Source organism: Mesorhizobium sp. B3-2-1, from assembly GCF_006439515.1.
GTDB lineage: Bacteria > Pseudomonadota > Alphaproteobacteria > Rhizobiales > Rhizobiaceae > Mesorhizobium.
On record NZ_VFTI01000014.1, the window covers coordinates 112,252 to 156,886 of the forward strand.

General features: G+C 61.1%; 49 protein-coding genes and 1 pseudogene (1 of these 50 cut by a window edge). 30 read left to right on the forward strand and 20 right to left on the reverse strand.

The genetic code is table 11. From position 1 onward, the window contains the following. The 5 genes from FJW08_RS16415 to FJW08_RS16435 all read left to right on the forward strand — a co-directional run. On the forward strand, window positions 1-458 hold the 3' portion of the coding sequence (locus tag FJW08_RS16415) for an FAD-binding domain (protein WP_246682381.1). It extends 724 nt beyond the left edge of the window; 458 of the gene's 1,182 nt are visible here — the last part of the coding sequence; the start codon falls outside the window, past its left edge; it ends in the stop codon at window positions 456-458. A gap of 447 nt (window positions 459-905) precedes the next feature. Beyond that, window positions 906-1,439, forward strand: coding sequence for a sigma-70 family RNA polymerase sigma factor (locus tag FJW08_RS16420; RefSeq protein WP_140760864.1), 534 nt, complete (start codon window positions 906-908; stop codon window positions 1,437-1,439). Continuing rightward, a complete protein-coding gene (locus FJW08_RS16425) occupies window positions 1,426-2,211 on the forward strand; it encodes a hypothetical protein (RefSeq protein WP_140811472.1) in 786 nt (261 codons plus the stop codon). The genes FJW08_RS16420 and FJW08_RS16425 overlap by 14 nt, the downstream gene beginning before the upstream one ends. A gap of 615 nt (window positions 2,212-2,826) precedes the next feature. After that, a complete protein-coding gene (locus tag FJW08_RS16430) occupies window positions 2,827-3,069 on the forward strand; it encodes a hypothetical protein (protein ID WP_140811473.1) in 243 nt (80 codons plus the stop codon). Window positions 3,070-3,107: 38 nt separating this feature from the next. After that, entirely contained in the window at window positions 3,108-3,356 is a 249-nt protein-coding gene (locus FJW08_RS16435) for a hypothetical protein (protein WP_140760869.1), read from the forward strand. A 1-nt stretch (window position 3,357) separates the two neighbouring features. On the opposite strand, the gene FJW08_RS16440 is transcribed toward FJW08_RS16435, so the two are convergent. Further along, window positions 3,358-4,854: an aldehyde dehydrogenase family protein gene (locus tag FJW08_RS16440; protein WP_140811474.1), complete on the reverse strand. Its 1,497-nt coding sequence runs from the start codon at window positions 4,852-4,854 to the stop codon at window positions 3,358-3,360. A gap of 143 nt (window positions 4,855-4,997) precedes the next feature. Between FJW08_RS16440 and FJW08_RS16445 the strand changes: the two genes are divergently transcribed. After that, window positions 4,998-5,342, forward strand: a complete 345-nt coding sequence (locus FJW08_RS16445; RefSeq protein WP_246682384.1) for an SDR family NAD(P)-dependent oxidoreductase — start codon at window positions 4,998-5,000, stop codon at window positions 5,340-5,342. Next, window positions 5,299-5,400: a hypothetical protein gene (locus FJW08_RS16450; protein WP_246682386.1), complete on the forward strand. Its 102-nt coding sequence runs from the start codon at window positions 5,299-5,301 to the stop codon at window positions 5,398-5,400. The genes FJW08_RS16445 and FJW08_RS16450 overlap by 44 nt, the downstream gene beginning before the upstream one ends. Before the next feature lie 148 nt (window positions 5,401-5,548). Here FJW08_RS16450 and FJW08_RS16455 read toward each other — a convergent pair whose 3' ends face one another. The 3 genes from FJW08_RS16455 to FJW08_RS16465 form a co-directional block, all read right to left on the reverse strand. Continuing rightward, window positions 5,549-6,682 (reverse strand): substrate-binding protein, encoded by a 1,134-nt coding sequence (locus FJW08_RS16455; RefSeq protein ID WP_140811475.1) that lies wholly within the window; start codon window positions 6,680-6,682, stop codon window positions 5,549-5,551. A 69-nt stretch (window positions 6,683-6,751) separates the two neighbouring features. Then, complete coding sequence (locus FJW08_RS16460) at window positions 6,752-7,024, reverse strand: hypothetical protein (RefSeq protein WP_140760875.1); 273 nt, start codon at window positions 7,022-7,024, stop codon at window positions 6,752-6,754. Between the two features lie 90 nt (window positions 7,025-7,114). Further along, window positions 7,115-8,692, reverse strand: coding sequence for an HD domain-containing phosphohydrolase (locus FJW08_RS16465; RefSeq protein ID WP_140811476.1), 1,578 nt, complete (start codon window positions 8,690-8,692; stop codon window positions 7,115-7,117). Window positions 8,693-9,080: 388 nt separating this feature from the next. Between FJW08_RS16465 and FJW08_RS16475 the strand changes: the two genes are divergently transcribed. The 3 genes from FJW08_RS16475 to FJW08_RS16485 all read left to right on the forward strand — a co-directional run bounded on the left by FJW08_RS16475 (window position 9,081) and on the right by FJW08_RS16485 (window position 12,121). Continuing rightward, window positions 9,081-10,049 (forward strand): helix-turn-helix domain-containing protein, encoded by a 969-nt coding sequence (locus FJW08_RS16475; RefSeq protein WP_140811478.1) that lies wholly within the window; start codon window positions 9,081-9,083, stop codon window positions 10,047-10,049. A 143-nt stretch (window positions 10,050-10,192) separates the two neighbouring features. Continuing rightward, window positions 10,193-11,710: an aldehyde dehydrogenase gene (adh, locus tag FJW08_RS16480; RefSeq protein ID WP_140811479.1), complete on the forward strand. Its 1,518-nt coding sequence runs from the start codon at window positions 10,193-10,195 to the stop codon at window positions 11,708-11,710. A gap of 66 nt (window positions 11,711-11,776) precedes the next feature. After that, window positions 11,777-12,121 carry a DUF779 domain-containing protein gene (locus tag FJW08_RS16485; RefSeq protein WP_140811480.1) on the forward strand — a complete coding sequence of 115 codons (345 nt, stop codon included), beginning with the start codon at window positions 11,777-11,779 and terminating at the stop codon, window positions 12,119-12,121. 27 nt (window positions 12,122-12,148) lie between these two features. Here FJW08_RS16485 and hemN read toward each other — a convergent pair whose 3' ends face one another. Beyond that, on the reverse strand, window positions 12,149-13,498 hold the full coding sequence (gene hemN, locus FJW08_RS16490) for an oxygen-independent coproporphyrinogen III oxidase (protein ID WP_140811481.1): 1,350 nt from the start codon (window positions 13,496-13,498) through the stop codon (window positions 12,149-12,151). 162 nt (window positions 13,499-13,660) lie between these two features. On the opposite strand from hemN, the gene FJW08_RS16495 reads away from it, so the two are divergent. Then, a complete protein-coding gene (locus FJW08_RS16495) occupies window positions 13,661-14,389 on the forward strand; it encodes a Crp/Fnr family transcriptional regulator (protein WP_140811482.1) in 729 nt (242 codons plus the stop codon). On the opposite strand, the gene FJW08_RS16500 is transcribed toward FJW08_RS16495, so the two are convergent. Next, on the reverse strand, window positions 14,386-14,904 hold the full coding sequence (locus FJW08_RS16500) for a hemerythrin domain-containing protein (protein WP_321575740.1): 519 nt from the start codon (window positions 14,902-14,904) through the stop codon (window positions 14,386-14,388). The genes FJW08_RS16495 and FJW08_RS16500 overlap by 4 nt on opposite strands. A gap of 156 nt (window positions 14,905-15,060) precedes the next feature. On the opposite strand from FJW08_RS16500, the gene ccoN reads away from it, so the two are divergent. From ccoN to FJW08_RS16550, 10 genes are all read left to right on the forward strand, one after another. Further along, the gene (gene ccoN, locus FJW08_RS16505) at window positions 15,061-16,671 is read left to right on the forward strand and encodes a cytochrome-c oxidase, cbb3-type subunit I (protein ID WP_140760888.1); all 1,611 of its coding nucleotides are present in this window, start codon (window positions 15,061-15,063) and stop codon (window positions 16,669-16,671) included. 10 nt (window positions 16,672-16,681) lie between these two features. Then, window positions 16,682-17,413, forward strand: coding sequence for a cytochrome-c oxidase, cbb3-type subunit II (gene ccoO, locus FJW08_RS16510; RefSeq protein ID WP_140760890.1), 732 nt, complete (start codon window positions 16,682-16,684; stop codon window positions 17,411-17,413). A 12-nt stretch (window positions 17,414-17,425) separates the two neighbouring features. Further along, on the forward strand, window positions 17,426-17,575 hold the full coding sequence (locus FJW08_RS16515; RefSeq protein ID WP_140522798.1) for a cbb3-type cytochrome c oxidase subunit 3: 150 nt from the start codon (window positions 17,426-17,428) through the stop codon (window positions 17,573-17,575). A gap of 2 nt (window positions 17,576-17,577) precedes the next feature. Beyond that, the gene (gene ccoP / locus FJW08_RS16520) at window positions 17,578-18,441 is read left to right on the forward strand and encodes a cytochrome-c oxidase, cbb3-type subunit III (protein ID WP_140811483.1); all 864 of its coding nucleotides are present in this window, start codon (window positions 17,578-17,580) and stop codon (window positions 18,439-18,441) included. Between the two features lie 175 nt (window positions 18,442-18,616). Beyond that, complete coding sequence (gene ccoG, locus FJW08_RS16525; protein ID WP_140811485.1) at window positions 18,617-20,176, forward strand: cytochrome c oxidase accessory protein CcoG; 1,560 nt, start codon at window positions 18,617-18,619, stop codon at window positions 20,174-20,176. Further along, entirely contained in the window at window positions 20,173-20,670 is a 498-nt protein-coding gene (locus tag FJW08_RS16530; protein WP_140811486.1) for a FixH family protein, read from the forward strand. Before ccoG ends, FJW08_RS16530 begins: the two co-directional genes overlap by 4 nt. After that, window positions 20,667-22,955, forward strand: coding sequence for a cation-translocating P-type ATPase (locus FJW08_RS16535; protein ID WP_140811487.1), 2,289 nt, complete (start codon window positions 20,667-20,669; stop codon window positions 22,953-22,955). Before FJW08_RS16530 ends, FJW08_RS16535 begins: the two co-directional genes overlap by 4 nt. Further along, window positions 22,952-23,107 carry a cbb3-type cytochrome oxidase assembly protein CcoS gene (ccoS, locus tag FJW08_RS16540; protein ID WP_140811488.1) on the forward strand — a complete coding sequence of 52 codons (156 nt, stop codon included), beginning with the start codon at window positions 22,952-22,954 and terminating at the stop codon, window positions 23,105-23,107. Before FJW08_RS16535 ends, ccoS begins: the two co-directional genes overlap by 4 nt. Window positions 23,108-23,313: 206 nt before the next feature. Beyond that, on the forward strand, window positions 23,314-24,420 hold the full coding sequence (gene nirK, locus FJW08_RS16545; protein ID WP_140811489.1) for a copper-containing nitrite reductase: 1,107 nt from the start codon (window positions 23,314-23,316) through the stop codon (window positions 24,418-24,420). A gap of 53 nt (window positions 24,421-24,473) precedes the next feature. Then, entirely contained in the window at window positions 24,474-25,349 is an 876-nt protein-coding gene (locus FJW08_RS16550; RefSeq protein WP_140811490.1) for an SUMF1/EgtB/PvdO family nonheme iron enzyme, read from the forward strand. 234 nt (window positions 25,350-25,583) lie between these two features. On the opposite strand, the gene FJW08_RS16555 is transcribed toward FJW08_RS16550, so the two are convergent. Continuing rightward, a complete protein-coding gene (locus FJW08_RS16555) occupies window positions 25,584-26,756 on the reverse strand; it encodes an NnrS family protein (protein ID WP_140811492.1) in 1,173 nt (390 codons plus the stop codon). A 97-nt stretch (window positions 26,757-26,853) separates the two neighbouring features. After that, on the reverse strand, window positions 26,854-27,291 hold the full coding sequence (locus FJW08_RS16560) for a pseudoazurin (RefSeq protein WP_140811493.1): 438 nt from the start codon (window positions 27,289-27,291) through the stop codon (window positions 26,854-26,856). 151 nt (window positions 27,292-27,442) lie between these two features. Here FJW08_RS16560 and FJW08_RS16565 point away from each other — a divergent pair, with 151 nt between their 5' ends. Further along, on the forward strand, window positions 27,443-28,144 hold the full coding sequence (locus FJW08_RS16565; protein WP_140811494.1) for a Crp/Fnr family transcriptional regulator: 702 nt from the start codon (window positions 27,443-27,445) through the stop codon (window positions 28,142-28,144). A gap of 2 nt (window positions 28,145-28,146) precedes the next feature. Here the strand turns inward: FJW08_RS16565 and FJW08_RS16570 are convergent, their stop codons facing one another. The 3 genes from FJW08_RS16570 to FJW08_RS16580 all read right to left on the reverse strand — a co-directional run bounded on the left by FJW08_RS16570 (window position 28,147) and on the right by FJW08_RS16580 (window position 29,530). Beyond that, a complete protein-coding gene (locus FJW08_RS16570; protein WP_140760915.1) occupies window positions 28,147-28,362 on the reverse strand; it encodes a DUF1858 domain-containing protein in 216 nt (71 codons plus the stop codon). Between the two features lie 150 nt (window positions 28,363-28,512). Further along, on the reverse strand, window positions 28,513-29,208 hold the full coding sequence (locus FJW08_RS16575) for a VIT family protein (protein ID WP_140811495.1): 696 nt from the start codon (window positions 29,206-29,208) through the stop codon (window positions 28,513-28,515). A gap of 4 nt (window positions 29,209-29,212) precedes the next feature. Next, window positions 29,213-29,530 (reverse strand): cytochrome b/b6 domain-containing protein, encoded by a 318-nt coding sequence (locus tag FJW08_RS16580; RefSeq protein WP_246682387.1) that lies wholly within the window; start codon window positions 29,528-29,530, stop codon window positions 29,213-29,215. A 740-nt stretch (window positions 29,531-30,270) separates the two neighbouring features. On the opposite strand from FJW08_RS16580, the gene FJW08_RS32945 reads away from it, so the two are divergent. The 3 genes from FJW08_RS32945 to FJW08_RS16595 are packed head-to-tail and all read left to right on the forward strand — an operon-like array spanning window position 30,271 to window position 32,829. After that, window positions 30,271-30,573 (forward strand): FMN-binding protein, encoded by a 303-nt coding sequence (locus tag FJW08_RS32945; RefSeq protein WP_224597077.1) that lies wholly within the window; start codon window positions 30,271-30,273, stop codon window positions 30,571-30,573. A gap of 25 nt (window positions 30,574-30,598) precedes the next feature. Next, window positions 30,599-31,321, forward strand: a complete 723-nt coding sequence (locus tag FJW08_RS16590) for an FAD:protein FMN transferase (protein WP_246682389.1) — start codon at window positions 30,599-30,601, stop codon at window positions 31,319-31,321. Next, a complete protein-coding gene (locus FJW08_RS16595; protein ID WP_140760926.1) occupies window positions 31,318-32,829 on the forward strand; it encodes a hypothetical protein in 1,512 nt (503 codons plus the stop codon). The genes FJW08_RS16590 and FJW08_RS16595 overlap by 4 nt, the downstream gene beginning before the upstream one ends. Before the next feature lie 7 nt (window positions 32,830-32,836). On the opposite strand, the gene FJW08_RS16600 is transcribed toward FJW08_RS16595, so the two are convergent. The 3 genes from FJW08_RS16600 to FJW08_RS16610 all read right to left on the reverse strand — a co-directional run bounded on the left by FJW08_RS16600 (window position 32,837) and on the right by FJW08_RS16610 (window position 35,171). Then, a complete protein-coding gene (locus FJW08_RS16600) occupies window positions 32,837-34,060 on the reverse strand; it encodes a HAMP domain-containing sensor histidine kinase (RefSeq protein ID WP_246682395.1) in 1,224 nt (407 codons plus the stop codon). Window positions 34,061-34,179: 119 nt separating this feature from the next. Further along, window positions 34,180-34,845, reverse strand: a complete 666-nt coding sequence (locus FJW08_RS16605) for a response regulator transcription factor (RefSeq protein WP_140760930.1) — start codon at window positions 34,843-34,845, stop codon at window positions 34,180-34,182. Further along, entirely contained in the window at window positions 34,845-35,171 is a 327-nt protein-coding gene (locus FJW08_RS16610; protein WP_140760932.1) for a hypothetical protein, read from the reverse strand. The genes FJW08_RS16605 and FJW08_RS16610 overlap by 1 nt, the downstream gene beginning before the upstream one ends. Window positions 35,172-35,298: 127 nt before the next feature. Between FJW08_RS16610 and FJW08_RS16615 the strand changes: the two genes are divergently transcribed. The 3 genes from FJW08_RS16615 to FJW08_RS16625 all read left to right on the forward strand — a co-directional run bounded on the left by FJW08_RS16615 (window position 35,299) and on the right by FJW08_RS16625 (window position 36,998). Beyond that, on the forward strand, window positions 35,299-35,571 hold the full coding sequence (locus tag FJW08_RS16615; RefSeq protein WP_140760934.1) for a hypothetical protein: 273 nt from the start codon (window positions 35,299-35,301) through the stop codon (window positions 35,569-35,571). A 126-nt stretch (window positions 35,572-35,697) separates the two neighbouring features. Then, window positions 35,698-36,165, forward strand: coding sequence for a DUF2231 domain-containing protein (locus FJW08_RS16620; RefSeq protein WP_140811500.1), 468 nt, complete (start codon window positions 35,698-35,700; stop codon window positions 36,163-36,165). Between the two features lie 134 nt (window positions 36,166-36,299). Continuing rightward, the gene (locus FJW08_RS16625) at window positions 36,300-36,998 is read left to right on the forward strand and encodes a CBS domain-containing protein (protein WP_140811501.1); all 699 of its coding nucleotides are present in this window, start codon (window positions 36,300-36,302) and stop codon (window positions 36,996-36,998) included. Between the two features lie 78 nt (window positions 36,999-37,076). Here FJW08_RS16625 and ccmI read toward each other — a convergent pair. The 6 genes and pseudogenes from ccmI to FJW08_RS16655 all read right to left on the reverse strand — a co-directional run. Beyond that, a pseudogene (ccmI, locus tag FJW08_RS16630) lies at window positions 37,077-37,228 on the reverse strand (c-type cytochrome biogenesis protein CcmI); the annotation flags it as partial. Between the two features lie 100 nt (window positions 37,229-37,328). After that, entirely contained in the window at window positions 37,329-37,598 is a 270-nt protein-coding gene (locus FJW08_RS16635; RefSeq protein ID WP_140811502.1) for a DUF6455 family protein, read from the reverse strand. A 201-nt stretch (window positions 37,599-37,799) separates the two neighbouring features. Next, window positions 37,800-38,264 (reverse strand): group III truncated hemoglobin, encoded by a 465-nt coding sequence (locus FJW08_RS16640; RefSeq protein ID WP_140811503.1) that lies wholly within the window; start codon window positions 38,262-38,264, stop codon window positions 37,800-37,802. 46 nt (window positions 38,265-38,310) lie between these two features. Further along, entirely contained in the window at window positions 38,311-38,811 is a 501-nt protein-coding gene (locus tag FJW08_RS16645) for a DUF1775 domain-containing protein (RefSeq protein ID WP_181182947.1), read from the reverse strand. After that, complete coding sequence (gene mgtA, locus FJW08_RS16650) at window positions 38,765-41,404, reverse strand: magnesium-translocating P-type ATPase (protein ID WP_246682391.1); 2,640 nt, start codon at window positions 41,402-41,404, stop codon at window positions 38,765-38,767. Before mgtA ends, FJW08_RS16645 begins: the two co-directional genes overlap by 47 nt. Next, window positions 41,404-42,213, reverse strand: coding sequence for a universal stress protein (locus tag FJW08_RS16655; protein WP_140811507.1), 810 nt, complete (start codon window positions 42,211-42,213; stop codon window positions 41,404-41,406). Before FJW08_RS16655 ends, mgtA begins: the two co-directional genes overlap by 1 nt. Window positions 42,214-42,404: 191 nt before the next feature. Between FJW08_RS16655 and FJW08_RS16660 the strand changes: the two genes are divergently transcribed. Both FJW08_RS16660 and fixJ read left to right on the forward strand, forming a co-directional pair. Beyond that, window positions 42,405-43,961 carry a PAS domain-containing sensor histidine kinase gene (locus tag FJW08_RS16660; RefSeq protein WP_140811508.1) on the forward strand — a complete coding sequence of 519 codons (1,557 nt, stop codon included), beginning with the start codon at window positions 42,405-42,407 and terminating at the stop codon, window positions 43,959-43,961. Beyond that, window positions 43,948-44,562: a response regulator FixJ gene (gene fixJ / locus FJW08_RS16665; protein ID WP_140811509.1), complete on the forward strand. Its 615-nt coding sequence runs from the start codon at window positions 43,948-43,950 to the stop codon at window positions 44,560-44,562. Before FJW08_RS16660 ends, fixJ begins: the two co-directional genes overlap by 14 nt. Window positions 44,563-44,635: the final 73 nt, after the last annotated feature.

Genomic DNA, 44,635 nt, shown 5'->3' on the forward strand with positions numbered 1-44,635 from the left:
GCGATGGAAACTGGGAATGCCCTCGCATCCTGGAGGAGTTGGATCGTACGGACGAACTCTATTTCGACAGCGTCAGCCAGATCAGGATGAACAGTTGGTCTCGAGGCCGCATTGCCCTGACCGGCGATGCCGCATTTTGCGTGTCCCTTTTGGCTGGACAAGGATCGGCCCTGGCCTTGATTTCCGCCTATGTGCTGGCAGGCGAGTTGCTCAGGGCCGACGGGCGGTGCGAGGAAGCTTTTCCCCGATACGAAGAATTCCTGCGGGATTACATCAACGCGAAGCAGCAAGGTGCCGAGCGATTTGCTGGAGCCCTTGCACCAAGAACGCGACTGGGCCTGTTATTCCGCAACCTGGTGATAAGGACATTCGCAATCCCCGGACTGGCACGTGTGGCGTTCGGAAGGGAAATTACCGACACCTTGCAGTTGCCTGACTATCACTGGCCATCCCCGTGAATTGACCACCGCAAAGCCCTGCCTTTGGGATACAACGCCTCAACGGTTGCGGGCGCCAGGCTTTCGAAAAATGTCTATCGGGCTGGAATAGTTTCGCCCCTGGCTCAGTAATTGGGGCAATGAGGGTGAGCTTTCGGCGTGGCGGCAACTGGCAGGCCAAGGTCGGACAAAGGGAGCGACAGCGCGGGTAACGATGTTTTTCGACAGCTCAGCGCTTTGCGTTCGGGAGGAGCGCGCTCCCATCAGGCCCAGCGGTTATTTCCCTGACCGCTGGGCCGATCCACATGTCCAAAGCACACTTGAACGACTTCGAATTCTATCCATGAAGCGAATTCTATCCATGAAGATTGTGAGGCGCAGGGCCTCTGAATTTGGGGCACGAATCACTCTTGCCGTAGGCAGCGATCGGCTGGGGACGGCGTCAAGGGTGGCTCGGAACAAGGCGAAATGAGAGCGAAGTTCGACGTTACACCTTACCTGGAGGATCTTTGGCGCTATGGGCGCGTGCTCACGCGGGATGATGCTGACGCCGATGACCTGGTTCAGGAGGCGCTCGCTCGCGCACTTTCACTGGCCGGCACCTATGATGCTTCTCGTCCGCTGCTGCCTTGGCTGATCAGAATTGTTCGCAATACGTTTCTGACCGGCGCGGCCCGTGCGAACGCCGACAAGCGGCGCCTTGAGTCTTACGCCGAAACGTCTGACACGGCGTTGCTCCCATCACAGGAGCATAGCGCTGAACTGTCCAACGTAAGGAAGGCACTGGTCGGATTGCCAACCGAGCAAGCGGAAGTTCTCCATCTGGTCGGCGTGCTGGGCTTCACCTATTCCGAGGCCGCCGAATTGCTGGGGGTGCCAACAGGAACCGTCATGTCGCGCCTGAGCCGCGCACGAGCCGCCTTGAAGCGCAACATGGAAAAAATGAGCGGCTTCGCACCGGCTCAGTTTAAGGTAGTGGGAGGCCGTGATGTGGCCAAGTGATCGCGTTTCCGAGGAAGAAATCAACCGCCTCCTCGATGGCGAACTGTCGCCGTCGCAGAGATCCGACCTGCAGGCACGTCTTGCCCTGGAACCGGAACTGGCGGCGGAAGTGTTTGCTCATGCGCAGCGCATGGGGTCACTGCGCGACGTCCAGCCCCAGCGGTTGTTTCCGCCTTCTGCGAGCCTGCAAGGAGCAAAGCGGTTGGAGGGAGCGTTTCGCCGGAGGAAATTCTTTGCCGCGCTGAGATTTCAAATCGCCGCCGTCGTACTGATTGCGCTCGGGTGGTCAGCCAACTCGTTGACCATGTCGCTTCGCCAAGGCGGTCAAACGGCGGATGCGAGTTTCATTCTGGCAGCGCGTGATGCCTTGCGCGTTGCGCAATTGAACGCCGGTCCCGGGAAGGGCAGTGAGCCGAAGCAGGACAAGATCGAACGACTGGTGGGCGCCGCGAATATAAGTATGCCGACCCTTCCCTCAGTATGGGTGGTGACGGATGTTCAGGTGCAACCCTGGAACGGGAAGCAGAGTCTGGTTTTGACGGCGGATACGCCGAGCGTTGGTAGGATCACCTTGGTGGCGGCTCCGATGAATGGCGAAGATGCTGTCCCTCCGACCCCAGCCACTGACGGCCGCGTGCCGACTGTTTACTGGCAATCGGGAGGCACAGCCTACGCCTTGATGGGGTCCGCCGCGCCGGATCGGCTCGAGAAAGAAGCAAAGCAAATGGAAGTCGCCACAAGGAGGAACGTTGCGCCCAAGACAAGGGGCTGATTGGGGCCGACATGACGATGGCAAGAAAATGAGAACCGAGTTTGGATCCGACCGGTTCAGCTCGTTTCCTCGCCGAACCATGTTTCCCTAGTTGCGTACACGGTGATGAACACCCGCACAGGTTCCACGCCCTGGTAGCACACAAGGAAGGTTGACCGATGAATGCCTTTTCGTTTGACAAAAGCCCAAGGTACTACCCATCAACCTGCCCGATCTGTACGGGCACGGCACTCGAAGCCGATATCACGCCGCGAAGGGTAGAATTCCAATGTGCCTCCTGCGGCGCATATGAGATCACTGCCGCTGCTCGTTCCGCAATGAAGGGCCTATCGCGGGAGCATCGAGAATTGTGGCTCTCGCAGACCCGGCAACAGGCTGCGAGTGCGCGGCAAGTTCCGCTCGTGGCCTGCGCGAATGAGACGTTGCGCCTTCAGACGGACCGCTTCTCGTGAAGCACGCGATGCAGTTCGAGGAAGTGCGTCCGCGCGGGCACTTCCTTACGGCCCGGCGTCCGGCGGGGTTGGCGCCGGGCCGCTCTCCCGGTGACCAGCGCGGCACTGCCTGTTGAGTAAATGGCGAACCGGCATCCATGGTTTTGAGTTGAGGCGAGCGTTGATGCGAAAATTGGAAAAGCACGAAGAGATAGGGCTAATCGGCTACCCCTATGACGGAGAATACCTGGCCGTGGTTGACAGCAGAAGAGAATATGACTGGATACTGGGAGGTGATCTGTGTGAACTCGATGGTGCATCCTTGGCCGATCAAGCGGCTAATCTTCCTAGATACTATCCTGATGGAAGCCGTTTGGTATTAGCCACCATAAAGGGCGACATGCTTGTCGCACTTCGGGATTATTAGACGGCATCCGCGCTAAAAGAACCGGCTATGTGATCACCATGTCAATCGACGAGAGCCCCGAAACCACGAGCCCGGCACAAGATCCACGCATTGCCGATCTTCGCGCGGCGGCAATGTTGCGCGACGCCGGCTTCATGTCTTTTGATGCGACAACCGAAAGCGCGTTGGCGACCATTTCGGCCGAGATGAACCTGGGGCGCCTGGATCTCATTCGGATTGCGCTGACTGAATGGCTGGAGATGCGCGACAAATGCGCAATCCCTGATTCCCCTGGAAGCCTGCCCTAGACTAGTCGGTCTGGATCCAGATCGACTTCGTCTCGAGATACTCATGCAGATGCTCGACGCCGCCCTCGCGGCCATAGCCGGACATCTTCATGCCGCCGAATGGCACGGCCGGGTCGATGGCATGGTACATGTTGACCCAGACCGAGCCGGCCTTGATGCGGCGCGCCAGCTTGTGCGCGGTGCCGAGATTGGTGGTGAAGATACCGGCCGCCAGCCCATAGGGCGTCGCATTGGCGCGCGTGACGGCCTCGTCCAGCGTGTCGAACGGCATCGCCGAAATGACCGGCCCGAAAATCTCTTCGCGTGCGATGGTCATGGTGTCCGACACCGCGCCGAAGACGGTCGGCGCGATGAAGTTGCCGCCATCATAGAGCGCGCCCGTCAGCCGCGAGCCGCCCGCGACCAGTTCGGCGCCTTCGTCGCTGCCGGCCTTGATGTAGCCTTCCACCTTGCCGGCCTGCCTGGCATTGATGAGCGGCCCGATTTCGGTCTCCGCCTCGATGCCGTGGCCGATGCGCAACCTGCCGGCGAAGTCGGCGACCCGGCGCACGAATTCGTCATGGATTTCGCGCGCCACGAACAGGCGCGAGCCGGCAATGCAGATCTGGCCCGAATGCACGAACACCGCCATGGCGGCGATCGGCACGGCCTTGTCGATATCGGCGTCGCGGCAGACAATGATTGGTGACTTGCCGCCGAGCTCCAGCGAGATGCGCTTGAGGTTGGCGACACCAGCCCGTGCGATCGCTTGACCGGTAAGCGTCGAGCCGGTGAAGACGACCTTGTTGACGTCGGGGTGTTCGGCGAGCCGCGCGCCCGCTTCTGCGCCGGTTCCGGTGACGATGTTGACGACACCGTCGGGCACGCCGGCTTCCTGCATCAGCCGCGCGATCAGCAGCGGCGTCAGCGATGCATCCTCCGAGGGTTTCAGCACGATGGTGCAGCCGGTGGCGAGCGCCGGCGCGATTTTCCAGATCGAGGCCGCGGTCGGCGCATTCCAGGGAATGATCGCGCCCACGACGCCGACCGGTTCGCGCCTTGTGAAGGTGAGGATCTCGCCGGGAATGGAATTGTCGATGGCCTCGCCATGCAGCACGGTCGCCATGCCGCCGTAGAAGCGCAGCATGCCGATGACGCGGCGCCGGTTGGCCAGGGTGCGCGTGATCGGCAGCCCCATGTCGAGCGTGTCGGAGACGCTGAGCTCTTCCCAATGTGTCTCGAACAGGTCGGCGATCCTGAGCAGCACGCATTGCCGCTCATAGGGCGAGAATTTCGACCAGGAGCCTTCGAACGCCGCGCGCGCCGCGGCCACCGCCGCGTCGACATCGGCGGCCGAGCCGCGCGGCACCGTTGCCAGCACTTCGCCCGTCGCCGGGTTCAGCGCCTGCATCTCCTGGCCGGACTGCGCCGCGACCCACTTGCCACCAATGAACATCGGCCGGAATTCGCCATGATAAAGCATGGTGGCCTTCGCCCTCGGGTCGAAGTTCAGCGTCATCGTCTCCTCCTTACGAATTCCGTGGCGACTATTACTCCCGGCGCGAGCGACCTCAAACAAGGAAAGCTGAAAGAGCGTTCAGATAATCGGACTTGTGCAGCGCGCGTGTCTTCCCCGATGGTTCCAGCAACGGAGGAACGGATATGAGACTTGCTGGCAAGGTTGCCATCGTCACAGGTGGCGGGTCGGGATTTGGCGAAGGCATCGTCAGGAAGTTCGTCGCCGAGGGCGCGCTGGTCCTGCTGATGGACCGTGACGAGGCGGCTGCTTCCCGGGTTGCCAGCGAGGTCGGTGCAAACGTTCGGCCGATCACCGGCGACGTCTCCAAAATCTGGAGAGTTTTGAAGCGGCCGCTGACCTGGCCCGCTCAACCTTTGGCGCACTCGACATACCGGTCAACAATGCAGGGCCGCCCTGTTCGGTGCCGTGGTGGGCGAGCCGGGTGTGGCAAAGGTTCTCGACATTTTATTGGACGAAGTGGCGACTGACCTCAGACTTTGCGGACTGCCCTGTTTTGAGCAAGTGGGGCCAGGACTAATAGCATAGGGATACCTGCTCAGCAGTGCGTCAAGGGAACGTCGGCGGAGCAAAACTGCCGTTTCCAGGCACTTGGCCGGTACAGCCACCATCGATGGGATAGGTGGCGGGCCGTATCTAGCCGGCCCGCCGTTTGCACACACCGGAATGCCGCTAATCAGTCCGCAGTGGCGAGTTGGAGTTCGCCGGTCAGCACACGCTCGTTCGGATCGATCGGACCGAGCTTCCGGACGACCCGGAAGCGACCGCGCTCCGCCTGCGCGATGTACATGTTCATGCGAACATGGTGCTGACCGGGAACCATTTCGGCCGGTCCACCTGGTCCCTCGCTGATCCGGGCATGATCGAGCGCCCGGATCACGGCGCCCTGCTCGAGCGTAGCGGCTTCGTTCACTGCTGCTTCCCACATCTTGATCGCCCGGTAATGACCGGTGCAGCCGCTGCCTGCGGTCAACATGGCGCTGCCGGGGAAACGCGCGGTGTAGCGACCCAAAAGCGCGCGGCCATACGGATCGTCGAGTTCCTGGTAGTAATCGAGGCAGCTGTAGAGTCCCTCGATCTGTTCGGACGGGACGAGGTTGAGGAAGTTCTCATCAAAATAGGTGCAGACGATCCTGCCGCCGCGCTTGCCGAATCCGGCCTTGTCCAGTTCATCGAGGAACGGCGTCAGCCCCGGCGGAACGATGGTGTTGAACACGACATCGGCGCCGCTGGCCATGATCTGCTGCACCGTCCGTCGGAAATCTACGGTATCGAGCGGGAAATACTCCTCGCCGACGATCTCGCCGCCATTGGCGCGCACGACCCGGCTTGCAGCTTTGTTCAGAATATGTGGCCAGATGTAGTCGGCCGACGGCAGATAGAAGCTTTTCGCCCCTGTGGTCTCCATCAGCCACGGTATCAGCGGCTCGACCTGCTGCGCGGGTACCGGACCCGTGCAGAATATCAGGCCGTCGTTCTCCTGTCCCTCATACTGCTCGGTGTAGATGTAGAGCGTCTTGCCGCGTGTGACGGCCTCGCTCTTGATGGCCAGTCGGGTCGAGCTGTAGATGCCGCCGACGATAAGATCGACCTTGTCGACATCCACGAGTTTGGCGGCGCTTGCCTTGGCGGCGCTGTCGGTGGTCTCGCCGTCCTCGATGATCAACTTGACCGGCCGACCGAGGAGGCCGCCGCCTGCGTTGATATCGTCGACAAGCATGGTCGTGAGATTGGCATTGGCAATGCCCATGAAGGACAAGGGGCCGGTGAGTTCGGCGATAAGGCCGATCTTGATGGGATTCTGGTTCATCTGATCTCTCCAACTCTTGGGGTTCGTTGGGCGCGCCGCCGCCGATGGCAGGCGGCGCACAGCATCGATTCAGGCCTCGTAGTGGCCGAGCAGAAGTGCGGCCTGCGGCTTCCCGACATGGCCGGCTTCCTGCATGATCCCGGGCACCTCGGGGTCGGAGACGAAATTCTTCCAGCCCTCGGCGTCCCAGTCGAAGATCGCCCAGATGCGGTCGGCCTCGCTGGGGTCGCGGAACACAGTGGCGCCGCTCGACCCGTGCAGCCGCCGCTTGTCGGCGCCCTTGGTCGAGAAGATGTGGATGAAGCGGTCGAGGTCCGCCACTTTGGTCGTTGCGAGAAGCATCTGAATTCCTCCTGTCGGTCGCGGCCACCATTGGTCCGTCGACAGGATCACGATGCGCGTCTCGCGGCCGGCGCACATGGGGTGAATTCCCTATGGCTGCGTTTCGCCTGGCCTGACCAGGCCGTGCTCGACCGCGTAGAGCGCCGCGGCCGCACGGGTGGCCACGCCGATCTTGGAATAGACGCTCTGGACATGATGGTCCGCGGTCTTCGGCGAGATGTCGAGCCTGCGGGCCGTTTCCTTCGCGGTCAGGCCGGCGGCGATCAGGCGCAGCACCTCGATCTCGCGCGGCGTCATGCCGGCCAGCGACCGCGGGGGCGGCCGTCGCGACGGCTGTCCGGCGAAGGACAACACAGCCTCGGCGGCGTCGGGACAGATACAGCCATCGCGAACGGCGCCACGCAACTGCGCCGCCGCAGCCTCGCTGGACAGCGCCTTGCGGTGGGGACGCTCCTCCCGCGAAGTTTGGAACGCCTCGGCCGCGGCCAGGATCCTCGCCGCCGGGGACAGGTCGGACCCGCCGACTTTGCGGTGATAGCCCGAGCCGTCCAGGCGTTCGTGATGGCGCAGCACCACGTTGGCCATGGTATCGCCGTCGCGGCCGAACGAGGCCAGCGCGCGCTCGCCGTAATAAGCGTGCAATTGCGCAGCGTCGCGCTCGCGGACCGACAGCGGACCGTTGCGCATCCAGGTTGCCACCGGCACCACCAGTTCGCCGATGTCATGGATGCAGCCAGACCAGCGCAGAGCGCGGACATCGGGCTCGGGCAGCCCGAGCCGTCGTGCTCCGCCCTCGGCCAGTTCCGCCACCATCCGCGAATGGCCCTGCGTGAACGGCATGCGCATGTCGATCATGTCGGCGATGGCAAGGAAAGCCTCGTCGCAAGCCGCCTCGTCCAGCGTCACCGGCGGATCGGGCTCCAGTGCCAAAATCGTCTCGCGATCAACCGTCGCCCCGATGCCCTCCGTCAGCGCGAGCGCGTTGGCGGAGACGAGGCGGGCCAGCTCCGCTTCGTAGGGGCCATCGCCACGACTGGCGATGGTTTCGGCCATCGCGTCGATGCCGACGGCGTCGCTGAGCGCAATGACGTCCTGTGCCAATGTAATCAGGCGCACGGCGGGCAAGACATCTTCGCCGCCCAGCCCACGCGGCAGGCCCTTGCCATCCCAGCGTTCGTATATCTGTCCAAGGTTGCGCCGTATCTCGTCGGACAGGCCGAGCCGCTCGCCGATCCGCTGCGCGACCTCGCAATGCGCAGTGAGCACCGGGCGGGCCACCGCGAGCGCTTGCGACATCGCGGCCTCGATCGCCTTGGCCTGCGCGTCGGGGTCAAGATCATAATAGAGCCGCTTGAAGGCCTGAACGAAGACCCGGCCCAGCTCGGCGCGGTTGCCCATGTCCAGACCGACAAGGTCCTGGCGTAGCGCGATTTCGTCGCCGAAAGTGGCCGACAGAAGGTCGGTGTCGGCATTACAGCCGACGTAACGCAGCATCGACTGGTGGTAGGCATTGCGCCGGACTTCCTCCGAAAGGCCGGCAAGCTCGGCGATCCGCATCGCAAGCACGCAGGATTTCAGCGCGAAATCGCGCGAATGGCCGGTGGCGAGATCCGACGCGTAGGCGAGGACCATCATGAAGTCCGCCCGGCGGATCGAAATCTTTGTCATCGCCGACCTCCCCTTGACCACGTTAGCCCCGCGCGCCGCCAATACCTAGGAAAAAGCGGTGACAAGGCCGAGATTGCCCGGGTGATACCGTGTCAGCCATCGGCCGCTCTTATTGGCTGGTCGACACGCTACCTGATCGCAGCAGGCACCCGCATCGGGCCGTTCGAGGCCGGCGAGCATTTCTGACCGGTTGATGCTCAAAATTGCTCCCGATCAAAAAGAGGCAGGTATTCTGTTGGTATCTATCTCGACGGGGGCAGCCATCATTGGCCGATGATCGGCTGGAGGGAGAGATCTGCCTTCCTACTTCTTTCGACGAATTGACTATGTGCTGATCGAACCGCAGACCGGTCGGATCAGGAGGAAAGAGATCCGGTGGGAGGATAGCTTGGAAGAGAATCCACACGGCCGTCATGCTGACCGCATCCAGGCGGCGATCGCCTCGGACGCTGCAGCTAAGTCCGCGCTGGTTGCCTCATGGCGACGGTCTTCCAATTTGCATCGGCTCGATCCAGCTGACTGCAGTCCTCCACATTATCTGACTGAAGCCGAATTGGCGCAGGCCCGGCAAAGCATCGAACCGCTCGTCAGGGCAGCCCAATCGAGCCTCGACCGTCTCTATATTGCGGTTGGCGGCGTCGGATGCTGTGTCCTGCTCGCCGATCGTGACGGCGTCCCGGTCGAACGGCGCGGCGCGCCCGTCGACGACGAGACGTTTCACTCCTGGGGTTTGTGGACCGGCTCCGTCTGGAATGAGGAAAGCCAGGGCACCAACGGGATCGGCACCTGTCTGGTCGAGCGGCGCGCACTGACAATCCACCGTGACCAGCATTTCCATACGCGAAACACACTGCTCAGCTGCACCACCGCTCCGATCCATGATCACGAGGGCAATCTTGTCGCCGCGCTGGACGTGTCGTCCTGCCGGGCAGATCTGACCGAAGCATTCTCCAATCTCATTTCGATGGCCGTGGTCGACGCGGTGCGTCGGATCGAAAGTGAAAACTTCAAGATGGCATTCCCAAAGGCGCGAATTCTGCTGGCGCCGGTGGCCGACAAAGGCTCCGGCGCGCTGATCGCCGTTGATGCGGACGATCTGGTGGTCGGCGCGACCCGTTCGGCCCGCCTGGCGCTTGGAATTACGCAGCAGTGTCTCGACAAACCGATGCCCGCCGGCGACCTCCTCGGCTGGGCTGAGAGCAGCTCCAAAGATATCGCCGAGGCAGAGCGCGGGGCACTGCAGCGTGCGCTAGCTCGCGCTGACGGAAATGTCTCGGCCGCGGCTCAGGCGCTTGGGATCAGCCGCGCGACGCTTCACCGCAAACTCAATCGCCTGGATGTCCACCGGTCACACTGAACGCCCGAACTCTCATGACTGTCGCAATTCTGCGACACATCGTACCCGACCGCCGTGACCGGCGCGGTGACAACCACAGGCGGAAATCGCAAGTCTCTTCCGAAGCGTCGCATCCCGCGACGTCAGCTTTGGGAGGAAGACACATGAACAAGGTTGAATTTTCACGCTCGGTCAAGGCGCCCTTCGACAAGCGCTATGGCAATTTCATCGGCGGCAAATGGGCCGAGCCGCGGTCCGGCCGCTACTTCGAGAACTTTTCGCCGGTGAACGGTCAACTGCTGTGCGAGGTGGCACGTTCGGATGCCCAGGACATCGACGCGGCCCTTGACGCGGCGCATGCCGCCAAGGACGCCTGGGCGCGCACCAGCGTGGCCGAGCGCTCGCTCATCCTCAACCGCATCGCCGACCGCATGGAGGAAAACCTCGATCTCCTCGCTTGCGCCGAATCCTGGGACAACGGCAAGCCGATCCGCGAAACGACCGCGGCCGACCTGCCTCTGGCCATCGATCATTTCCGCTATTTCGCCGGCGCAGTGCGTGGCCAGGAAGGCAGCCTCTCCCAGATCGACGACGACACCGTCGCCTACCATTTCCATGAGCCGCTCGGCGTGGTCGGCCAGATCATCCCCTGGAACTTTCCGCTGCTGATGGCGTGCTGGAAGCTTGCTCCCGCACTTGCCGCCGGCAACTGCGTGGTGCTGAAGCCTGCCGAGCAGACGCCCGCCGCCATCATGCTGTGGGCCGATCTCATCGGCGATCTGCTGCCGCCGGGCGTGCTCAACATCGTCAACGGCTTTGGCCTCGAGGCCGGCAAGCCGCTGGCTTCCTCGCCGCGCATTGCCAAGATTGCCTTTACCGGCGAGACCACGACGGGCCGGCTGATCATGCAATATGCCAGCCAGAACCTCATTCCCGTCACGCTGGAACTGGGTGGCAAATCGCCAAACATCTTCTTCAAGGACGTGGTCGCCGAGGACGACGATTTCTTCGACAAGGCAATCGAAGGCTTCGTCATGTTCGCACTGAATCAGGGCGAGGTTTGCACCTGCCCAAGCCGCGCGCTCATCCATGAATCGATCTACGACACCTTCATGGAACGCGCCCTGAAACGCGTCGAGGCGATCGTGCAGGGCGACCCGCTCGATCCGGCAACGATGATCGGGGCACAGGCCTCATCCGAGCAGTTGGAAAAGATCCTGTCCTACATCGACATCGGCCGCCAGGAAGGCGCCGAGGTGCTGACCGGCGGCGCGCGCAATCTTCTGCCCGGAGATCTGGCGGGTGGCTACTATGTCCAGCCCACGGTATTCAAGGGCCACAACAAGATGCGCATCTTCCAGGAGGAGATCTTCGGACCCGTGGTCTCGGTCACGACCTTCAAGGACGACGACGAAGCGCTGTCGATTGCTAACGACACGCTCTACGGCCTTGGCGCCGGCATCTGGACACGCGACGGCAACCGGGCTTACCGCTTCGGCCGGGCAATCCAGGCTGGCCGCGTCTGGACCAATTGCTACCATGCTTATCCCGCTCATGCCGCCTTCGGCGGCTATAAGCAGTCCGGCATCGGCCGCGAGACGCACAAGATGATGCTCGACCACTACCAGCAGACCAAGAACATGCTGGTCAGCTACAGCCCGAAGAAGCTCGGCTTCTTCTGATCATCGGTTTGGCTTACGGGCGCGGCTCCGCACAGTGCCGCGCCTCCAACTGGAAATCGAAAATTCATGCATGCGAAGGTCACGGCGACCCCGGCAGCGCTTGGACTGATCGCGGAGATCGTTGCCGAGCACGGTCCAGTGCTGTTCCATCAGTCCGGCGGCTGCTGTGATGGCTCTTCGCCGATGTGCTATCCGTTGGCCGGCTTCATCGTCAGTGACCATGATGTGCTGCTTGGTCACATCGGTGACACGCCCTTCTACATCGGGGCCTCGCAATTCGAGGCCTGGAAGCACACCGATCTCATCATCGACGTTGTGCCTGGTCGTGGCGGCATGTTCTCGCTCGACAATGGGCGGGAAAAGCGATTCCTGACCCGCTCAACCATTTGCGCTGTTCGGATCGGGATGTAACCGTTCCCATCCGACTGCAGCCGATGGTCAGACCGCTACGGAATGCCTCGCCTTGCCGGCTTCGAAATATCTGTCGAACTTCGCCGCGACGTTCCTGACAAAGGGGCGGCTTTCCACAGGCACGACGAAGTGATCGCCGTCAAGTTCCAGCATCCGCGCAGGATCAAGAAGGGCGGTGGAACTCGCTTTGCAAAGAAGTCTTCGGCCGGCTTCGCCAAAGCGTTCAACCAAGTCGATTGCCGAGAAGCCGAAATAGCACATCAGCCGTTCGATGATCCAGCCGCGAGCGCGGTCGTCGTCGGAAAGTGCGACACCGCGCACTGACGCCAGTCCGCCATTGGTGACCATGCGTTCATACTCCGTGGTTGACGGCATGTTCTGTGCATAGCCTTGCCGGTACTGGCTGATGGACGACGGACCGAGGCCGATCAGGGTTTCGCAGCGATCCTCGGTGTAGCCCTGGAAGTTGCGATGCAACGTCCCTGACCGCGCGGCCAGCGCCAGCGCATCGCCTGGTTTTGCGAAATGGTCGAGCCCGATTGCTTCGTATCCCTGGTCCAGGATGGCGCGCGCTGCCAGTTGCGATTGGGCGAACCGTTCCTCCGGGCCTGGCAACCAGGCGTCATCGATCATTGTCTGGTGTTTCTTGAACCACGGCACGTGGGCGTAACCAAAAAGAGCGATCCGGTCTGGCTCCAGCGACAGCGCCTGCACGACCGTGGACAGGACACTCTGCCTGGTCTGGTGCGGCAGGCCGTAGAGCAGATCCAGGTTGACGGACTCGACGCCGCGCGAACGAACGCCATCGACGACCGCTTTGGTCTGCAAAAAGGTCTGCTCGCGATTGATTGCCTTCTGCACTTTCGGATCGAAATCCTGGACGCCGAGGCTCGCTCTCGTCATGCCGATTTCGGCAAGTGCGTCGAGGCGGGCTTCGTCCATGTCGTTGGGTTCGATTTCGACACTGATCTTGGCGCCGGCAAGAGAGGTGAACCTGTCGCGCAAGACTTCCGCCAGTGCGACTATATCCTGCGGCTTGAGCATGGTTGGCGAACCGCCACCGAAATGGACGGCACGAACGTGACCTTTGCCTGCGACAAGACCGGCAACGGTCGCGATCTCGGCATGCAGTGAGCGCAGATATTTGGCCACCGGCTCGTAGTGGCGTGTCTGCTTTGTGTGGCACGCACAGAACCAGCAAAGCTTGTCACAGTAAGGGATGTGCAAATAGAGCGAGATCTCTTCGTCATCACCGAGCGCCTGCAGCCAGCTGCGACAGACGGCAGCGTCAACAGCTGGATGAAAATGCGGGGCCGTCGGATAGCTGGTGTAACGCGGCACGTTCTCACCAAGTCTGGCAACTAAATCTGGCCGCATTTCGCGATGTGCTCCGCGCTGTGTCCGACGATACTGGGCACAAGGGGCGACAAGCACCTTGATCTCGGTCAATGCTCATCGGTTACGGACAAACTGCCGCAAGGTTTTTTCCAGGGTCGATGCTATACCCCTACAGCAGCTTTCGTTCCTCGGAAGACCACGATGACAGTGCGTCAGGATGTACACAGCGCCGGCATTCCCGTGCTTTGCCAATCGTGCGAAGCGCGGCACCATGGCATTTGCGGCGCGCTCGATCCCGAACAGTTGGTGGGTCTCGCCAAGACCTCGTCGAAGCAAACGATTGAACCGGGCGTGGAACTGATTGGCGACGCAGAGACGGTCGACAGTTACTCGAACGTGCTCTCCGGCGTGGTCAAGCTCACGAAGAGCCTTTCGGACGGGCGCCAGCAGATCGTCGGGCTTCAATTTGCTCCCGATTTTCTGGGCCGGCCCTTCAAGGCCGAAAGCGCGATCAACGCCGAAGCAGCAACAGCAGTCTCTTTGTGCTCGTTTCCAAAGGCCGCCATTGAACGGATGATGAGGGAATCGCCAGGACTGGAGCATCGTCTGTTTAAGCAGACGCTGAATGAACTCGATGACGCACGCGATTGGATGGTGACGCTGGGCCGCAAGAGTGCGTCGGAAAAGGTGGCAAGCTTTCTTCTGATGATCGCCAGAAACATCGACCCCGCGCTTGACCCGGCCGCCCAGTCGACACGTTTCGATCTGCCGTTGACCCGCGCCGACATCGCCGATTTCCTCGGCCTGACTATCGAAACCGTCAGCCGCCAGCTGACCAGACTAAGATCGGATGGCGTGATCCGCATCGAGAACAATCGGCATATTATCGTCGATAGCTTGAACCGGCTGCAGCGCCGCTCCGGCGCTTAGGATCGATCGACGATCCCGATCATCGGCAAGACGTGCTCCCGCTCAAAGGCGATATGCCGGCGCAAGCCTTCGAAGAAGCCGCGCAGCATGAAGCCAACGGCCTCCACATTGTCGATCGACTTGCCGTGGCCGATCCCCAACAGAATCTCGGTCACCTCGCCGGCAAAGGATTCGTCCTCGACGTGTTCGGCGCGCAATCGCCGGACTGAATCAATGTCCGCACCGCTTCTGGCCAAAGCGTTCTCATAGGCTGGAAAGATGACCGTCTCTTCGTATCGATGACTGTCGCGCAACAGCGGGACGATTGTGTTTGCCGCACTTAGGCATGCCAAAAGATCCACCTTGGGCAGGCAGTCCGCGATCCGTTCCAAGGCGTCGCAGAGCTGCAATTTTTCAAGATGCGCACGTCTCATCACCGCAGCTGAGGCCGCTTTTGTGCCGGATCGAATCGCCGGCATCGAATTGGTGCCGCTTGTTTGCAGCGGGAACGATCCGCCTCGTGTCTGCGAGCTCAACGGCAGCCTCCCGGTCGTTTGCAGGACCAAGGCTGCCCAATCCAAAAGCAAATGACTTTGACATGGATCAAGGCGGCAACGGAGCGACTGCGGAATTGGTGTCCATGCGGAGCGGATTGACGTCCGCACATCGGAATCCGAGGTCGGGGATATGTCATGAAGTTCGGCACACAAATCTTCGCGTTGAGCCTTTTTACATTCGCGGCTTTGGTGGCTGCCGGCTTCGGCGTCGACGAGCCATTCCGGCAACATATGTGGGTGCTGTTTTTCGTCCTACTCGGCTTCATCGCCATTCTGCTGCGCAACACGAGCTTCGAGGCCGCCGCCCCAATCGACCCATCCGCATACATGGACGGTCCGATCCGCTACGGCGCCATCGCCACTATGTTCTGGGGTGTCGTCGGCATGCTGGTCGGCGTGGTCATCGCGCTGCAGCTTGCCTACCCCGATCTCAACATCCAGCCCTGGTTCAATTTCGGCCGCTTGCGGCCAGTGCATACGTCGGGCGTCGTCTTCGCCTTTGCCGGCAACGCATTGCTTTGCACGTCATTGTACGTCGTGCAGCGCACCTGCCGGGCGCGCCTGTTCGGCGGCGATCTCGCTTGGTTCGTCTTCTGGGGATACCAGCTTTTCATCGTCATGGCCGCGACCGGCTACCTGCTCGGCATTACCGAGAGCCGCGAATACGCCGAACCTGAATGGTATGTCGACATCTGGCTGACCATCGTCTGGGTCGCCTATCTCATCCTGTTCCTTGGCACGATCCTGAAGCGCAAGGAACCGCACATCTATGTCGCCAACTGGTTCTACCTCTCCTTCATCGTGACCATCGCGATACTGCATGTGGTCAACAACCTGTCGATGCCCGCTTCCTTCCTCGGATCCAAGAGCTACTCCGCTTTTTCTGGAGTCCAGGACGCCCTGACGCAATGGTGGTACGGACACAACGCCGTCGGCTTCTTCCTCACTGCCGGTTTTCTCGGCATGATGTATTATTTCGTTCCCAAGCAGGCGAACCGGCCGGTCTATTCCTATCGGCTGTCGATCATCCATTTCTGGGCGCTCATCTTCCTCTACATCTGGGCCGGACCGCACCACCTGCACTACACCGCCCTGCCCGACTGGGCGCAGACGCTGGGCATGGTGTTCTCGATCATGTTGTGGATGCCCTCATGGGGCGGCATGATCAACGGCCTGATGACGTTGTCAGGCGCCTGGGACAAGCTACGCACCGATCCGATCATCCGCATGATGGTGATGGCCATCGCCTTCTACGGCATGTCGACCTTCGAAGGTCCGATGATGTCGATCAAGACGGTCAACTCGCTGTCGCACTATACCGATTGGACCATCGGGCACGTCCATTCGGGTGCGCTCGGCTGGGTCGGCATGATCTCGTTCGGCGCGATCTACTACATGGTGCCCAAGCTCTGGAACCGCGAGCGGCTCTACTCGCTGAGGCTCGTCACCTGGCACTTCTGGCTGGCGACACTCGGGATCGTCGTCTACGCGGCGGTCATGTGGGTGTCCGGCATCATGCAGGGCCTGATGTGGCGCGAATACGACGAGCAGGGCTTCCTGGTCTACTCCTTCGCCGAAACGGTCGCAGCCATGCACCCCTACTATGTCATGCGGGCCATGGGGGGCGCGATGTTTCTCTCGGGTGCCCTGATCATGGCGTGGAACATCGCGATGACCATCCTCGGCCGCCAGCGTGAGGAGCAACCGATGCCGGGCTCTGTACCCGCCCTTCAGCCTGCACAGTAAGGAGCCAGAAATGGGCTTGATGGATAGACACGCGATCATCGAGAAGAACGCCACGCTTCTTCTCGTTGGCTCTCTTCTGGTGGTGACCGTCGGCGGCATTGTCGAGATCGCTCCGCTCTTCTATCTCGACAACACGATCGAGAAGGTGGAAGGCATGCGCCCTTACTCGCCGCTCGAACTTGTCGGGCGCAACATCTATGTGCGCGAGGGCTGCTACCTCTGCCACAGCCAGATGATCAGGCCGTTCCGCGACGAAGTCGAGCGCTACGGCCACTACAGCCTGGCTGCTGAATCCATGTACGATCATCCCTTCCAGTGGGGATCGAAGCGCACCGGACCGGATCTCGCCCGGGTCGGTGACCGTTACTCGAATGCCTGGCATGTTGCGCATCTCTCGGCTCCACGTTCGGTGGTGCCGGAATCGATTATGCCCAGCTACGCATTCCTGAAAGACGTGCCGATCGAGGTGAAAGACTTCTCGACGCACCTCGTCGCCAACCGGCGTGTCGGCGTCCCCTACGATGATGACATGATCGCGCACGCCAACGCCGATCTGATGGCGCAGGCTGATCCCAACGCCGACACATCCGGGCTGGAGGCGCGCTATCCCAAAGCCAAGGTCGGCGACTTCGACGGCAATCCGCGACAGGTCACCGAAATGGATGCCCTCGTGGCCTATCTGCAGATGCTCGGCACGCTGGTCGATTTCAAGAACTACGACGAAGCCGCCGGTTACCGCTAAGGAGTTTTATCCGTGGATTACAATCTAATGCGGGAATTTGCTGACAGCTGGGGTTTGGTCGCCATGGCGCTTTTCTTTGTCGGGGCAATTGTCTTTGCGCTGCGCCCTGGCAGCCGCAAGCTGGCCGACGAGGCTGCCCGGATTCCTCTTGAGGACGAGTGATCATGAGCGACGAGCACATCGATGAAATCTCTGGCGTCTCAACCACGGGCCACGAATGGGACGGCATCAGGGAGCTGAACAATCCGCTTCCGCGCTGGTGGGTCATAACCTTCTACGTGACCATCGTCTGGGCGATCGGCTACACGGTCGCCTATCCGGCATGGCCACTGCTGCACTCCGCGACAACCGGGGCGCTCGGCTATTCGAGCCGCAAGGACGTCAAGAACGAGCTGGCGGCGGCGGACCTGGCGAAGGGCAAATATGTCGCGGCTGTTGAATCGAAAACAGTCTCGGAGATCACCGCGGACGATGCCTTGCGCGAATTCGCGGTCGCCGCTGGCGGCGCCGCGTTCAAGGTCAATTGCACGCAGTGCCACGGCTCTGGTGCTCAGGGGTCCGCCGGCTTTCCCAACCTCAATGACGACGACTGGCTGTGGGGTGGCAAGGCAGAGCAGATCCAGCAGACGATCATGCACGGCATCCGCTTTGCGACCGATGCGGAAACGCGTCTGTCGGAAATGCCAGCCTTTGGCGACATCATCACTGCCGACCAGATTGCACAGGTCAGTGCCTACGTCGCCAGCCTGTCCGGTAAGGTCCACGATGCAAGTCTGATCCAGCCTGGCGCCAAGGTCTTCGCCGACAACTGCGTTGCCTGTCATGGTGACAACGCGAAAGGCAACAAGGAGTTCGGCGCCCCCGACCTGACCGACGCGATCTGGCTTTATGGCTCAGGCGAGACGGCAATCGCCGACCAGGTTCGCGCACCCAAGCAGGGCGTCATGCCAGCCTGGGGCTCGCGCCTGGGCGAGACCAAGGTCAAGGAACTGGCGGTTTACGTGCATTCGCTCGGCGGTGGAGAATAGGAAGCGAGGACTATTCTCCGGCCCTCACCGCTCGAGTGACGAGGCCCGGCTTTGCCGGGCCTCGATTTCTTTCTGCCATGACGAGATTGACTTGCATCAACGCGGAGCGATCCCCCCGGCGGCATTCTTGCCAAGCGCAATCAAAATCACAGTCTGCGCGCAAGTGGAGATCCTGGTGCTGGACAATACGCAGGTAGAACGGCTGGAAGCCGAAGCGGTCAATTCCGCCAAGACCCGTCAGCCCCTTTATGCCGCGCGAAAGAAGATCTTTCCCAAACGCGCTGCGGGGAAATTCCGCCGCTTCAAATGGCTGGTGATGGCGATCACGCTTGGGATCTACTACCTGACGCCATGGCTGCGTTGGGACCGCGGCCCGTTTGCGCCCGTCCAGGCGGTGCTGCTCGATGTCGCCAACCGGCGGTTCTACCTCTTTTTCATCGAGATCTGGCCACAGGAATTCTTTTACGTGGCTGGCCTCCTGGTCATGGCGGGCGTCGGTCTTTTCCTGATCACGTCGACTGTCGGACGTGCCTGGTGCGGCTATACATGCCCGCAGACCGTCTGGGTCGATCTGTTCCTGGTCGTCGAGCGCGCGATAGAGGGCGACCGCAACGCTCGCATGAAGCTCGATGCGGGACCCTGGACCGCGCGCAAGCTGATGCTGCGGGTATCGAAGCACGTGATCTGGCTGGTCATCGGCGCGGCGACAGGCGGCGCCTGGATTTTCTATTTCGCCGATGCACCGACGCTGCTCGGCGAGCTTTTCACCGGCACTGCCGCGCCTGTCGCCTACATCACCGTCGCCGTCCTGACGGCAACCACCTACACGTTCGGCGGCCTGATGCGTGAGCAGGTCTGCACCTATATGTGCCCATGGCCGCGCATCCAGGCGGCCATGCTCGACGAAAATTCTCTCACCGTCACCTACAACGACTGGCGCGGCGAACCGCGTTCGCGTCACGCCAAGAAAATGCTGGCCGCAGGCCAGCCCGTAGGCGACTGCGTCGACTGCAACGCCTGCGTCGCGGTCTGCCCGATGGGGATCGACATTCGCGATGGCCAGCAGCTCGAATGCATCACCTGCGCGCTTTGCATCGACGCCTGCGACGGTGTCATGGACAAGCTCGGCAAGGAGCGCGGGCTGATCGCCTATGCTACGCTGTCCGACTACAACGCCAACATGATGCTGGCGACCGCAGGCGGCTCCGGCCCGGTCAGTCCACCGCTGGTCAGGACTGCTGGCGGCGCCTTCTCCGATCAGGTAGCGCATTTTCACGTCCGCAAGATCTTTCGACCGCGCACCTACGTCTACATGGGTTTTTGGTCGTTGATCGGCCTTGGCCTGCTCTATTCGTTGCTGACGCGTGACCGGCTGGAACTGAACGTATTGCATGACCGCAATCCCCAGTTCGTCACGTTGTCCGACGGGTCCATCCGCAATGGCTACACGGTCAAGCTGCTCAACATGATCCCGGAGCCGAGAACGATCGTCGTCAGCATGCGGGGGCTTGAAGGCGCCGACATGACTGTCGTTGGCGACGACATCCCGGCGGGCCGCTCTTTCGCCGTTCCGGTCGAGCCCGACCGCCTGAAAATGCTGAAGGTCTTTGTTCGCCAGCCGGCGGACCAGATCCGCGCCCCGGCGCAGACCTTCACGTTCCGCGTCGAGGACAAGGCCAGCCTCGAGTCCAATGAATACACCGCCACCTTCAACGCGCCGGAGGCCGCCAGATGACTGCCAATGCTCAGAAATCTCGCGAATTCACCGGCCGGCACATGCTGGCCATCATCCTCGCCTTCTTCGGAGTGGTGATCGCGGTCAACCTGACCATGGCGACGCTTGCCAACACCAGTTGGACCGGCCTCGTCGTCGAGAACACCTACGTTGCAAGCCAGCAATTCAACAAGCAGGCGCGGGAGGGCCGCGCCCAAGCGGCACTCGGCTGGACAGGTAAGCTTACCATCGCGTGGGGAGAAGTCCGCTACAGCCTCTCCGACGCAGCCGGCAAGCCGGTTCCTTTGCACGGCGTAAAGATGCTGTTTCGTCATCCCGCGTACGAGAAAGAGGACAAGTCAGTCACGCTCGCCCTCGCTTCAGGCGAGGAATTCGCCGCCCGGCACACGCCGAAAGACGGCGTCTGGATTGTCGAAGTCGATGCCGATGCCGGTCTGGACAAACCCTACCGCGACGTCCGCAGGGTCGTGATTTCCCATGGGGCGCTGCAATGAGCTGTTGTGCGCCGGGCGCTGAAATGGGGCTGGACATGGGCAGCGACCAATCTGTCCTGCCATCCAGCCAGGAAATCAGGCTGGCGAGCCGATCGCTTGACGATGGCCATCGCCAGACCGATCTTTCGGTGCCGAGCGTTCATTGCGCAGCTTGCATCCAGACGATCGAGACGGCGTTAGCGAAGCTCGACCGCGTCGAGAGCGCCCGCGTCAACCTGTCGACGAAACGGGTCTCGGTCCGATGGCGTGGAGATGAAGTTCCACCGTTTGTCGCCGCGCTTGGGCGGCTCGGCTACCAGGCGCATCTCTTCGCCCCCGAGATCGACGAGAAGGACAAGACGCTTTCGGAATTGATCCGCGCCGTCGCGGTCGCCGGGTTTGCGGCGGGAAACATCATGTTGCTCTCGGTGTCGGTCTGGTCGGGTGCCGAAGGGGCTACCCGCGACCTGTTTCACTGGGTCTCGGCGCTGATCGCCATTCCGGCGCTCGCCTTCGCCGGCGGAATCTTCTTCCGGTCGGCCTGGAATGCACTGCGCCACGGCCGCGTGAACATGGACGTTCCGATCGCGGTCGGTGTTTCACTCGCCTATGCCCTGAGCCTCTATGAGACGATCAACCATGGCGACCACGCCTATTTCGACGCCTCGGTATCACTGCTGTTCTTCCTTTTGATCGGCCGCACGCTCGATCACGTGATGCGGGAACGTGCCCGCACGGCAGTAAAAGGCCTGTCGCAGCTGGCCGCGCGTGGCGCCATGGTGGTTCGCGGCAACGGCGCGCGCGACTATTTGCCAGTCGGCGAGATCGAACCGGGCATGCGGTTGTTGATCGCAGCCGGCGAGAGAATCCCCGTCGACGGCAAGATCATCCAGGGAGCGTCGGATCTCGACTGCTCGCTGGCTTCAGGCGAAAGCACGCCGAAAAACGTGGCACCAGGCGAAACCGTGCAGGCCGGCGTGCTCAATCTTACCGGCCCGCTGACCATCGAAGCGATTGCCGCCGCAAAGGATTCGTTCCTGGCGGAGATGGTGCGGCTGATGGAGGCCGCCGAAGGCGGTCGCGCCCGCTATCGCCGCATCGCCGACCGCGTTTCGGCGCTCTACGCGCCCGTTGTTCATCTCACCTCTTTGGCGACATTCCTGGGCTGGATGGCGGCGACCGGCGACTGGCACCGGGCCATGACGATCGCTATCGCTGTTCTCATCATCACGTGCCCCTGCGCGCTTGGCCTGGCCGTTCCGATCGTTCAGGTGGTCGCCGCACGGCGCCTGTTCGAGAACGGCATCATGGTCAAGGACGGCTCGGCCACGGAGCGCCTGGCGACAATCGACACGGCGGTATTCGACAAGACCGGTACGCTCACGCTTGGCCAGCCCGGGCTCGTCAACGCGGCCTCGATCGATCCAGCCATGCTTGCCATCGCAGCCGACCTGGCCGCGCATTCGCGTCATCCATTTTCAAAAGCCATTGCTGGCTTTGCCGTTGGCGGCAGCCAGCACAGATTCGATGCAGTGACGGAACACCCAGGTTTAGGGATCGAAGCCACCGACGCCGGAACCATCTGGCGGCTGGGTCGACGCGGATGGGCCGGCTGGAAGGCTCGAACCGGCGGCGAAGGCAAACACGGGTACGGTGGAACGGTTCTGACAAAAAACGGGATGATTGTCGCATCCTTCGCTTTCGAGGATGTGCTGCGCGCCGATGCTACACCGGCCATCGATCAATTGCGCGGTGCCGGGGTGTCGGTCGAAATGCTGTCGGGCGACACCGCGGCTGCCTGCGCCGAGGTTGCGAAGGTGCTTGGTGTCGATGACTTTGTTGCCTGCCTGCTGCCGTCCGGCAAGGTCGAACGCATCGAGACGCTGGCGAAAGACGGACAGAGGGTTCTGATGGTTGGCGACGGCCTCAATGACACGCCGGCACTGCGCGCTGCGCATGTCTCGATGGCACCGGCGACCGCCGCCGATATTGGTCGCAACGCTGCGGACTTCGTCTTCCTGCGCGAGAGCCTTCTGGCCGTCCCGCTGGCGTTGGACGTCTCGCGCCAGGCAGGACGCCTGATCCGGCAGAACATCGTCGTCGCGATCGTCTACAATGCGGTCGCCGTACCGATAGCGATCCTCGGGCACGTTACGCCCCTGATCGCGGCGATCGCCATGTCCGCCTCATCGCTGCTTGTCGTTGGCAATGCGCTACGCCTGCGATCGTCGCAGCCGTTTTCACCGGCCAAGGAAGTTCGCCGCAACAGGGTGTCCAACTTCGACAAACTGGTCCGATCGTCATGACCACTCTCACCTACCTCATACCCGTCGCTCTGTTCCTTGGAGCGCTTGGCCTTGGGGGCTTCCTTTGGGCATTGAAGAGTGGCCAGTACGAAGATCTCGACGGAGCCGCTGAGCGAATCCTGATCGATCTGGAAGAAAAAAGCGACCACTGATATTCAGAAAGCCGCTGGTGGCAGCGCATCGTCGCAGAAAAACGCGACACCAAACCTTCGCACTTCCAATCGCGCCCTACAAAACCTCTGCATCCCGAGCCGTTGTTCCTGCGATTGACAACACAGTTTGCGCCAGCGCAAAGAAGGCTGGCGTCAGGTCAGGTACCTTCTGCTCGTCCGCAACGGTCGAGAGACAGGAGATTGACATGATTACACGACGCGAAGCCCTCTTTGGAGCAGCTATTGGCGCTGCCGCCGTTGCGGCACTGCCCGCATTGTCCGCCACGGTTACAAAGGCAGAGATTCGCGGACTGCCGCGTGAAAAGATCACGCTCGTGGCACCGCCTTTTGTTCATCCGCACGATCAGGTCGCCAAGCACGGGCCGAAGATCGTCGAGTTCACCATGAAGATCGAGGAGAAGCCTCTCGTCATCGATGCCGACGGCACGAAGCTCAATGCGATGACCTACAACGGCTCGATCCCCGGCCCGCTGATGGTCGTGCATCAGGACGACTATGTCGAACTGACGCTCATCAATCCCGATACCAACTCGCTTGCCCACAACATCGATTTCCACGCCGCTACCGGCGCGCTGGGTGGCGGCGGCCTGACCTTGATCAATCCCGGCGAACAGGTGACCCTACGCTTCAAGGCGACGCGGACGGGAACGTTTGTCTATCACTGCGCCCCCGGCGGCGCGATGATCCCCTGGCATGTCGTTTCCGGCATGAACGGTGCCATCATGGTGCTGCCGCGCGACGGGCTCAGGAACGACAAGGGCCAACCGGTCAAGTACGACAAGGTCTTCTACATCGGCGAGAGTGACTTCTACATTCCGCGCGACGAGGAGGGCAACTTCAAGAGCTACGAATCCGCCGGCGACGGCTACGACGACATCGTCAAGGTCATGCGCGGGCTGATTCCGACGCATGTGGTGTTCAATGGCAAGGTAGGATCCCTGACCGGCGACAACGCCATGAAGTCCAAGGTCGGCGAAACGGTGCTGATCGTCCATTCCCAGGCCAACCGCGATACGCGGCCGCACCTGATCGGCGGTCATGGCGATTACGTCTGGGAACAGGGCAAATTCGCCAACCCGCCGGCCAAGGATCTGGAGACGTGGTTCATCCGTGGCGGCTCCGCCGGCTCGGCGCTCTATACTTTCCTGCAGCCTGGCGTTTACGCCTACGTCAATCACAATCTGATCGAGGCCGTCGAACTCGGAGCGACCGCTCACTTCAAGGTCGAGGGCGAGTGGAATGACGACCTGATGACACAGGTCGAAGCGCCCAAACCCATCGCCACCAACTGAACGCCACTCCAGTTTGCCCGGACAGCGACCCTGTCCGGGCATGGACAAAAGACATGTCGGCTTTCATCCTGAAGCTCGTGCCGATCGCCATGGTGGCCGTGGCCGCGGCTGTGCCGGTAGGACTCTCAATAAAGGCTGCCGGTGGTCATAGGCAGTCCCGCGCCATTGCCATGACGGTCAGCCTGCCCCCCGGTTCGATCAGATATCCGATGCCGGGAGAGTTCCTGAGGGATGGACGCCCGCAAGCCAATCCCAAGGTCGAGCGGCAATTCGACGGTCCGCTCGAGATCATGGCCTATCAGGTCAGTGCGACCGACTACGCGGATTGTGTGTCGGCCGGCAACTGCCGGCCGGCGGAGGAGACCCGCTCAGTCCCGCGTGACGCACCCGCTACCGGCGTGAGCTACCTCGACGCCGTTGCCTACGCCCGATGGTATTCTGAGGAGACCGGCAGCCAATGGAGGCTGCCATCCGACGAAGAGTGGGCCCTTGCCGCAGCCGAGCGGTTCGCGGGAGAATTCGAGGGTGTCGAAAACGATGCCAACAACCCCGCCAGGCATTGGCTGACCAGCTATCAGGCGGAGGTCGAACTCAATCGCAAACCGGACCCGTTGCCCAGGAGTCGCGGCTCCTTCGGAGTGAATTCGCGCGGGCTTGCCGACTTTTCCGGCAACGTCTGGGAGTGGACTTCGACGTGCTATGTCCGCACGACGCTCGCCAAAGACGGCAGCGGCGTTGCGAGCTCGGTCGACAATTGTGGGGTCCACGTCCTGGAAGGCCTGCATAGAGCCTATATGTCGAATTTCATCAGCGACGGGAAAAGCGGAGGTTGCGCCGTTGGCTTGCCTCCCGACAATCTGGGGTTCAGGCTGGTGCGAAACCACGCTGGCTGGGCGAGCGATCTGCTGTCTCATTTGGGTATACTCTGACGAGCAAGCGCCATCAGAGTATGGCGACACAATCCGCCTTGAGGACGACAAGCGCTGGACTTGCCGAGCAAATTGAGGTCGCCCCCTCTGGGTCGCCAGGTCCGCCTCGGACTTACAGCATGTCGCGGCGAACAGGATTCGCCCGACCTGCTGTAAGTTTCTGATTTTATGCATGTCGTTATCCCGGAACCGAAGAGGCACACGACTGGCGCCACGATCCTCTTGCAAACATCGTTACCGGCGCTTCGCCGTCGTCAAGGCCACTCCATGGGTCAGGAGAAAGCCGGCGTATGCCATAGCCCACGCAACACCCGCGACTTCAACGATCCCGTCATAAGGGACAAAGGCCGCAACAATGCGTAACGACGCCGCAATCAAAATCGCTGCGAAGATAATGATCGTTTGTCGTCCAGCCCGCAGTAGCCGGCCGGTATGGCCAAGCGTAGCGCGGGCCATCACTGCGATCGTCATCGACCCGACCGCACCGGCGCCGAACGCATGCAGCCCGGCGGCGACCGGGATTGCAGGCAAAAAGATCGATGCCGAAATCAGGGAGAATCCCAAGGGCACCAAGGCGTATGCAAGGTGAAGGATGAGAACGAGGGGATCTCGCAACGTGCGATCGCCAGCCCACCGCGACAGACGCCATGCCTGGCCAATGGCGGCGGCCCCAAGGAGCAGCCCTGAGACGCCATTGTTGGGGGCGAACGTCCAGGCCCCCAGACCAATGGCAGAGATAAAGATGGATCCGATGTCAAATCGGTCGAATGGCGCCGGCAGCCTGCCGGGATTTTCGCGCACGAGCCAGTTGCGTGTGAAGCTCGGAATAATTCGCCCGCCGATCAAGGAGATGAGCAGGATCGCGGCAGCCATGCCGAGCCTTCGGCTGATGTCCGACATTCCCAGGACATGAGCCTCGATGTGGAACGCGCCGTTCGCGGACGCCAGCACGACGAGCGGCGGCAGCACCTTGAGGTTTCGCCAGTTGCGTCCCGCGACGATTTCGCGTGCGGCCGCGGCAGCCACTGCAAGCAAGAATGAGCCATCGATCACAGCTGCTGCTTCCCAGCCAATATCTGCCGAGAAGAAGACAGCGGCGCGGCCGGCAAGCCACAGGACAACCAGCGCCAGCAGCGGCAGGCCCTGCACGGGCAGCCGGCCGGTCCAGTTGGGGATCGCCGTCAAAAGGAACCCGGTCACGATCGCCGGCAGATAGCCGAACAGCATCTCATGTATATGCCAGTCGACCGGAACGAACAGGCTGTGGGTTTGAAGTTCCCCCGCATAGATCGGCAGCCAGAGCAGAATGGAGAGCGCGGCATAAAGCGAGCCGAGGAAGAAAAAGGGTCTGAACCCATAGGACAGAAAGGCGGGGCCGGAGTAGCGCCGCAGACGTGGAATAGCCATGACTTGTATCCTGAAATGAAAGGCCGGGTGGACCGCCGCCCTCGGTCCGTCCGGCTCGTGCCCGCTCACTTGTGGCAGGCAAGCTATCTCATGCCGGTCAGTTGGCCGGAATCTGGGTGAACAGATCCGCGAATACCGTCTTTGCCTTGCCAGGATGCTTGACCGCTTTCGCGGTATCGAGATTGACCGGCTTGCCGACGACGATCAGTGCGACCATGCCCATGCCATAGTGCGGCGCGCATTTGACGCCATAGACGCCCTCCTTGGTCAGCGTAACGGTGATTTCTTCGCTCGGTTTCCCCTTGAACGGCTCGGCGCCGTCCGGAATCATGTCCTTGATCGACTCGGCATCGTGCGTCTTGTCGGTCGGCACGAACTTCACGGTGTCGCCGGGTGCGGCCTTGACGAAGGCCGGCTGGAAAACCATGGCGCCCTTTTCGCCCTTGTTGAGCATTTGCACCACATGCTCTTCCGCGCTTGCGCCGCCGGCGAGCGCGAGAAGGGAGATTGCGGCGGCGAGGATGGTGCGTTTCATCGATTTGTCCTTTGTCTCATGTTCGCGGCATTGCGCCGTTCAATGTCATTTAGCCTGATGCCCCTGCGAACAATTTGCGCTGGCGCAAACTCGCGATAAGAATGGTTGCCGCGCGCTGGCGCGGTGTCTTGGGGTCGTGAGGAAACACATTTTGGTTGCGCTCGACCGATCGCTGATATCGCAGCTGCCGCTCTTCCAAGGGATGACTGCGGAAGAACAAAGCGAAATCCTGCGAAGCGCACGGTCGTCACGCTATGCCAAGGAATCCGCGATCTTCGAGCAGGAAACGGAAGCCCATTCGTTTTTTGTGCTGATCTCTGGTCATATCCGCGTCGTCCGCAGCACGCCGGATGGACAACAGGTCATTGCCAGGTACATCAGCGAAGGCGAAATCTTTGGTGTCGCCGCGGCGCTCGGCCGAACGGCCTATCCCGCCAGCGCCCTCGCGGCCGTCGACTGCGTGGTGCTGGCGTGGCCCAACGCTCTGTGGGCGGAGATGGCGCGACGATTCCCGATATTTGGGGCAACCACCTACAGAACCGTCGGCACCCGACTGCAGGAGACCCAGACGCGGGTGGTGGAGATGTCCACCGAACAGGTCGAGCAAAGGGTCGCGCATGCCTTGTTGCGGTTGGCAAACCAGACCGGCCGAAAGACCGAAAGCGGTATCGAAATCGACTTCCCGATTTCAAGGCAGGACATCGCGGAGATGACAGGCACGACGCTGCACACAGTCAGCCGGCTGCTCAGCAGGTGGGAAGACATCGGAATAATCGTCAGCGGCCGCCAGAAAGTCACGGTCAAGGATGCGCATCGCCTTGTGGTTCTCGCAGAGAACCCGGGCAAGCACTGACGTTACCGTTCGCCCCGGATAGTCGCTTCCAGATCGGCAAGGAAACGCGCCTCGTCCACGCAGTGCTCATGGCACGCCTCGGCCACGGTGTGAAACGTGCCGATCGGACAGCCGACACAAAGCATCCTGTAGCCCATCAGCACTGCCACGCTTGCCGGCCATTTCCTCATGATTTCGTCAACCACCATATCGGGAGTGATGGAGCTGGGTTCCTTCACGACGCAGTCCTCCGCGATTTGCGACGCCCTCGTCCTACATCGCGCTCAGGACCGCTTCGTTGCGATTTCGCAACTTTATTGGCCAAGCGCTGAGACTTCTTGAGGCAGTAGGACTCGCAGGCATCGGAGCGGATAAAGGTTACCGCACCGTCAGATGGCAGTACCAACGATCGCACCGATGCCTGCGGTCAGCGCCATTGCCGCCGCGCCCCAAAAGGTGACGCGAACCGTTGCTTTCAGCACATTGGCGCCGCCGGCTTTGGCCCCGATGGCGCCCAGAACCGCCAGGAACAGGAGTGAGGCAACAGACACCGTTGCGGCAAGCCACACGGCCGGCGAAACAAGCACCATCGCCAAAGGCATGGCCGCGCCAACCGAAAATGCTGCCGCCGAGGTCAGCGCGGCCTGGATCGGTCTGGCCGTGGTGATTTCGGAAATGCCGAGTTCGTCGCGAGCGTGGGCGCCGAGCGCATCCTTCGCCATCAATTGGTGGGCGACCTGCAAGGCAAGGCTCGGCTCGACGCCTCGTCTCACATAGATCTCCGCAAGTTCCTGCAGCTCGAAATCTGGCTGTGTCGCCAGTTCCCCTTTCTCACGCGCAAGGTCGGCATGTTCGGTGTCGGACTGCGAACTGACCGAGACATACTCGCCTGCCGCCATCGACATCGCTCCGGCGACCAGTCCGGCGACGCCGGCAACCAGAACGTTGGAGGCCGCGGCATTGGCTGCCGCCACGCCAACGATGAGGCTGGCCGTCGAGACAATGCCGTCATTGGCGCCGAGCACGGCGGCGCGCAGCCAGCCGACGCGGGATACAAGATGGTTTTCACTGTGAAGGCGGCTCATGACGTCACCTCAGGCGTCGTCCAGCCGGTCGCAGCATCCTGACGAGCACGTCCGATTTCATGAGGAAATGCTGCCACGAGGCTCCCACCGCATGGAGGCCGACGACGACGATGATCACCGGCTTGGCGAGTTCGTGAATCTCACCCATCGCTCGAAAGCTGAAATACCAGGCCAGCGCCCCAGTGATAGGCATCCCGAAAATGAAGAGATACAGCAGGAAATGGGCAGCTGCGGCGCCGGCTGCCGGCTCGGCAGCGCGCGAGAACGCCCGGTAAGCCGGCTTGATGTCCTCACCTATCACAAGCTGGACGACGATCAGCACCGCGATGGTCCAATGCAGCAGTATCTGGGGTCCGGTGTATCCGGCCGGCTCGTTGGCAACACGCATCGGCAGCTACCTCGCTAAAAGAGACCCTTCCTACCTCGCTGCTTATGCGACAATCTTGATCTAGGACAAATCTTCTCGCCATCCCGTTGAGCTTTCCACCTGCCGCGACTCGATCTTGGCTGACAGCCAGTTGTCAGCTTGGTCGTGCGATAGTGCATCCGAGGCGAACCGGATGGATCGCCACTGCAAAGGTTCAATGTGGAAACATAATTTCGATGAAGAAGTTTGCGCTGTCGCTTTTCGTGGTCGCTGCCTCCGGCGCCTATGTCTGGGATCAGGCCGGAAGGCATCCGGCAAACGATATGCTCGGCGAGGCGCTGCCGGCCGACGCAGCCGAAGCGCCTTCCGTGCAGCCAAAAGAGCCCCGATCCGCTGCGGCTTTGCCGGTGCTTCGCACTTCGCCGGCACCCCTCGATCTCCGGTTTGGAACAAGGTTGCCGATCTCCGGGGAAACGACAGCTGGCATAGGAGCGCCTGCCGAACGGCCAAATGATCCAGTCAAGCGGACAGTGGTTCCGGTGGCACCACACCCGTCGCCAACGCCAGTGGCACCGTCTGTCGCCGATCCTGCATCGCCAACGCCTTCCTTCGCCGTTACGCCCGCCGTCTACATACCAGTCCCGCAGCCGAGGCCGGCATATCGGGATGCACCAGCACGGGTCGTCCGGGTAGACATGAAGCTCGCCGCAAAGGGCTATGCCGATGGCGTCTACACCGGCCCCACGGCCGATGCCTATTACGGCATCATCCAGATTCAGGCCGTCGTGCAGAACGGACAGCTCACGGCGCTGAAAGTGCTGAAATATCCATCCGACCGCCGCACCTCCGTGAATATCAACAGGCAGGCGCTGCCCATGCTGCGCGACGAAGCGATCAGCGCCCAGAGCGCCAATGTCGATATTATTTCGGGTGCGACGCTAACCAGCAGGGCTTTCATCCAGTCCCTGCGCGGCGCGCTGAAGAAAGCGTCGTCGTAAGCCCATGCGCGACACGCGAATTTTGATGGGCATGCCGATCACGGTCGACATCGGTGGCACTTCGGCCGGTGAGCTGGTCGATACGGTCTTCGGCTATTTCGAGCATATCGACCGGCGCTTCAGCACGTACCGGGCCGACAGCGAGATCGCGGCCATCAACCGCGGCGACGTTCCGGTCGTCGACTGGAGCAGCGAGATGATGGAAGTGCTGGCCATTGCCAAGCAGACGAAAAATGAGACGGACGGATACTTCGATATTTGCAAGCCCGACGGTTCGCTCGACCCTTCCGGCATCGTCAAGGGCTGGGCCATCCGCAATGCGGCCGGGATTGTTCAACGGGCCGGCGTCAGTGATTTCTTCATCGAGGCCGGCGGCGATATCCAGTCCTGCGGCAAGAATGCATTGGGCCATGACTGGAGCGTCGGCATCCGCAATCCCTTCAATGCGGACGAGATCGTAAAGATCGTCTATCCCCGCGGTCGCGGTGTCGCAACCTCCGGCACCTATGTCCGCGGTCAGCATATCTACAATCCGCATGGAATTGGCAGTCCGATCCAGGACATCGTCAGCCTGACCGTGATCGGCGCCGATGTGCTCGAAGCCGATCGTTTCGCCACCGCGGCCTTCGCCATGGGGCGGGACGGCATTCTCTTCATCGAGCAGACGCCTGGCCTGGAGGGCTATCTCGTCGACGCCAATGGCCGCGCCACGCCGACAACCGGGTTCGGAGCCTTTTGCCTGCCATGATCAAGACCATCGACCGATTTCTCGACCACCTGACCATGTACAGGCTGGTCCTCTACTATCTGATGGCGCTGGTCGGCGCAGCGTTCGTGCTCGGCTTCGTCAAGCTGGTGCCACATGATCCGATTGCGCTTGCCTTTACGACAGCGCTTGCGCTAGCCGCCTGCTGGATCACCAACAAGGTCTTTGCGCATGTCTTCGCAGTCCCGGCCAACAACGAGTCCGTCTACATCACCGCACTCATCCTGGCACTCATCCTCGATCCGGTAGCGATTACGGACATAAAGGGGATTGCGGCGGTGGCATTCGCAGCCGTCTGGGCGATTTCATCCAAATTCATTCTCGCCATCGGCCGGAAGCACCTTTTCAACCCGGCTGCGCTGGGCGTGGCGCTGTCCGCGATGCTGCTCGACCAGCCGGCCAGCTGGTGGGTTGGTGGCAATCTGCCATTGCTTCCACTCGTGCTCGTCGGCGGCATGCTTGTTGTCCGCAAACTGCGCCGGCTTGACCTCGTCTCGACCTTCGTTGTCGTGGCGCTGGCGACCATTCTGGCAACCACGGACCCATCGCAATACTGGACCGCGCTTGCTGAGACACTGGGTTCGTCGCCTTTGCTGTTCTTTGCCTTCGTGATGCTGACCGAGCCGCTGACCGCACCGACGATGCTTTGGCCGCGTATCGCCTTTGCCGCCATCGTCGGCTTTCTGTTTGCTCCCAACATCCATATCGGTTCGTTCTATTTCACGCCGGAACTGGCGTTGCTTGCCGGCAACCTGTTTGCCTATGCGGCTGGCCCCAAGGGACGCCTGGTGCTGACCTTGGAACGCATCGAGCGATCGGCCGTCGACAGCTTTGACTTCGTTTTCCGGTCGCCAAGCAAGCTCGCCTTCGAGGCCGGCCAGTATCTCGAATGGACGCTTGGTCTCGATCGCGCCGACAATCGCGGCAACCGCCGCTATTTCACGGTCGCTTCGGCGCCGACGGAGGAAACGGTTCGTCTCGGCGTCAAGTTCTATCCGCAATCAAGTGCCTTCAAGCGCGAGTTGATGACCATGAAGCCAGGCAGCACGATTCACGCCGCGCAACTGGCCGGCAACTTTACGCTGCCCGCCCGGCGTGAAACCAAGATCGCTTTCCTGGCCGGAGGCATCGGCATCACCCCGTTCCGCTCAATGCTGCAATATCTCATCGACCGTCAGGAGCGGCGACCGATCGTCATGCTCTACGGAACCGAAGGCCAGCAGGACATCGCTTATCGCGACGTGCTTGACGCGGCCAGGCAGGAACTTGGTATCAAGACGATCCACGCTGTGGCGCACGGTGGCGAGCGCGGGCAATATCCCGGATATATCGACGAGCGCCTGATACGTCTGGCCATACCCGACTACCTTGAGCGCACTTTCTACATTTCCGGCCCGCAGGCGATGGTCAAGGCGCTGCGCCAGAAGCTGTTGGCCATGGGTGTTCGCCGCTCGAAGATAAAGGTCGACTATTTCCCGGGTTTTGCCTGAAGGACACTCAATTGTGTTGCGGCAAGGAAATGGTCACGACCAGACCCGGATCGGCGTTGGCCATGGCAAGGCTTCCGCCATAGGCTTCGACGATGTCGAAAACGATGGCCAGGCCAAGACCGCTGCTGCCGCCCTTGCTGTCGAGTTGCACGCCGCGCGACAGCGCGGACCCCAGATCGGCATCCGGTATACCTGGGCCATCATCAGCAACACTGACGGTCACCTCGTCCCGGGCGGTGGATGCACCCACACGAACTGACGATTTTGCATAGCGCGCGGCATTCTCGACCAGATTGCCGAGAATTTCTGACAAGTCGCCTTCGTCGATTGGCGCCGTAAGATCGTCCGTGACATCCAGGTTGAACGAAAGCTGTTTGGCGCTTGGTGTCCGTTTGACGACGGCAATGACGCCAGCCGCGACGTCGGACACCAGGCAGGACGCCTTGCCGGAAACGCCGGGTGCAAGGCGCGCGCGCGCGAGCTCCCGCTCCACATGGCGCCGGATCGCTCCGGCGCTCTTTTCGATATCGTCAGCCAGATCCGTCTCGCCTTTCTTGCGCAAGGCCCGGATGTCGGCCGACAGCACTTGCAGCGGTGTCTTGAGGCCATGCGCCAGATCGGTGGCGCGCGAGCGGGCTCGCACAAGCGCCTTTTCCTGGGCATCGAGAAGGCGATTGATCTCGTCAGCGAGCGGTTGCACCTCGCTTGGTGCCGCCACATCGAGCCTCGCGGTTCTTTGCGCGATCACGTTCCTTACGGCGACCCGCAAAGTTTCCAGCGGTGCAAGACCGATGGTAATCTGGATAAAGAACGCAACCATCAGAACTGCCGCTAGCATCAGGAGGGCCGGAGCGAGATCGCGAACATATTCGCTGACAGACACGGCAACGGTGCGATGATCTTCCGCAACGATTGCGCGAAAGGACCGGCCTGGGGCGTCGATTATTGTACGCTCGACCGCAATACTGAGTTCTCCGCCAGGGCCGAGGAACTCTTCGACCGTTCGCAGCTCACCGCTTGCGCTCCGGGCAGGCAACGTCAGCTTGGCGTCCCACAAAGACCGCGAGCGCTCGAGATCGCCAGTGGCGACATTCTCGACCTGCCAGTAATAACCGGACAGCGGATTGGCGAAACGCGGGTCGGTGAGCACGGGGCTCACGACAAGGCGACCATCGCTTGTGAAGCTCGTTGCACCGATCAGTTCGTTGAGGTCGACCGTCAATTCGCCCACCACGCGCCGCTCGACGTGAAGTTCGAACAAATAGCGCAGGCCGGCGCCGGCTATGGCAAGCGCGACAAGAACCGAAATCGTGGCAGCCAGCCACAGCCTGAGGCGGATCGAGTTGCCCATCAGGCGGCATCATCGGGCATCAGATAGCCGAACCCGCGCCGCGTTTCGATGACATCGCTGCCGAGCTTTCGTCGCAGCCGCGCAACGATGACCTCGATCGTGTTCGGATCGCGATCATTCCCTGAATCGTAAAGATGCTCGGCAAGTTCGGTCGGCGCCACCACCCGGCCGGCGTGGTGCATTAAAAACGCCAGTAACCGGTATTCCAACGGCGAAAGCGCAATGGGAATGCCGCGTAGCGAAATGCGCATCTGGCGCGTGTCCAAGACCAGCGGCCCAGACTTCAACACGGGTGCTGACTGGCCCGCCGAACGCCGCAGGATAGCCCGCAACCTGGCGAGCAGTTCTTCCATCTCGAAGGGCTTGGGGAGATAGTCGTCTGCACCGGAATTGATACCGTCCACGCGTTCTGTCCACATGCCCCTTGCGGTCAGGATGAGAACCGGAAACCGGCGCGCGTTGGCCCGCCAGCGCTTCAACACCGTCAGTCCATCGAGTTTGGGTAGGCCGAGATCCAGAATGGCGGCATCATAGTTCTCCACGTCGCCGGCAAACCAGGCAGCTTCACCATCCCGCACGATATCGACCACCATTCCGGACGCCTTGAGGGCAGTCTCGATATCGACTGCTATGCGGGGCTCGTCCTCGGCCAGCAGGATCTTCATCAGTCACCCTCTCCGTCCCGCATAATCACACCGGCACCGGCGTCGACGTCGACTGCCTTTCGCCGGCCATCGACGTCGACGACCTGAAATCGGTAGACCCATTTGTTTGCCTTGCGGATCAGATCGACTGCCACAATATCGCCTGGAGCCCGCGCGCGAACGACATCCAGGATACTGGCCAAGCCCTTTATTTCACCACGCTCGTACAGGTCTCTCGCGCGGTCATGATCGCCATCGTCGTCCTCGTCGGCGCGAGCGGCGAGCGGCTGGGCCAGGACAAGCCCGGCCAGCCCTGCTATCGCCAGGCGCTTCAGAATGGCTCTCATGAACGGTGCATGTCGCATGTCGAAGCTTACAATCTGCTGTCAATCGTCCTCAGCCGGCAGCAAGCAAAGGCTGTCTATCGGCATCGTCGCGTCCAATCATGGCCGCGTCGAGAAGGATATCGAAACCATGCGCAATTCCACGCTTCTGCTGGCGGTATTCGCGGGCCTGGCGAGCTTTGCCCTGCCTGCGGCCGCTGCATCCGACGAAGAGTCATGCGGCGTGCAATCCTCCGGGACGCCGCCCGGGCCGATCGACCTCCAGGCCATACCGATGCAGGACACGACCGCCACGAAAGCCATCAAAGGTATTGGCGATGTCGAATGTGATGGCAACCACCTCCGCGAAAGAGCCGCTCTCGTCGGCGAGGACGAAGGCGACGCTCTCGGAGACGACGACTAAACCTTCCGATGGCTGTCCGCGACATCTGTCATTGTCGCCGCGCCCCAGATGACCCCCCGCCCACCGTTCAGCTGGCGTCCTGCAAGGCCGCGCAGCTCTCGTCTGACCTCCGGAGATTCTCCCGCTATGATACCAGCCCAGCACATCCATCCCATGCTTGTGCATTTTCCCATCGTTCTCATCTACACACTGGTGATAATCGACATTGTGTTGCTCGCTCACCGCAACGCGGTGACCAAGCGTTCTGGCGCGGGGACGATTTCCGCTTTTGTCGCGCTGGCAGCCGGAGTTTTCGCCATCGGAACCTGGTTCTATGGCGGACTTGCCCTCGATCATGCCGAAGCGGCCGGCTTCAGCAGTGACATAGCAGAGATCCATGAAAGCCTGGGGGGTGTCACTGCGTTCACCTTCCTGATCTGGGGGCTTGCGAGGCTCGCGTTTTGGATGCGAAATCGAGAGTCTCGCATGCTCGCGATCGCCATTCCTCTGGTCGAAATTGGCGGCGCTATTCTGGTCACTGCGACGGCCTATTATGGTGGACTGCTTGTCTACGAACTTGGCGTAAATGTCGCCAAGGCCGCGGTCGCCGGTTGACGAGCACGCGCGCGGCAATCTGAAGCCCCAGCTTTGGGCCATTTTTCTCGACGGCAAAATGATTCAGATCAAGGCTCAACTGCTCATTAGGCATCTAAGAAGCCGGGGAATGGGAATATCTCCGGAGAGCGTACATGCAAGCCGAAGCCATAATGAGCAAGCCAGTCATCTGCACATATCCGTCGGCGTCCATCGCCGAGGTGGCCGGGCTGATGCTGTCCAAAGAGATCAGCGGCCTCCCTGTCATTCGTGGCGACGGCACGTTGGCGGGGATTGTCAGCGAAGGCGATTTCCTGCGGCGAGCAGAACTGGGCACTCAACAGAAGCGCTCGCGCTGGCTGGAGCTGCTCGTCAGCCCTGGAAAAGCCGCCGACGAATATGTCCGAGCCAATGGTCGACAGATCGCAGAGGTGATGTCCGACAACGTCGTCACAGCATCTCCGGCCGCGTGGCTCGCCGAGATCGTGGATCTTATGATGCACCACCATGTCAAACGCATTCCAATCGTGGACAATGGAAAAGTCGTCGGCATCATTACCCGCTCTGACATTCTGCGGGCATTGTTCGGCGTCCTTCCGGACGCCGAGCACGCTGCGATCGATGATCTACGGATACGACAGAACATCATTGCCGAGCTTGCGACGCAGAAATGGGCTAGCAAAGCGCTGATCAACGTGGCGGTGGAGAAGGGCGTGGTGAAACTCAACGGCGCCATTTTCGACGAACGCGAGCGTCAGGCAGCCATCGTCGCCGCTGAAAACGTCGCAGGCGTCAGGTTTGTCCAGGATAATCTGTTTTGCGCCGATCCGCTGTCCGTCATCCTCGTATCATAGCCATTCCACCACCGCGCCGGAGTAGGGCTGAATCAAAGGTCCGCGTGGACCGACAAGCGCAATAAATCCTTGAATACCCGCCACGTCGCGATCGAGTTCAGAAAGCTGATCGCGATAAACTTCGAGGTCGTGATCGCCTGCCCCTGCAGCACCCTTCATGCCACCAGCGGCACAAGCACTGCCAGGCTGGCTGCCAGTGTGAGCAGTGGGGCTATAACCCAGAACGTCATGGCTCTTCCGACTGGGGCAGAGCCCCTGCCCCGCCAATGAATTGCCACACATTCGGGATGAGCCACCCGCCTTCAGTGACCCGGAGGCGAGCTCGACGACCTAGCCATTGCCAGACACGTGTTGCAGTCGGGCGATCAGGTCGCTGTTGCGGCAATAGGCTGGCGGCTCGTCGGCGTGGTGATGATTGTCAAGCCAGGCCGAGCATTCGTCTTGATGGCCGCAGGAGCGGCAGCGATTAACGGCCCGATTGGTGACAGCTGCGTGGTCCGCGACGACCGTCAATTGCCGGTCGACGCCCAGAGTCCGCATCATGCGATCCATCAGCGCCGTCCTGGCATCAACTGAAACCAGATAGTCGAGAAAGGTCATGTGGCTTCTCCCCGCACGTGTCGCCAATCTTTGCGCTTCCGGCAGCCACATCACATTGATCTCGGTCAACACACGCTGCGTCGGCGTCGGCGTTGCGGTGACGCCGAGCCTCTCCAATTTCTGGGTTATCCAAGCCGAGTTGATCGCCCGCGCAGCCTGGAAGCGGTCAGAGCCGGACAGGAGTCGCAGCCACAATCGCGGTCAAAGGCTGTCCTCGATGATCGGTTCGATCTGGACTGTCTTCTCGCCTCTGTTGAAGGCGACAGCCAGGCGGAAGCTGTGGGCAATGCGGAGCGCCCGTGCCATGAAAATTGCTGCGACGTCGGGCGGACAGATGCGCTTCACCACCGCCCGAAACAACGTAAGCCAGCGCCGGAAGTGCTCCTCGCCCAGACCGGGAATAACCAGATGCGGCGGCAACGGCCGCCCCGCGTAACGAGAGGTCCTCAGCAGTGTGGCCGACCAGAAATCACACATCTTCGCCAGATGCGACGGCCACGCCTCCGCTCTGATGGCTGCATTGAAAACGGGGCCAAGAAGCGGGTCGCGGCGGATTTCATCGTAAAAACCGTGGACGACCTTTCGGATCATTGTCTCGTCGAGAACCTGGGAAAGCTCGACGCCGTCGACAATGATCGTTGGCTTGCTTCGTTGAGTACCATTCATGCGCGCTGCCTCTTGCTATCTATCCTGATGGTCACGGGGTGTTCTTCTAGACGAAGACCATCACCACGGTCCCACCTATGACAATCAGAACCATGCCAGCGATCAGCATCGGCAACAATGAATTGCCGGCCTTCGCGCCGCTGGCCGCTTCAGCGCCGTAAACCAGGCCTGGCCACACTTCGATCACCTCTTTGCTCCGGACGTTGTCCATTTTTTGACTCTCTTCCTTTTTCCAATATGACGCCTTCGCCAGTTCGAGGGTGGGCGCAGGCAGTTCGAGATCATCGTCTGTCTGGCCAGCAGCGGGGATTTCGATCCGTCGCTCAACTTTGCCTTCCGGACATCCCTGGATAACCGGAAAATAGAGCATGCCGCCGACCTTGAGCTCCGAGGACAGGTAGCCGCGAAAGACGAATTCGTCATATTCGCCATCGCCGAGATCACCTCCTCTCCAGACGATTTCATTGGCGCCTTCACTGAGATTGGTCCCGCAAGGCAATTCAGTATTCAGAGCCGAGGATTTTCCTCCTTTTGCGAAGCTTCGCAAAAATCGACTTGTATCCTCCGGGCCGGCCACGATCAAAGAACCAGCGCTTGGTCGCCTCCGACGCCAACAGATAGAGTGCGGTGATGACGGCAAGTCCGGCCAGGACCGGTAGCGGCAGCGGTACAAAGCCGAACCATGGCGCGAACGGCAGATAGGGGATCGCGACCGCGACAAATCCGACGGCCAGCGTCAGCCAGGCAAGCAAGGGGCTTGGGCGGCTCGCCCAAAAAGCCCCATGCGAGCGCACTATGAGCACTATGGCGAGCTCCGTCAGCAACGATTCGACAAACCAGGCGGTCTGGAACGTGGCCGCCGTGGCGTGCGCGAACAGAAGCAGGAAGGCGAAGGTTGCGAAGTCGAACAGCGAGCTCACAAGGCCAAAGCTGATCATGAACCGCCGCACGAAGCCGATGTCCCAGTGGCGAGGCCGTCGCAGTTGGTCTTGATCGACGTTGTCACTGGCGATGGCGAGTGAGGGAACGTCGGAAAGGAAATTGTTGAGCAGGATCTGCTTTGCCAGAAGCGGCAGGAAAGGCAGGAACAGCGAGGCGACGGCCATGCTGATCATGTTGCCGAAGTTGGCGCTGGTGGTGATCGAGATGTATTTCATGGTGTTGGCGAAGGTTTTCCGGCCGTCGTCGACGCCGCGCACCAGCACGGCGAGGTCCTGCTTGAGGAGGATGATATCGGCGGCCTCGCGCGCGACATCGCATGCGGTGTCGACGGACACCCCGATATCGGCCTCATGAAGCGCGGGGGCATCATTGATGCCGTCGCCAAGATAGCCAACGACATGGCCCCTGCTCCGCAGGGCCTGGACGATGCGTTCTTTCTGGTTGGGGTCGATCTCGACGAAGAGATCGGTGTCCTGAACGCCCGCAAACAGCGCGCTCTTGGTCAGCTTCGACAGATCCTCCCCGGTCATGATCCGAGCGATGCGCAAGCCGACCGCTTGGGCAAGATGGGCGGCAACGTAGCGGTTGTCGCCCGTGATGACCTTCACCGCGATGCCGCGACGGGCGAGTTCGGCAAGCGTGTTCTTTACGCCTTCCTTGGGCGGGTCGAGGAAAAGCAGGAAGCCGGCGAAGGCGAGATCGACCTCGTCCTTCCTGCCATAGGCACTTCGGCTTTCAAACCGACGCGTCGCTAGCCCCAGAACCCGATAGCCGTCCGAACTCCAGAGCCGAAACTTCTTGTCGATCGCCGCACGGTGCGCGTCTTCGAGAGGTTCCAGGCCTTTCGCTGTGAGGACAACGCTGCAGGTTTCGAGAACATTCTGTACCGCGCCCTTGGTGATCAGGAGATCGCCGGTGTCCTCGCTCCGCACAACGACGGAGAGGCGCTTGCGAATGAAATCGTAGGGCACTTCGTCCACCTTCGTGAAAGCACCCAATGACGCGTTCCCGCCCGGGGTCCCGGCAACCGCTTCATCCAGCGGGTTCTTCAGTCCGGTCTGCAGGCTGGCGTTGAGCCGGGCCCAAAGAAGGATCTCCTCTGACCGATTGCCATCGACATCGAACCATCCGTCGAGGCGGATCACACCTTCCGTCAGCGTTCCTGTCTTGTCGGTGCACAAAAGATCCATGCTGCCGAGATTCTCGATGGCATCGAGCCGCCGCACGATAACGCCATTGGCAGCCATGGCGCGCGCGCCTCGAGCAAGCGTTACACTGATAATGGCCGGGAGCAGTTCCGGAGTAAGGCCGACCGCGAGTGCCAGCGAAAACAACAGCGATTCAATCAGCGGACGATGCAGCATCAGGTTGGCAAAAAACACCATGATGACAATCGCCAGCATGATCTCTGTCATCAGATAGCCAAACAACCTGATCCCTCGGGCAAAACCCGTTTCCGGGATTTGCCGCTCCAGTGCCGCGGCGATGGAAGCGAATTCTGTGCGGGCGCCGGTCGCTGCCGCAAGCACGGTTGCAGTGCCGCTGCGCACGGATGTGCCGGTAAACACCGCATTGTTGCGTTCGGCGACGGAGGCATCAGGGTCTGAATGCCCCGCCATCTTCAAGACGGGGAAGGTTTCGCCGGTCAGCACGGCCTCGCTGACGTTGAAGTCGCGCGCGTCAAGGATGATGCCGTCGGCAGGTATGAGGTTTCCGGCCGACAACCGGATGAGATCCCCCGGCACGATTTCTTCAGCAGAAACGGAGGATTCGACGCCATCGCGCAGCACGATAGCCTTGCGCGAGATACGCTGTTTGAGTGCCTCTGTCGCTCGCGACGCCCCATATTCCTGGGTGAAGCTGAGAACGCAACTCGCCAGTACGATCGCGACGATGATTGTGGCCTCCTGACCTTCGCCGACGAAGGCCGAAACGCTGGCTGCGAAGATCAGGATCAGGACAAGGGGGCTCCGGAACTGGCGAACGAACACGGCAAGCGCCGACGTGCTTGACTTCGACGCCGGAGTATTTGCGCCGTATCTGGCGAGCCGCGAGGCGGCCTCGGGCCCTGCCAGCCCCGACGTGGCGGACGTCGCCAGACGTCGCACGAGCTCCTCGCTGCTGATCGACCAATAGGGTTCTGCGACCGCGGTGGCGGATTGTTGGTCCACGCCAGAGGGCACGATATTCGATGCCATCAGTATGACAGGAAGCGGTTGATGCCGCTCTCTTCGATCAGCGTGCGGGTGACGCCGCCAAATGCCCATTCGCGCAGGCGGCTATGGCCGTAGGCGCCCGAGACGATCATGTCGGCATGGATCGAGCGTGCGAATGTCACCAACTGCTCGCCATCGACTTCACCGGTTATCAGTTCCGTCCGGGCCATAATGCCATGGCGCTCGAGATAGACGGCCACATCGGCGAGGCTGTCGCGAACGTTGTCGTCGCCTTTGGCTGCGATCGTGGCGACGACAACCTCATTGGCGTTGGCCAAGAAGGGCAAGGCATCTGCCATCGCCCGCCGCGCCTCCCTGGTATCCTTCCAGGCAACCAGGACCGTTTTGGCGCGGACGTGTTCCACGTTGGTGCCCGTGACCAGGACTGGCCGGCCGATGCCGAGCGCCAGGCTGCCAAGATCCACGGCGCGAAACACGTTGTCTCCCGACTCGCCGGTCACGACAAGGTCGGCTGCGCGGGCGAAAACGCTGAGGAACCGGGTCGGACTGCAGACGGCTTGTCCCCATTCGCTTGTGATCGAAGCCGGAACCAGGCCTTCGAACTCGGCACGCAATTCGGCAAGCCGCTTTTTGATTTCGGTTCGCTGGATTTGCATGACCTCGCCTTCGTAGACCATGCCGTCGCCGGTGGCGACCAAAGGCGGAACATCCGCCGCCGCCAGACCGATGAGATGGGCTCCAAAACGTTGCGCGAGCTCGATACCCACCTTCACGATGGCAGCAGGAGGCGCATCGACGGCAAGGTTCACGATTATTGACTTGTAGGACATTGGACGCACCTTTCAATGAAGCGATTCGAATGCGCCATGAATTGCATTCACGGGCGCTGGCTTCCTTGATGCGCGTCAAACAACCGTCCAATTGCATTCAGGCAAATCCATTGGTCTCGTTCCGTTTTGCCTCTGAACGGGGAAGTGATAGTTAGGTTTTCTTTGATGTGTCTCGAGCCTAGGAACCGCAGGTGATCCAAGACGAAGCACTCAGTTTGTCGCCTGGCGGCACGACACTGAAATCACTGTTGTCGCAAATGTTTGATCAGGCTCCGGGATTCATGGCGCTCATACGCGAGCCCGACCATGTATTCGTGCTGACCAATGCCGCCTACCAGCGACTTGTCGGCGACCGGCAAGTTATTGGGAAGTCGGCCCGCGAGGCCTTTCCCGAACTCGAGGGACACCAATTCCTCGAGCGTTTGGACAGTGTGTACTCGACCGGCGAACCATACAGCGGCAAGGGCGTGAAGATCGGTCTTCGCAACAACCGCGATGGGCCAATTGAAGAGCGTATCCTGGATTATGTCTATCAGCCAATCAGGGCCGATGACGGCCGAATAACTGCCATCTTCATTGAAGGCGCGGATGTCAGCGATCTCTCTTTCGCGAATGCGGCTCTTCTGTTGCGCGAAGACCATCTGCGTTCGATCCTGGCGACCGTGCCCGATGCAATGGTGGTCATCGACGAGCAAGGCAGTATCCAATCCTTCAGCACCGCCGCCGAAACGCTGTTCGGTTACCAGTCGGGCGAAATCATCGGGCAGAACGTCAAAATGCTGATGCCGGCGCCGTATCGCGACGAGCATGATGCCTATCTTCATCGTTATCTGGCGACAGGGGAGCGGCGGATCATAGGGCTCGGACGCATCGTGACCGGGATCCGCAAGGATGGCTCAACCTTTCCGATGGAGCTTTCCGTTGGAGAAATGAATCCGGGAACTGGTCGTTTCTTCACCGGCTTTTGCCGCGACCTGACCGAACGGCACCGCGCGGAAGCACGAATACAGGAACAGCAACAGGAACTCCTGCACATGGCGCGGTTTACCGCACTTGGCGAGATGGCTTCGACGCTTGCTCATGAGATCAACCAACCGCTGACAGCCATCACGAACTACTTGAAGGGCAGCCGCCGACTCCTCGAGAGCAGCGAGGAAAAGAATGCGCCGATGCTGCGGGATGCAGTGGAAAAAGCGGCCGAGCAGGCCCTGCGGGCAGGAGATGTCATTCGTCATCTGCGCGATTTTGTCGCCAGGGGCGAAAGCGAGCGTCAGGTCGAACGACTGCCGGCGCTGATCGAGGAAGCGTCGTCGCTCGCGCTGGTCGGTGCAAGGGAGATCAATGTCCAGGTTAGCTACACGCTCGATCCGGCCGCGGAACTGGTCTTGACCGACCGCATTCAGATTCAGCAGGTTCTGCTCAACCTGATGCGCAACGCCGTCGAGGCGATGCAAGACGCGCCGCGCCGCGAATTGACGATCAGAACGGTCGCCCGGGACGATGGCATGGCCGAGGTGAGCGTAATCGATACGGGCCCGGGTCTTGCCCCGGAGGTTTCGGCACAGCTTTTCCAGCCATTTGTGACCACAAAGAAGCAGGGCATGGGAGTCGGCCTCTCCATTTGTCGCACCATTGTCGAATCGCATGGCGGTCACATCTGGGCCGAGGCAATGCCTATGGGCGGCACCGCTTTTCGGTTTACCTTGCGCATAGTTGAGAAAGACGAGATCACAAATGGCCGGCAATGACCTAGTGCACGTCGTCGACGACGATGTCGATGTTCGCAAATCTCTCGGCTTTCTGCTGGCGACAGCCGATTTCGCTGTACGCCTGCACGAATCGGCCACCGCTTTTCTCTCGACGGCGACTGGCCATCTCGACGGGTGTATTGTTACCGACGTGCGCATGCCGGGGATAGACGGTATCGAACTGCTGCGGCAACTCAGAACGCGCGGCCATACGATTCCGGTCATTGTCATGACAGGCCACGCCGACGTGGCGCTCGCTGTTCAGGCCATGAAGGAAGGCGCTGCCGACTTCATCGAAAAGCCGTTCGACGACGAGATGCTGATCGGAGCGATCCGCTCCGCACTGGCCGACAGGAACCAAGCGAACGCGGCGCATCCCCAGTCTTTAGATATTCGCACACGTCTGTCCACCTTATCAGAGCGGGAGCGCCAGGTCCTGGACGGACTTGTTTCCGGTTTGCCCAACAAGACGATCGCGTACGATCTGGGAATCAGCCCGCGTACGGTCGAAATCCACCGGGCCAATGTCATGAGCAAAATGGGGGCGAGCAGCCTGTCACACCTGGTGCGCATGGCGTTGATCGTGGAGTCCAGACCCTAGCACTACTTTGGCAGATTTTTAGCGGCGGCGCGTTTTTGGAATTCCCAAGAGAGAGTTTGCGTGATTCATGGGA

Coding starts and splice junctions, on each gene's coding strand:
- FJW08_RS16420 (WP_140760864.1), top strand. CDS start 906: ATGAGAGCGAAGTTCGACGTTACACCTTACCTGGAGGATCTTTGGCGC.
- FJW08_RS16425 (WP_140811472.1), top strand. CDS start 1,426: ATGTGGCCAAGTGATCGCGTTTCCGAGGAAGAAATCAACCGCCTCCTC.
- FJW08_RS16430 (WP_140811473.1), top strand. CDS start 2,827: ATGCGAAAATTGGAAAAGCACGAAGAGATAGGGCTAATCGGCTACCCC.
- FJW08_RS16435 (WP_140760869.1), top strand. CDS start 3,108: ATGTCAATCGACGAGAGCCCCGAAACCACGAGCCCGGCACAAGATCCA.
- FJW08_RS16440 (WP_140811474.1), bottom strand. CDS start 4,854: ATGACGCTGAACTTCGACCCGAGGGCGAAGGCCACCATGCTTTATCAT.
- FJW08_RS16445 (WP_246682384.1), top strand. CDS start 4,998: ATGAGACTTGCTGGCAAGGTTGCCATCGTCACAGGTGGCGGGTCGGGA.
- FJW08_RS16455 (WP_140811475.1), bottom strand. CDS start 6,682: ATGAACCAGAATCCCATCAAGATCGGCCTTATCGCCGAACTCACCGGC.
- FJW08_RS16460 (WP_140760875.1), bottom strand. CDS start 7,024: ATGCTTCTCGCAACGACCAAAGTGGCGGACCTCGACCGCTTCATCCAC.
- FJW08_RS16465 (WP_140811476.1), bottom strand. CDS start 8,692: ATGACAAAGATTTCGATCCGCCGGGCGGACTTCATGATGGTCCTCGCC.
- adh (WP_140811479.1), top strand. CDS start 10,193: ATGAACAAGGTTGAATTTTCACGCTCGGTCAAGGCGCCCTTCGACAAG.
- FJW08_RS16485 (WP_140811480.1), top strand. CDS start 11,777: ATGCATGCGAAGGTCACGGCGACCCCGGCAGCGCTTGGACTGATCGCG.
- hemN (WP_140811481.1), bottom strand. CDS start 13,498: ATGCGGCCAGATTTAGTTGCCAGACTTGGTGAGAACGTGCCGCGTTAC.
- FJW08_RS16495 (WP_140811482.1), top strand. CDS start 13,661: ATGACAGTGCGTCAGGATGTACACAGCGCCGGCATTCCCGTGCTTTGC.
- ccoN (WP_140760888.1), top strand. CDS start 15,061: ATGAAGTTCGGCACACAAATCTTCGCGTTGAGCCTTTTTACATTCGCG.
- ccoO (WP_140760890.1), top strand. CDS start 16,682: ATGGGCTTGATGGATAGACACGCGATCATCGAGAAGAACGCCACGCTT.
- ccoP (WP_140811483.1), top strand. CDS start 17,578: ATGAGCGACGAGCACATCGATGAAATCTCTGGCGTCTCAACCACGGGC.
- FJW08_RS16530 (WP_140811486.1), top strand. CDS start 20,173: ATGACTGCCAATGCTCAGAAATCTCGCGAATTCACCGGCCGGCACATG.
- FJW08_RS16535 (WP_140811487.1), top strand. CDS start 20,667: ATGAGCTGTTGTGCGCCGGGCGCTGAAATGGGGCTGGACATGGGCAGC.
- ccoS (WP_140811488.1), top strand. CDS start 22,952: ATGACCACTCTCACCTACCTCATACCCGTCGCTCTGTTCCTTGGAGCG.
- nirK (WP_140811489.1), top strand. CDS start 23,314: ATGATTACACGACGCGAAGCCCTCTTTGGAGCAGCTATTGGCGCTGCC.
- FJW08_RS16550 (WP_140811490.1), top strand. CDS start 24,474: ATGTCGGCTTTCATCCTGAAGCTCGTGCCGATCGCCATGGTGGCCGTG.
- FJW08_RS16555 (WP_140811492.1), bottom strand. CDS start 26,756: ATGGCTATTCCACGTCTGCGGCGCTACTCCGGCCCCGCCTTTCTGTCC.
- FJW08_RS16560 (WP_140811493.1), bottom strand. CDS start 27,291: ATGAAACGCACCATCCTCGCCGCCGCAATCTCCCTTCTCGCGCTCGCC.
- FJW08_RS16575 (WP_140811495.1), bottom strand. CDS start 29,208: ATGAGCCGCCTTCACAGTGAAAACCATCTTGTATCCCGCGTCGGCTGG.
- FJW08_RS32945 (WP_224597077.1), top strand. CDS start 30,271: ATGAAGCTCGCCGCAAAGGGCTATGCCGATGGCGTCTACACCGGCCCC.
- FJW08_RS16590 (WP_246682389.1), top strand. CDS start 30,599: ATGGGCATGCCGATCACGGTCGACATCGGTGGCACTTCGGCCGGTGAG.
- FJW08_RS16595 (WP_140760926.1), top strand. CDS start 31,318: ATGATCAAGACCATCGACCGATTTCTCGACCACCTGACCATGTACAGG.
- FJW08_RS16605 (WP_140760930.1), bottom strand. CDS start 34,845: ATGAAGATCCTGCTGGCCGAGGACGAGCCCCGCATAGCAGTCGATATC.
- FJW08_RS16610 (WP_140760932.1), bottom strand. CDS start 35,171: ATGAGAGCCATTCTGAAGCGCCTGGCGATAGCAGGGCTGGCCGGGCTT.
- FJW08_RS16615 (WP_140760934.1), top strand. CDS start 35,299: ATGCGCAATTCCACGCTTCTGCTGGCGGTATTCGCGGGCCTGGCGAGC.
- FJW08_RS16620 (WP_140811500.1), top strand. CDS start 35,698: ATGATACCAGCCCAGCACATCCATCCCATGCTTGTGCATTTTCCCATC.
- FJW08_RS16625 (WP_140811501.1), top strand. CDS start 36,300: ATGCAAGCCGAAGCCATAATGAGCAAGCCAGTCATCTGCACATATCCG.
- FJW08_RS16635 (WP_140811502.1), bottom strand. CDS start 37,598: ATGACCTTTCTCGACTATCTGGTTTCAGTTGATGCCAGGACGGCGCTG.
- FJW08_RS16640 (WP_140811503.1), bottom strand. CDS start 38,264: ATGAATGGTACTCAACGAAGCAAGCCAACGATCATTGTCGACGGCGTC.
- mgtA (WP_246682391.1), bottom strand. CDS start 41,404: ATGGCATCGAATATCGTGCCCTCTGGCGTGGACCAACAATCCGCCACC.
- FJW08_RS16655 (WP_140811507.1), bottom strand. CDS start 42,213: ATGTCCTACAAGTCAATAATCGTGAACCTTGCCGTCGATGCGCCTCCT.
- fixJ (WP_140811509.1), top strand. CDS start 43,948: ATGGCCGGCAATGACCTAGTGCACGTCGTCGACGACGATGTCGATGTT.